This window comes from Bacillus sp. 01N42_2 (assembly GCF_056399565.1).
Window position 1 is genome coordinate 1 of the sequence record NZ_JBFTRO010000001.1, and the last position, 56,042, is coordinate 56,042.

Sequence of the window (56,042 nt, forward strand, 5' to 3'; positions counted from 1 at the left end):
AACCGCCAGAAGGTCATCACCCGGCATGTATGGGAAGATCCTAAAGAAAAGGTCAAACAAAATCGCTTGTCTGTTTCAGGAAAAACCCTCTATAAAAAAAGAAAAGAAAAAATAGAGCGAAGCTTTGCAGATTCAAAACAGCTGCATGGACTTCGCTATTGCAGGTTGAGGGAAAAACGAAATGTGAGTGAACAAGTTCTCCTCACAGCCGCATGCCAGAACATGAAGAAGATTGCCACATACCTAGCCAAGGAGGGCTAGGCATGTGGGAGCGCTTTTTCTGCATCTGAAACCTGATGAATATCTAAAGAAACTGTATAAAACAAAAAAGCTTGTAGAAAAAACATCGTTTCCTCTACAAGCTGAGTCAACATTAAAAATGTTCGCTCTTTTTTATGGCGGCGGCAAACTTCTACCCTGAGGAACACAAGTTTATAAAAGGTTAGGTGACATTTGCTGAGTCTGCAATTCAAGATAAGTTAGGGGGAGAAGAAAAATCCTATAAATAGGAAATTATCATAAAGGATACTGGCGTCCAATTCTTCACAAAACCTTATGTTCCGCTAATTAGCGAAACTAGGGTTAAAGAGCATAACTCTACTAGAAACTTCAATCATATAAAAAGATTTAAAAACAGTCAAAGAAGAGCAATAACACTACTTATAACACTAGGGAATTTAGAATAACACTTGTATTCGATTGTTATTTACAAATTTAGTCATATCTCGATAAACTGACACATGAAACACCCAGAAAAACAAGTAATAACGAAAAAAATATCAGAATGGGAGGATTGAAGTTTTATTGCATATGTTCCATGGAGCATTTACAAACAAAATCAAGAGGGAGAACTAACTTTCATATGGGTAAACTTTACACATTATCTATCGAGAAAGAAATGTTAGAAAAATTCAAGGACATTCACTTAACAGGAATTATCGTTAAAAACTTGAAGGTGAAAAGTATAAATCCTAATTTTTTTGAACCTTATATTTCCGGCTTAAATGAACTCTATAAACAACAGGATGTAACTGAAAATGAAGAAGTGAAAAAATGGAGAAATATATACAAAGAAATGGGACTAAAGCCAAGTAAATACCATTGTTCTTTTGAAAGTATTCTTCGAAGATATTTAAAAGGCTTTAATTTTCTGGGCATTAATAATGTTGTAGATTCCTATAACTCTGTGAGTCTATTACATCAAAAATGTATTGGTGGTTATGATCTAGACAAGATTCAAAATAAAATCACTCTCCGTTTTGCGAAGGAAGGTGAAACTTGCTTACCAATTGGAGCAAGCGAACCAATTTCTCTTTCTAAGAACTCTGTTGTATATGCGGATGAAGAAAAAGTGTTGTGTTCCTATTGGAACTATAGAGATTCTGAGTATACAAAAATTACTGAAAATACAAAAAACTCTATATTCTTTATAGATGAAATTGACGCAACACCTAAAAAAGGGAAAAATGCGATCAAGGACTTAGCAAATCTACTAAAAGATACATGTGATGCTCAAATTATATATCAATTTGAACTAAGTAACGAGTATCCCACTAATTATTTCGAAGTTTAAATAAATTATTATTCGTAAGGGAGAGTTATTAATGGAAAATAAAAATAGAGGTTTTCAAACTAGTTGTATTCACTCTGGAGAAGAATGGAATAAGAGTGGTCATTTGAGTCCCCCAATATGTCAATCTACAGCATTTGAATTTCCCAACACTGAGGAAGGTGCACGTAGAGCAGCAGATATACATGCGGATGAGTTTTACGGAAGATGGGGTAGTAGAAATGAAAGGGAGTTTGAAGCGATTATAGCTGCATTAGAAGGAGCAGAAGATGCCGTATCTACTTCTTCAGGATTAGCAGCAATATCGATGGTATTCCATGCTTTACTGCAACCAGGAGACCATTGTGTTGCTGTACATAATTGTTATTCCGAGTCGAAAATATTAATCGAGGAATTATGCAAACAACATTCTGTTGAACTTACAATGATTAGTTCAGAGGATATTGAAAACTATAGGAATGCCATTAACCCAAATACAAAACTTGTATATGCAGAAACACCAGCAAATCCAACTATCACTCTTGTAGACATTCAAGAAGTGTCTAGGATTACAAAAGAACAGAGTGACGCAATCTTTGTAGTGGATTCCACTTTTGCAACACCATACAATCAACAACCTTTAAAGCTCGGAGCTGATATTGTACTACACTCGGCAACGAAGTATATTGGCGGTCACTCTGATGTTGTAGCTGGAGTTTGTGCAGGAAACAAAGACTTAATGAGTAAAGTGAGAAAAGCATTTTCGTTCCATGGTCCGAAATTAGATCCTTTTGCAGCATGGCTTTTATGCCGCGGTGTGAGAACTTTAGGATTGCGAGTTCAAAAACATAACGAAAATGCTTTGAAAATAGCTACATTCCTCGAAAATCACCCTATGGTAAATAAGGTATATTATCCATTCCTTAAAAGTCACAAACAACATGATGTAGCCGCTCGTCAAATGACTGGTGGGGGAGGAATGGTTTGCTTCGAGGTAAAAGGTGGAATGAACTCGGGTCTTTCACTTATATCTAACGTGAAACTTAATAAGATGGCTGTTAGTCTTGGTGGTTATTCAAGCACCATTACACACCCTGCTTCTATGACTCACAATTTATTACCTCGTGAGGAAAGAGAAAAAGGTGGAATTACAGATGGAATGCTTAGACTTTCAGTTGGAATTGAGGAAGTTGAAGATATCCAAGCTGATTTAGAAAATGCATTAAATCAAGCAAATTTAGTAACAAATTAATATAAATAATAGGGTGCCATTCGGCTCCCTATTCTAATTAATAACGGAGGAAAAGTCATGTCTTCAGTGAACTCTATCTTTTCACAAGAAACTAGAAAAAAATTAACCAAACTTTACAAGAAAAATAACTGGTATAACTTCTTATGCATCTTCTTTAATTGGGGCGTGATAAGCAGTTCGATTTATTTATCTATGAAAACCCCCAATATTTGGATATACCTATTAAGTATTACCTTGATTGGAAGTAGAATGAGAGGTTTTGACAATCTCATGCATGAAGCAAGTCATAAAATGTTATTTAAGAATAAGCACTTAAATAAATGGGTTACTTGCTTTTTTATAGCCTTTCCTATATTCACTTCTTTTACAACGTACTGTAAGTCACATGTGCTACATCACCGTTTCTTATGGGATCCTCAGAAAGACCCAGATACCAAACGATATGAGTTAATGGGGTTAGATAAACCACAGAAAAAAATGAGCACATTCTTAATTAATCATATTATTAAACCATTAACATTATTACATGTACCTAAGTATATATTTGGAACATTAAAAGTTAATCTTTTCTCAAAAGAAGAGCCATTGAGCGAACGTATCGCACGCCTCGGTTTTTGGGCAACTATTTTAGTAGTTACTGCTGTATTTAATCTATGGTTAGAGTTATTGTTATTTTGGTTTGTACCATTATTAACAACATTTCAAATTATTAGATATTGGGCGGAAATGGCAGAGCACTCAGGTTTAAAAACTGATCATCCCCTCTATTCAAGTAGAAACACACTTGGTAATCCTATCGAAAGATTTATCTTGCATCCACATCATGATAATTACCATCTTGTTCATCACTTATTTCCTGGTATACCGCACTACAATTTAAAAAAGGCACATATTATATTAATGGAAAATCAAGAATATAGAGAGGCGCATCATTGTATGGGCTTCTTTAAGTCCTTCTTACCTGGATTTTCATCGGTTATAGAGGACATATGCGGTAAATTTATATTTTTGCGAGATAAATAATACTACTTTATTGAAATAATGAATGCCACAAGTTAATTACAGAATACTTGTGGCATTCATTTTATATAAATTGTTATTAGCAAAAGAGCTATAATAAAATATTAGGAGATGTAGATATGAAGGTAGTCAAATTTGGTGGTTCCTCGTTAGCAACAGGTAATCAAATCAAAAAAGTGTTTAATATAGTTGTGTCAGATCCAAACCGAAAAATAAATGTAACGGCAAGTGAAAGACTTAAAATCAGCAGGGCAGCTGTGATTACGGGATAATTAATTCGCTGAAAAGGACGGCCGCTATACCACGTTCTTTATTGAGTATTTCTTCTCTTAAAACTCCTCATTCTCCGCGCGGGATCTTAACCGTTATGGGTACGTCCGGACGGGTAAGCGAATGATGATCTTCATGTCGTTTTCTTCAAGGAGAAATCAAAAACAGAGATATTTACAGGCTGGCTGTCTAGCGGTGCTGATTTTGGAATCGGGACAGCACCGGGCTAGATATGCCAGCGTAAGATCACTTAGAAATTGTTTTATGATGCTTTCCTGCAATTTGCTCAAGCTGAAGATGCCTTTTCAGGAGCACCTTTCCTAATACACAGCCTCTTCCGTCTCCGCATCGAAAAAGACGGCGTGATCCATTTTCACTGCCAGCTGAATCGAATCGCCTGCGGCAATTCGCGTGTTCCCATCCAGGCGAACCGTCAGCCGCTCGTCCCCGCTTGTGACATGGACAATCAGCTCCGCTCCCAGATTTTCATTCACTTCCACCTTTGCTTTACACACTGAATCAAACAGCTGTTCATTCCCTGCCACATGTGTGATATGCTCCGGCCGGATGCCGGCAATCATCTGTTCTCCGGCGTAACCCTTTTGTCTAAGCCGCTTCGCTTTTTCTTCAGGAATGTGAAGCCGGATCGAAGGATTTGTGAAAAACAGCTCGCCATGCTGCTCTTCTATGACGCCTTTCAAAAAGTTCATTCCGGGAGAGCCGATGAAACCTGCGACAAACAGATTTGCCGGATAATGATAAATGTCATGAGGTTTCGCCACCTGCTGGATTTCTCCTTCATTCATCACGACAATCCGATCGCCCATTGTCATCGCTTCGGTCTGGTCATGTGTGACATAAATGATGGTGGCCTCTAAACGCTGGTGCAGCTTGCTGATTTCTGTACGCATCGTCACTCTCAGCTTCGCATCCAAATTGGAAAGCGGCTCGTCCATTAAAAAGACCTTCGGCTCCCTCACAATCGATCTGCCCAGCGCCACCCTTTGCCGCTGCCCGCCGGAGAGCGCCTTCGGTTTTCTCTTCAGCAAATGCTCAATCTCTAAAATTTGAGCTGCCGCATGAACCCGCTCGGTAATTTCCTGTTTGGACATCTTTCTGAGCTTTAATCCGAACGCCATATTATCAAAAACCGTCATATGCGGATAAAGCGCATAGTTTTGGAATACCATCGCGATATCACGTTCTTTCGGGGGGAGATCATTGACCCGCTCCCCATCAATGAGAAGGTTTCCTGCAGAGATGCTTTCCAGTCCCGCCACCATCCGCAGCGTGGTCGATTTTCCGCATCCTGACGGCCCCACCAGCACCAAAAGCTCCTTATCCTTTACATTTAAATCAAAGTCCTTCACCGTTAATTGTGAGTGATATGATTTTTTGACATGTTCAAATGTTAACGAAGCCATCAGACATTCCCCCTATCTTTTCATCTGTTATTTCGTCACTGGAAACAACTCGGTCTTTCTGTTATTTTTAAAATAATCAATTCCTATTTTTGCTATATTCCTAAAATAACAAATGCGAATTTGTATTATAACGTCATATTACATTATAATATGAATAACAGGTTAAAAGGAGGCTACCTTTTGTTAAACAATGGAAGTTCTACACCTTTATACATTCAGCTGAAACAAATCATCACTGATGATATCAAAAAGGGCGTGTATTCTCCCGCCGCCAAGCTGCCTACCGAAAACGAGCTTTGCAGCAAGTATAATGTCAGCCGCATTACCGTCAGGAAAGCCATTCTCGATTTAGTCGAAGAAGGCTATCTGATCCGGCAGCAGGGAAAAGGAACGTTCGTTAAAAGCCCTAAATTAAAACGGGAGCTGATTGCAGTAAACGGCTACTCGGAATTTATGGAATCAACAGGAAAAAAACCGAAGCACCATGTGCTGTCCCATGAGATCATTCCGGCGGCAAACCTCATTGCTGAGAAGCTTCAGATCAATCCCGAGAGCCCTGTCGTTGAACTAAAACGGATTTTATATAACGATGACCAGCCGCTCACCTTTGAAGTGACACATTATCCGCTGGATCTGTTTCCCGCTATTGATACGTTTATTGCTGACGGCGTATCCATGCATGATATTTTGAAACAGCAATACCACGTTGTTCCGACTCACAATACGAAGCTATTAAATGTCGTATATGCCCAGCAGGAGGAAAGCAAATACCTGGATTGCGATATCGGCGATGCGCTGTTTGAAATTGATAAAACGGCTTTTACATCAAATGACCAGCCAATCTACTGCTCATTGTTTTTGATGCACACAAACCGTGTCACCTTTACCATCAACAGCCCCTACACTTAATAGGCATAAAAAACGAGACACTGCTTACAGTATTCTCGTTTTTTCACTGCTTCCCCCGTCATCCTCCAAGCGATAAGGATGGCCATAGCCGAAAGCCCCGTACACACTGCAAGTTTTCGCAGCCGTTTCCGCCGCTTGGCGCAAAGCAGGCGTTATGTCCTGCTTCTCACAAAAGGCAGTCAAAAAACCAGCGATAAAAGAATCTCCCGCTCCAAGTGTATCTATTATATCAATTTCCACAATCGGCTGATGATAGATTCGGTCTCCCGCAGACAGGATCGCGCCCTGGCTCCCGCGGGTCAGACAAACGAATTTGGCTCCGTACCCATGAGCTTTTTCAACAAGCGCACCGCACTCTGACTCACTCAAATCGCTTCCTGAGAAAAACGCATACGTCACATAAGGACAGACCTTTCTCAAATAATCATCCTCCCGATTGGTTGAAAAATCAAAAGAGACCGGGATCAGCCCGCAAAGCTGCGGAAGATCGTTCTCAAGCCGGCTGTACACACTGGTATGCAGCAGATCATGCCCGCTGATAAAAGCGAGATCTTTCTCCTGGAACACGAGCCGGAGCCGGGACTGAATGCCGCCTTTATTTGACCTGACAAAAATCCGGTCCCCCTGTTCATCAAGGGTGACAATCGCCATTCCGTTTTCTCCGTGCGCTTGGCGGATGTAATCCGCATTAACCTTCTCTAAATTCAGTACGTTCAAAAGATGTGCCGCAGCTTCGTCATTGCCGACAATTCCGATATAAGAAGCCTCGTGCCCGAGCCGTTTGGCAAGCACAGCGACATTCAAGGCATTTCCTCCCGGGTAGAACGTTTCTTGATCCTTATAGTAATCGACAACGTTATCTCCGACCGCAATCAATTTCATTTCTCTTCCCCCTTTAACCTTTTACACTTCCGCTTGCAATCCCGCGGACAAAATATTTCTGCATCAATAAAAATAGAATGATAATCGGCGCTGCTGAAATCGTTAACCCCGCCAGCAGGACGCCCCAATCTGTCTGCAGCGCGTCTCTGAACTGCATCAGCCCGGCTGGAATGGTCCGCAAATTCTCATCATCTATGAAAATAATCGCAAACATAAACTCATTCCACGTATGATAAGCCGTCAAAATGCCGGAGGTGACCAGGATCGGCACACTCATTGGTAAGAAAATTCTGAAAAATACCCCGAAACTCGAACACCCATCTAAATAAGCCGCCTCCTCCAATTCTTTTGAAATAGAAAGAAAATAAGAGCGGATCAAAATGATGGTGAATGGAATCCGGTAAGCCGCATACGGGAGGATCAACGCCCAATACGTATTGTACAGTCCAAGCGACTGAATAATAGAATAAAGCGGCACAAGACTGACCTGCGGCGTCAGCATCAATCCGCCAAGACACAGCACCAAAAAGAATCCTTTTCCTTTAAACTCAAAACGGGAAAGTCCATACGCCGCCCATGCACTAATAAAGACAGTGATCACACACGTCAGCGCCGTGACAATGACACTGTTCATAAAATAAGAAGAAATCCCCTGATTCCAGGCCGATACAAAGTTCTCCGGATGCCACGAAGACGGCAGCGACCAGCTGTGCTCGAAAATATCATCCGAGTTTTTAAAAGCGCTCATCACCATCCATATAAGCGGGTAGGCAATCGCAATCAGATAAAGAAACAGAAAAACCCACACAGACGTTTCTCCGATGTACCATTTTCGTCTAGGCTTTCTTTTCTCCTCAATGCGCCGGTCAGGCACAGGCTCCAATCTGAACGAATCTGTCTTCTTCTGGGGCAGCATCTGTTAATCCTCCTTTCCGGTTTTAAAGAACTTCATTTGCATGAGCGACAATGCGAGGGTAATGATTAACACAACGGTGGCAATCGCTGAGGCATAGCCCATCATATCCTTTGTAAAGGCGCTTTTATATAAAAATGTGCTTAAGACTTCTGAAGCGTTTCCCGGCCCGCCGCCTGTCAAGATGTACGGCTCATTAAATACCGTAAAGGCGCCGGTCAGCGTCATGACGACCGCAACAAATGACATCTCTTTCGTCTGGGGAACGGTAATATGAAAAAACTGTTGAATTTTTCCCGCCCCGTCAAGCCGGGCCGCTTCATACAGTTCATCCGGTATTTTTTGAATCGACACAATGTACAGCATCGCAATATAACCGACAGATTGCCATTGAGACACGAAAATAACAGAAAGCATAGCCGTGCTGTCCTCCCCAAGCCAAGCCCTCGTCAGCTGATCAAGCCCTGCCGCCTGAAGCAGCTGATTCAAAAGCCCCGTCTCAGGGTTGTAAATAAAATCAAACAAAAGCGCGATCACCGTCATAGAGATGACGACCGGCAAAAAGAAAACGGTGCGAAAAAACGGCGACCATTTTCTGACCAGCTTATCCTCAAGCACCGCCGCCAAAATCAAACCGCCAAATACCTGGCATACAATGGAGATCACGGCGTAAAGCACATTATTGGAAAGCGCCTGGTAGAAGACAGGATCATGAAACAGTTCCACATAGTTTTTCAAGCCGATAAACGTTTTTTCCGGAGAAAAAGAGCTCCACTGAAACAAGCTGAGGAAGACATTCTCAAAAATCGGGATATAAACGAAAAGTAAAAAAACGAGAGCGGGCACCAAAAACAAATAGGGGATTATTTTATTCTGATTGACCAAGGATATCTCATCTCCTTTATAAAAAGAAAAGGTGCGAAGCTTCACCTTTTCTTGATTTATTCAGATTGCGCCCTCACTTGCTTCGCTGCTTTTTGAACGGCTTTCATCACCTGCTCCGGTGTCATGTCGCCTCCAAGCATTTGCTGGACGCTCGTTAGGTACGCATCTGCAATTTCAACATCGACATCCATATCAAACCATGGAACCATTGATTTGGCATCAACAATATGCTGAACGGCTTCACGCTGGACGGCTGTTGAATTTTCTTCAGTTGCCGTTCCTTGCACCGCACTGTATTTTCCGACATCTTTGACGAGCTTTTCCCCCATTTTCTTCGACGTCAGAAACTGCAAAAATTCCACCGCTTCCTTCGGATGTTTTGTTTTTGAGGAAATCATGAATCCTTCCGGCGCTCCCGTTAACGCTTCTGAGGATCCTTTTTGCCCGCTGATTTCAGGGAATGGGAACATCCCCAGATTCACCGGTTCAACCAGCTTGATTTCCGCTGTTTCCGCATATATCATCGCCGACTTTCCGCTCTTAAATTGCTGTCTTACATATTCGTGGTCGACGGAGTTTACATGTTTATTGAAGTAGGGCATCAGCTCCTGAAGCTTTTCAAGTGCTTTTACATAGCCTTCATCGGTAAATTCACCTGTTTTGGCGTTATAGTCCTTTTCCCGGGTTTTTTCATCGACCATCCGCTGATTGAGCGTGCCGATATAGTGCGAGATTGTCCAAGTTGCCTTTGTGCCGAAGCTGATCGGTGTGTATCCATGTGCTTTCAGCTTCTTTGACACATCGATTAATTCATCCCATGTCTTCGGCGGATTAAGGTTCAGTTTTTGAAAAATGTCTTTATTATAGAAGAATGATTTAGCGTCCATTTGCCACGGCACGCCATATTGCTTGTTTTCATAAGTAAATGGTGTGATTTGCGATTGAACGAGCTGTGATGACCAATCGGTATCATTTTTGTAGTAGGACGAGAGATCAAGTGCTTTATTGCCTTTGATGAATTTAAAAGCGAACTCGTCGCTCCAAGAGAAGTAAATGTCTGGAGGACTGGTGGTTCCCAGCATAACCTTAATTTTGTCTTTATAGGAGTCATTCAAAACGGATTCAATCTGAATGTTGATATCCGGATGCTTTTTTTCAAATTCCTTCACAACCTCTTGAAAGTAACTTTTTTCCGGCTCCTTCGGCCATCTGTGGAAAAATTTCAATGTCACCTTTCCGTCCGCTGAACTGCCCTGACTCGAACAGCCTGCAATGGTGAGCAAACTGACAGCTGCAATGATCAAGAACAACAACATTTTCTTCAAAGGGTTGGCCTCCTCTGGACACTAGACTATAATGTTATATAACATTATAGTCTAGTGCATAATGGTTCCTCATTTTCAGATTAATACTCAACTTTCCACATGTATCTTCTATGAGATAAAGGATGATTTCTCGCCTCTGCCAGCTTGTCTGCGTAGCTTCTCAGCACACGGTTGAGGACGAGCGGGGCAAGGTAGCCTTTAACTGAATCGTCAATTGCAGTGAAATCGTAAGATGCGGCATCAAGCACAGTGAGCTTTCTGCCATACTTTTTCGAGAAGGAAAGCGCCCGCTCTTCAAGAGGTCTTGTTTCGTCTAAGCCGAGCAGGATAATAAATGGAACGGATTCATCAATGATTTCAAACGGTCCGTGAAAATATTCTCCGGCATGAATGGCGTGGGAATGAATCCATTGCATTTCCATGAGAATGCAGATGCTGTAGGAGTAAGCGACACCGTAGTTTGCACCGCTTGCCATTGTGTAAATGATGCTTTCTTTTTCATGAGCTTTTGCGAATTGCTGTGCGTTGTCAGCTTCCTGCTTAAGGGCTCCTTCATACACAGCCTGTAATTGGTCTAAGCCTTCAATTGCCTGCTCAAATTTCGTGTTTTTTTCTAAAACTTGCAGGGTGCCGAAAACGATTTGATACAAAACGCCATAGTTCGTATTGATCGCAAGCGCCTCATCACCCCAATCGTACTGGGCAACATATTGCGCTTCCTGTGCTAAAGGAGACTCCGGTTTATACGTCATCGCAATCGTAAGTGCGCCTTTGCCCCTTGCAAACGCGGCAGCTTTAACTGTTTCCGGGGTATTTCCCGAATGCGAGCACAAAATAACAAGAGACTTTTCACCAAGCTGAACAGGGTTGCGCTGAATAAATTCGTTTGAGCTGTAAAGGTCTGAGCTGATTGATTTTGACTCCCTGTCAAACACATATTTACTCGGATACATAATGGCCGAAGACCCTCCGCAAGCGACAAAGAAGACATGATCAATGGTTTTCCCTTTCAAATCCTGCAAGAAAGCTTGAACCTCACGATTTACTTTTGCTGTGGCCTGACTCAAATCCTTCACTCCTTATTTTTATTATATAACGTTATATAACATTATATATTGTTATATTAATCGCAATAAAGGTGTGTTGTCAATTATATTTTCTGAAATTTCTAAAATATAAAACAGGATCGCCTTATTTCCCGCACTCTCTTGACCTGACCCTTAGAGACACGTTTAGAATAAAAGCAGGGAGTGATGCAGAATGAATATAAAAGAAGCTGCCCGGCAGACGGGTCTCACGAAAAAAGCCATCAAATATTATGAGCAGGAAGGTTTAATTACCGTCAGCAAAAACCCTGATAACGGATACCGTGAGTATTCCGCAAAGGATGTAAATACACTGAAAATGATTGCCGCCCTCCGAATGCTGGCACTGTCCGTAAGCGATATTAAAGCGTTTCTCTTAGAGGGCAGCAGCCTGCATGAGATACTGCAGCAGCAGCATCAAAAGCTCAGCCGGCAGATTGAAGGGCTTGAGCAGGAACGGAAACTCACCGAACTGCTGCTCAAACGCGTGGAGGGTGCAGAAAATGTCGATTCCATTTTACATGACATCGGCGAAGTCCAAATAGACGAACCGAAGTATATGGGGCTTCAGCTGAAAAAACTGTTCCCGGGAGATTTCGGAAAATTTATCGCCGCGCTGTTTGAACCGTTCCTCGACTTTTCTATTGATACAGATGAGAAAAAAACGACATGGGCGGAGCTTATTAAAGTATTGGATGATATGGAAGAAGTGCCGGCCGCACACCCGATCATGCAGCTGGTCGGCAGTGAGGATCCGGCTCAGCTCCAGCAGCACAAAGCCCAGCATGACCAATTCATCGAGCGGATTTTGGAGAGAGACCCCGCTACTTGGGACACTCATAAAAACACAATCATTCAGCTCGTAAAAAGAGTGCAGACAGATGAAGAATACAGAGAAAACCTGATCAAGGTCGGGGAATCCGCTTCGGATCTGCCTGCGCTTAAGGCGGGTTCGCCTTTCAGCGATCTCCTTCAAAAGCTCAGTCCGACATATGACAAATACGTGCGCCATCAGCTTGAACTGAAAAAAGAAGCCGACGAGGAGCTCGGCTTTGATTCAGAGGCATATTTAAAAGAGATGCTGCAAATAAAAAAACGCTAAGGCCGTTTTCCTTAGCGTTTCTTTCTTCAGCTTCAGTGCTGCGCATTAATGCGGTCCACGACATTAGCGATGAGCTGCTCTTTGCCTAAGTCGGAATCTTCGTCAACGCTTGCTACTGTCAAAATGATCGCCGCTACCGCAAGAGCGATCGTCTCAATGGCGGCTGCTGCGTTTAAAAACACCCAAACTGCCGTTGCGCATTGGCCGATGGCCGTTGATTTTCCTTTGTCCATGCTTTTTTTGTCAAATTCTTCTTTCAGCACTTTTGCCATAATCTGCGAACCTTGATCAATGACGCTGTTCACTTTCTCATAATCGCCGCTGTAGACCGCCGTTTTTAACTTTTTAAAATAATCCGGCGATGACTTTTTAATATCAGCGATCACCTGATCGGAAACTTGCTTTAATTCGTCCTGATTAATCTTTTTGACAGCTTTGGTATCCCATACCTCGGGAAGAAGCTTTGCGACCTCACCTTGTCCAAAAAAGATGCCGGAAAAAATGTCTTCACCCGAATAAGAGACGGCTGGCTTCGTTTTCGCTGTGGCATGCGGGCCGACTAATGCGACCATTAAAACAAACACCAGCAGCATGGCGGCAGCTGACCTTTTACTTTTAACCATATAATTTCCTCCTTTTCCTTTTATTGAGAAAATTGTAACTAATAAAATAGGAATTGTAATGGTTCAAAGCTACTGTTTTCTCTGCCGGCACCAAAAACAGGACCAAAATACCAGACACTGTAATGGAAAATGAGGTAAGCCCAAGCATGACAGCAAAAATTTCATGCATAAAAATGGATATAAACAAGATCAGGCGCCAATATTTTTTCGGAGCGAACAAAGCGCAGAACATAATGGTTTGCACAATGAGCGTGCCCCAAGTCGGGATGATGACAAGCTTTGACTGCAAGATAAAGTCAAACAGACTGTGAAGCGCATCCGGCAGCCCCAGCATCGGATCGTTCAAATAGTAATAAACGGCGGTGCCATTCTGCCACTCTTCTTCCATCAATTTGGCAATGACGGAGTTAAAGTACAGCATCGCGACCTGCATTCTTATGATTGTCAGTGTCGCCCAGCATAAGGAACGGTAATAAGGCTCAAGCGGCCTTTTCTCAAAAGACGCTTCGTACGGAGACCAGTGCCACTTCCGCGGATCAGTTAATGTCAAGGGCAGCAGCAGCAGCGTAAAGACGGCAGCCACCTGATCGCCCCCATCAAGGGTAACGGCGGAGTTTTGGAAGCTGTATGAAATCCACCAGTGAAAAAAACCGGTAAGGCGGGGCCGCCAGCCAATGACAACCAGAATTAAAATACAGATACAAACCGCTTTGACGACCTCAATGTAACGGAATTCGGGAAACAGCAAGAACAGGCTGAACGTATCGGAAAAGCTGAGCATTTGATTTTGCGTTTTAAAGAAGACAGACGCCGGATTGAACAGCAATGTCAGAAGCGTGCCGAGCGCGATTAAACTTCTGGCAAGCCCGTACACATTTGTCCAAGGCGGATTCTTCATCATCCATAAGGTGAGCTGCTTTTTTGCATCCTGAATCAATTGACATCCACTCCGATGTATTTTTTGATGGTTCGTTTCGTTTCAGTATGGCTGCTCCATGCCCATGGGGTAATGCGTTCATATGTAATGATCATTTTTCCTTTCAGCCTTGGGGAGGGAGACTCATTTTTCACCTTCAAAAATGTGGTATCCTTAAAGTCCTGGCCGGCCGTGAAGTCGTTCCACTTTTCTTTGGAAGGCAGCTTTTCCAGCATAAGGCCGAGCTCTATCCCTTGCGTCCGTCCGTAGCGGTTTAAGCCGATCACGTTTTTCAGAGAATTATTCGGCCATCTGAGCTCCTCCCCGGCATCAAGAAGATAGATGTTCAGGCTGTCTTCTCTCGGATCTTTACTGAAAAACCCCCAGCTTTGCGGATAAATCATAGAAACGGTTTTGGATTGATGTTTGGTTAATTGGATGGCGGAGCTTGGCAGTGCCGCGATAACGGTTAAAAACAAAACGATGATCCAGGCGGCCATGATAAAAAGAAAGAATGAAAACATGCCGGTTTGCTTCTTGTCAGTCAATCGAAACCCTCCTATTGTTTGGAAATTTCATTGACATGATTATACACCATTCAACAGGTAAAATATTGATAAATTAGATTTTTCGGACTAATATACTATTATATGTAAAAAAAGGAGTGTTCATATGTTTTTGATGAATGATAAGGTGCTGTGGGGAGCTGTGGCTCTCGCCTTTATTCTGTCGATTGTGTTTTATCCGTTGCTTCCTGCTGATATGGCCATTCACTATGACGTGTCGAACCGTCCGAATACAGCTATCAATAAAACGGCCGGCGTTCTGATTTTACCCGTGCTTATGATTGTCTGTATGTTATTCAGAAAACGGATCGTCCAATTATTCCTCGTCGTATACTTTCTGCTGATCGTACACATCGCGGTGCTGTGGCTGGCACTGTAACAACAATAAAACCGGAGCCTTGAAGGGCTCCGGTTTTCCTTATTTATAAAATACTTTCTCAATGTTGTATTTTGACTGAAGGGTATTGATCGCGTACGTTTCGTAAATCTCCCTTTCCATCGGATCATTGACGACACATACTTCAATTTTATACACTTCGTCCCTGTGATGTTTAACAGGCGACACATTGTCTTCAAAATGCTTTTTGATTCTTTGTCTTAATTTACGGGCTTTCCCGACAAACAGCAGTTCATCATGAATGTTATAAAACATAAAGATGCCGCCTTTGTCTCTTGGAATTCGGTGAAAATCAATGAAACCGTAAATCGCTTTAATCGCCGGTTCATTTTCCGACTGTGACTGCTGCCGTTCCGTAATCGTTACATCAGGAGCAGGAAGGTTTATTTTTATCAAAATGGGTCACGTCCTCTTATTCATTAAAGCTCCATCCTATCATAAGAATGCGCCAAAAGCTATTTTTTATTCAAGCGCCCCGGCCGGATCATAAAGGCTCAAATCAATTTCTGTCTGCTGACCGAGCGCGAGTTTCGCCAGTTCAGCCCCCAGATACGGCCCGCTCGTCAGCCCTGAGGCGCCCAGCCCGTTGGCAACGAGAAGTCCGCTGATATTCGGCAGTCTGCCGATGACGGGAAGAAAGCCGGGAGTAAACGGCCGGAAACCGACTCTTGTCTCCATCAACGTACTGTCTGAAAGCCCCGGCGCCACGGTTAATGCTTTATCAAAAATCTCGCGGAGACCGCCGGCCGTCACCCGCAAATCCATGCCGGTATCGTTTTCATGAGTCGCGCCCGCTACAATCCGGCCGTTTGCAAACGCGAGAATGTATTGATCATTTGGAGGCATGACGACCGGCCAGCCGCCCGTATCCTCATCCTGAAGTTCTAAATGAACGATCTGCGCCTTTTGGTACGATACTGAAAAGCGGATGCCGAGCGGCTCAAGCAGCTCTCTCGCCCAAGCGCCGGCCGTTACGAGAACCTGATCGGCCAAAAGCGTGCGTTCTGCGGTTTTCACACCGATGACGGCACCGTCCTCTGTCAATATTGACGCCTCTTCCTTGTAAACAGCCGCGCCGTGCTTAACGGCAGCGTTTAACAGCGCCTTACGAAGCGCCCTGCCGTTCACCCGGGCCGCACCGCTGATATGAACCGCTCCGTATTCCTCCGACAGCGCAGGAAACAATGCCTTCGTTTCTGCCGGAGTCAGTCTTGTAATGACACCGATTTCAGGAGCGTCCTCTCTTCTTTTATAAGCTCTTTCCTCCATTTGGCTGAGCTTTTTTTCATCCGTATGGAGACTGACGGCACCGACCTTTTGATAACCGGTGTCCGTTTCTCCGTCAGCTTCAAGCTGCTGTATCAATTGGTTATAATAACGGGCTCCGCCTTTTGCGATCGCATACCATGCCTGATTGCGGCGCTGTGACAGCCACGGGCAGACGATCCCCGCCGCAGCGTCAGTCGCCTGCCCCCTGTGTTTCCGGTCAATGACCGTTACATCCGCACCGGCCTTTGCGAGATGATAAGCCGCTGATGCACCGAGAATGCCGGCTCCGATAATGATATAAGACTTCATGTGTAACACCTTTTCTATCTGTTTTGTCTTATTTATTTTAACAAATGGAGCGCCTGGTTCCTACCGGAGTCCTGACGGCAATGATGAGTTTCGAAAACGGAAACGTATAATAAAAGGAATAAGTTCTTGTCTGGAAGCCGCTTTCCTCAAGAAGCTTTCTGTATTGAGACGTATTTTTTATATCTGAGACAGCCAATGTGCCGCCAGGTTTCAGCACTCGCGCCATTTCCGCGATCGCCCGTTCCCTCTCTTTTCTGCCTGAAATATTGTGCGGCAAAATGTGAAATGACAAGGTCAAATGTTTGATAAGGATCGCGAGTAAGATAAACCCAAAAGCCCCATAAGGCGCATCAATTCCGTATCGTGTTGTCATACCATCAAGCCCTTTCAATATTTATCCAACTATTATATCATAATATTCAAAAGCCGAAAGAAGTGAGGACAATATGAAACGCGGCATTACCTTTGACATCCCAAATCAATTCGGGCGGTTTGCGGCAGATATATTAAAACCGTTCCCCATCTCTTCCTATACGTGGTTTATCGGTGATGGAGAGGCGTATACTGAGTTCAAAGAAGACACCGGTACAGACCTGTTTCCGCAAAATCAGCGCATCATTGAGGGTCAAGAACTCCGTCAGCGTCTGGAAGGAAACCCTTATTATATGATTTTTGCTGAATTGAAAGCTTTCCCGAGCGGGAGGGTAACGGAAATCAATACGTACGAGGAGTATGTGGAGAGTTCCTGTGAACTTGTGCTTCTCATCGCGGATTGCTCGTATGTAACGTTATATTGCAAAGATCCGGACATGCTCGAAGCTCTTTTTCAGCAGGCTGTACAATGCGGGTTTCACCGCGTTGACTATGTTACAGATGAGAATGATGCGAGAACGGGATTGTCTGTCTGATGAAGATGCGTTCTTTTTATGAAGCGCCGGATAGGGCTTATGATTCAAAATATTGACAAATCCGTGTGTTTTCAACAAAAAAACAACCCCCTCATGTATACTGAGTGCGTAACTTACATATGAAAGGGGTATGACCATGAAAATCAGGTTGAAGAAAAAAGCAGGTTTTTGGAAGAAGACGGCGGTTTCATCTCTTATTTTTACCATGTTTTTTACCCTGATGATGAGCAGTACGGTTTTTGCGGCCGGGCTGAATAAGGATCAGAAGCGACGGGCTGAACAGCTGACCAGCATCTTTGAAAACGGCAAGACGGAAATCCAATACGGCTATGTTGAAGCGTTGGATGACGGAAGAGGTTACACCTGCGGCCGGGCCGGCTTTACGACGGCTACCGGAGATGCGCTGGAAGTAGTCGAAGTATACACGAAAGCAGTGCCGAATAACAAATTGAAAAAGTATTTGCCTGAATTACGGCGTCTTGCGAAGGACGAAAGCGATGACATCAGCAATCTGAAAGGATTCGCTTCTGCCTGGCGCTCACTTGGCAATGATAAGGCCTTCCGCGCTGCCCAGGATAAGGTAAATGACAGCTTGTATTATCAGCCAGCGATGAAACGTTCAGAGCAAGCCGGACTGAAAACGGCATTGGCAAAAGCGGTGATGTACGATACAGTGATTCAGCATGGCGACGGCGATGATCCAGACTCCTTCTATGCCCTGATTAAACGCACGAACAAAAAAATGGGCGGGTCACCGAAAGACGGAACGGACGAGAAGAAATGGTTAAATAAATTTTTGGATGTGCGCTATGACGATCTGATGAATCCGTCAGATGAGGACACCCAGGATGAATGGAGAGAATCGGTTGCCCGTGTCGACGTTTTCCGCGATATTGTCAAAGAGAAGAACTACAATTTAAACGGGCCGATTCATGTCCGGTCAAGCGAATACGGAAATTTCACGATTCAATAAAACAAAAAAAACCCCGCCGCATGGCGGGGTTTTACTATTAACCGATGGAGCCTTCCATTTCGAACTTGATCAAACGGTTCATTTCAACTGCGTATTCCATCGGAAGTTCTTTTGTGAACGGCTCGATGAAGCCCATAACGATCATTTCTGTTGCTTCTTCTTCAGAAATACCGCGGCTCATCAAGTAGAAAAGCTGTTCCTCAGAAACTTTTGATACTTTCGCTTCGTGCTCCAATGAAATGTTGTCGTTCAGAATTTCATTGTAAGGGATTGTATCAGAAGTTGATTTGTTATCCATAATGAGCGTATCGCACTCGATGTTAGAACGGGCGCCGTCCGCTTTCCGTCCGAAGTGGACGATTCCGCGGTACGTTACTTTTCCGCCTTGCTTTGAAATCGATTTTGATACGATTGTGGATGACGTATTCGGTGCAAGGTGAATCATTTTCGCACCTGCGTCCTGATGCTGTCCTTTGCCCGCAAGAGCGATAGAAAGCGTCATGCCGCGCGCGCCTTCACCTTTCAGAATGACAGCCGGATATTTCATCGTCAATTTAGAACCGATGTTTCCGTCAACCCATTCCATTGTTGCGTTTTCTTCACAAACCGTACGTTTCGTTACAAGGTTGTAAACGTTGTTCGCCCAGTTTTGGATTGTTGTATAACGGCAGTAGCCGCCTTTTTTGACGATGATTTCAACAACCGCGCTGTGAAGTGAGTTTGTCGTGTACACAGGAGCCGTACAGCCCTCTACGTAATGAACGCTTGCTTCTTCGTCAACGATAATCAGCGTGCGTTCGAATTGGCCCATGTTCTCAGAGTTGATGCGGAAGTACGCTTGAAGCGGTGTTTCAACCTTCACGCCTTTAGGCACGTAGATGAAAGATCCGCCGGACCATACAGCTGAGTTCAGCGCCGCAAACTTGTTATCAGTCGGCGGAATGACTTTCGCCCAGTGCTCGCGGAAAATGTCTTCATTTTCTTTCAGCGCGCTGTCTGTGTCTTTGAAGACGATGCCTTGCGCTTCAAGGTCTTCTTTCATGTTGTGGTACACAACCTCAGATTCGTACTGTGCAGAAACACCGGCAAGGTATTTTTGCTCAGCTTCAGGAATACCGAGTTTGTCGAATGTCTGTTTAATTTCCTCAGGCACTTCATCCCAAGAACGCTCTGAACGCTCAGACGGTTTTACGTAGTACGTAATTTCGTCAAAGTTTAAAGAGTTTAAATCCCCGCCCCACTGCGGCATCGGCATGTTGTAGAAATGCTCAAGAGATTTCAGGCGGAAATCAAGCATCCATTGAGGCTCTTCTTTCATGCGTGAAATTTCTTCTACGATTTCTTTTGTCAATCCGCGCTCTGAACGGAAAATGGAAACGTCCTTATCGTGAAAACCGTACTTGTATTCACCAATTTCAGGCATTTTTTTAGCCATCCATTTTCACTCCAATCTTTTAATTGCCGCCTTTTTCGCCAGCGACTCCTTTTTCAAGTGCTTTCCATGAAAGGGTGGCACATTTAATCCGGGCCGGGAATTTCGAAACGCCTTGAAGGGCTTCAATATCCCCGAGATCTATTGAGTCGTCATACTCTTTCCCTTGCATCATGTCTGAGAAAATCTTAGACATGGAAAGGGCAGTATCAATATCTTTTCCTTTAATCGCCTGCGTCATCATGGAAGCTGAAGCCATGGAGATGGAGCAGCCTTCCCCTTCAAACTTCGCTTCCTGAACGGTATCGCCGTCAAGCTTCATTGTCAGTCTGATCCGGTCGCCGCAAGTCGGGTTGTTCATATCGACGACGATGCTGTCATCCAAAACCCCTTTGTTGCGCGGATTTTTGTAATGATCCATGATCACTTGTCTGTATAATGTATCTAAATTTGCATTAAAAGACATTTGTAAAGTACTCCTTTGTCTTTTGGAGAGCTTCCGCGAGCTTATCGATCTCTTCCTCTGTATTATACAGATAAAAACTCGCTCTCGCAGTAGCAGATACATCCAGCCATTTCATGAGCGGCTGGGCGCAGTGATGGCCGGCTCTGACCGCAATGCCCTCAGCATCAAGGACAGTCGCGACATCATGAGGGTGAACCTCATCAAGGTTAAATGTCACAAGGCCCGCCCGCTCTTTCGGTCCGTATACCGTCACGCCGTCGAGCTGTTCGAAACGGTCAAGCGCATAGGCCGCAAGCTTATGCTCATGCCGGGAAATCTCGTCGAGTCCGACCTCTTCAAGAAAATCAATCGCGGCTCCCAATCCGATCGCGCCTGCAATAATCGGCGTGCCTGCTTCAAACTTCCACGGAAGCTCTTTCCAAGTTGATTCATAAAGCCCTACAAAGTCGATCATCTCGCCGCCAAATTCGGCCGGCTCCATATTCTCAAGCAGTTCTTTCTTGCCGTATAGCACGCCGATTCCCGTCGGGCCGCACATTTTATGGGAAGAAAGCGCGAAGAAGTCGCAATCCAGATCCTGAACGTCGATTTTCATGTGCGGTGTGCTCTGCGCTCCGTCCACCACGATGACCGCGCCGTTGTCATGAGCGATTTTGGCGATTTCTTTAATCGGGTTGATCGTGCCGAGCACGTTTGACACATGAGCGACCGCCACGATCTTCGTATGGCTTGTGACCGTCTGCCGGACGTCTTCCAGCGAAAGCGTGCCGTCTTCCTGCATCGGGATATACTTTAAAGTCGCGCCGGTTGCTTTTACAGCCTGCTGCCACGGGATGATATTCGCATGATGCTCCATTTGGGTGATGACCACTTCATCACCGGGTTTTAAGCTGGCACGGGCATAGCTCAGCGCCACCATATTCAGTGAAGTTGTCGTGCCTTTTGTGAAAATGACCTCAGCCATTGACTTCGCATTGATAAACTTACGGACTTTTTCACGCGCTCCTTCATAGCCGTCTGTCGCTCTTGTGCCAAGAGTATGGACGCCTCTGTGAACATTGGAGTTGTATTTGTTGTAATACTGATCCACTGCTTCAATGACAGACCGCGGCTTCTGAGAAGTCGCCGCGCTGTCAAGGTACACGAGGTCATGTCCGTTCACTTGCTGATGAAGGATCGGGAACTGTTCACGAATATCAGTGATATTCATTATTTTACTTTCCTTTCGATGACGGAGACGAGCTGTTTCTTAACTCCTTCAATCGGAAGTTCTTTTACCACCGGAGCAAGGAATCCGTAAATGACTAAGCGTTCTGCTTCTTCTTTCGCAATTCCGCGGCTCATCAGGTAGTAAAGCTGAATAGGGTCCACACGGCCGACAGATGCCGCATGTCCTGCAGTTACATCGTCTTCATCAATTAAAAGAATCGGGTTTGCGTCGCCTCGCGCTTTTTCACTCAGCATCAGGACGCGGGATTCCTGTTCAGCGTTTGCTTTAGACGCGCCGTGCTCAATTTTGCCGATGCCGTTAAAGATGGAAGATGCGGCATCTTTCATGACTCCGTGCTTCAGGATATAGCCTTCGGAAGCTTTACCGAAGTGGATGATCTGCGTCGTAAAGTTTTCCGTCTGTTCTCCTCTTCCGACAACCACGGTTTTCGTATCGCCGTATGTGCCGTCTCCGTAGAGGTTTGTCGTGTTTTCAGAAATCGTGTCGCCGTCGTTCATCAGACCGAGCGCCCACTCGATTTTGCTGTCGCGTCCGCGCGCGGCTCCGCGGCGGTTGACGTATGTTGTGACGCCTGCTGACAAGTTGTCAACGGCACCGTACGTCACGCTGGCATTATCACCTGTGATTACTTCACTGATAATATTGAATACAGCTTCTTTCGGATTCACTGTGCTGATATAGTTCTCAACGTAAGTGACGGAGCTGTGGTCTTCAGCGACGATCAGCACGTGGTTGAACAATGCCGTGTCATTGCTTTCATGAACGTAAACGGCCTGAACAGGCGTCTCCACCTGAACGTTTTTAGGAACATAAAGGAATGCCCCGCCGTTCATTAATGCCGCATGAAGCGCAGTCAGTTTATGCTCGTCGACCTTTACGCCGTCTTTCATGAAGTATTTCTCAACGAGGTCGCTGTGCTCACGGGCAGCCGTTAAGATGTCCGTGAAAATAACGCCTTTGTCTTTCAGCTCTTTAGAGAGAGACAGGAATGCAGGCGTTTGGTCACGCTGCACATATAACGTTTTGTCTTCATTTTCAATATCGATCAGCGCTTTTGCTTCATCAGCTAAATCTTCCAAAGAAGCAAGCGGCGCGTTTTCTACTGTATGCTTGTTGAACTTTGTAAAGTTCCAATTTGTGATTTTTGTTTTATCAGGCTTAGGCAGCGGCAGATCTTCAGCTTTTTCAAGAGCCTGTAAGCGCAGGTTTTTCAGCCAGGCAGGTTCTTGATGCTTTTCGGAAAAGCCTTTGACATATTCCTGATCTACGGATAGTTTCGTTTCCAATGTCATGTTAATCCCCCTAACGCTTACGCTTCTTGGCCTACAGTTTCGTCTTCAATGCCGAGTTCTTGTTTAATCCAGTCATAACCTTCCGCTTCAAGGCGCTGTGCAAGCTCCGCACCGCCTGATTTCACTACGCGTCCCTGCATCATAACGTGAACGACATCCGGCGTGATGTAGTTCAGAAGGCGCTGATAGTGAGTGATCATTAAGCAGCCGAAGTTTTCGCTGCGCATTTTGTTGATTCCTTTAGAAACAACTTTAAGCGCATCGATATCAAGACCTGAATCGATCTCGTCAAGAATGGCGATTTTCGGCTCGATCATCATAAGCTGAAGGATTTCGTTGCGTTTTTTCTCTCCGCCTGAGAAACCTTCGTTCAGGTAACGCTGCGCCATTTCAGGGTCCATTTCAAGGAACTCCATGTTTTCGTCCATTTTGCGGATGAATTTCATAAGAGAAATTTCATCGCCTTCTTCGCGGCGTGCGTTAATCGCAGAGCGAAGGAAGTCGGCATTCGTCACACCGCTGATTTCACTTGGGTACTGCATCGCAAGGAAAAGACCCGCCTGAGCGCGCTCGTCCACTTCCATTTCCAGTACATCCTTGCCGTCAAGCGTGATGCTGCCTTTAGTGACTTCGTATTTCGGATGTCCCATAATCGCTGCAGAAAGCGTTGATTTACCGGTACCGTTCGGCCCCATGACAGCGTGGAATTCGCCGCCTTTTATTTCAAGGTTTACACCTTTTAAGATCTCTTTTCCTTCGATTTCAACGTGAAGATCCTTGATCGTTAATGTTGAAGCAGCCATATCTATACCTCCAAAAATATATAATCATTATTCTCAATTTATTCTCATTCTAATTTTATAACAAATGAAAAGTAAATACAACTTTTTATATTACCCGGAACATTCCTAAAGTTTATCAAAGAACCGGACGTAGTTAAAGCTGTTTGAAACAGAAAAAGGGCGGAATTCCACCCTTTTTTACTGACCGATTTTCTCATTAAACTGCGCTGCGAGGAACTTGCTTTTTTGGTACTCAAGCTCCCTCTGCCGTTCGACTTCCATCCTTTTTGAAAGACGCCGTCCGTATTCCTCGTAGCCGATGCCGTGTGACTTCTGCATCGCTTTTTCCATTTCAGGCGTATAGTCAAGGTCCAGTCTCTCGTGGCTGGTGCAGATAATGAATCAATCCCTTCATCTATTTGCTTCTATTGTAACAATGATCCTCTGCTCCGGCCAAAGGGAGTGTGCCCCTGAATCCTTTCGAATGTGCCGGTAACCGGCGCTGGCTTTATCTGAAAAACGATATTCATACGATTGCTCTTTCTAATGCGTCGTATGTCCGAATTCCTGAATACACTGCTGCACGAGGGTTACTCCCTGACTGAGAGCCGCGCCTCCCCCGAATGCCGCGGCGACGCTGATGACCTCAAGGATGTTTTCCTCTGTCGCGCCCTGATCAAGACAGCCTTTCGTGTGATAAATCATGCAAAATTCATCTTGAGCGCTGATGCTGATGCCCAGAGCGATTAATTGTTTCTCTTTTTCAGTTAATGAATCCGCTGAAAAACACTGTTCAGTAAATTCATTAAATTTCCGCCCCATCATCGGCATTTTTTGCTCGAATATGCCTAAACCTTCTTTATATTGTTTCAATGCGTCATGCACGCTTTTTCCGTTATCCTGGTATTGAGCCACTGCCATTCCCTCCAATCGTTAACCTTCCTTTTTATTATGGACAGTTCTCCGATTAATACCCAAAAAAAACCCCGGATGATCCATCCGGGGTTTTTGCTTTATTCAGATACAGGAAGCACGGCTCCGTCGTATTTTTTCTCAATAAAGTCTTTGATTTTCTTAGAGTGAAGCACTTCCATAAGCGCTTTGATTTTCGCTGATTTTTCGTCACCTTTTCGCACGGCGATGATGTTTGCGTACGGGTTGTTTTTCGTTGATTCTACTTGAATCGCATCTTTTAACGGATTCAGTTTGTTTTGAATCGCATAGTTGACGTTAATGAAGACTGCATCGCCTTCTTCTTCATTATATGCTTTCGCCGTTAATTCAGGGGCGATTTTTTTGAATGTCAGGTCTTTCGGGTTTTTCGTAATGTTTTTCGTAGTGGCGTCAATTGTTTTTACCTTCGGATCAAGAGTAATCAATCCGGCTTTTTCAAGCATCGCCAGCATCCGGCCTTGTTCAGCGACGTTGTTTGTCATGATGATGGTCGCGCCTTTAGGCAGGTCTTTCAGTGATTTGTATTTTTTTGTGTAAATTCCGAATGGCTCAAGGTGAACGGCTCCGGCATTCACGAGTTTGTAATCTTTATTTTCTTTCATTTCCTGTTCAAGGTAAGGAACGTGCTGGAAGTAGTTTGCATCCACTTCTTTATCAGCTAACGCTTTGTTGTACATTTTGTAATCGTTCAGCACTTTTACTGTTAATGTGTAGCCTTTTTCCTTCAGGAGCGGCTCCGCTTCTTTTAAGATTTCAGCGTGCGGCGTCTTTGTCGCAGCGATGACGATTTCCTTTTTATTTGAGCCGTTTGATCCGCAGGCGGCCAAAACTCCCGCGAACACAAGCAGCAGCGCACTTAGTACAATCTTTTTCAATGTAAATCCTCCCTTATCTTTTGTCTATTATATTTGTAATCACATCACCGATGATTTGAATGATAAAGACGATGATGAGTATAAATACAGTTGCTACAAACGTTACATCCGTATTATTGGACTGGTACCCCTCTACATATGCAAGGTTTCCGAGTCCGCCTGAACCGATGGCGCCGGCAATGGCGGTAGATCCGATCAGGGCGATGGCTGTAACGGTGATGCCCGAAATTAACGCAGGCATTGATTCAGGAATCAGCACTTTGAAGATAATCGTCGATGTCTTTGCTCCCATTGATCTGGCAGCTTCGATGACTCCTTTATCGACCTCACGCAGCGCAATTTCAACAAGCCGGGCATAAAACGGCGCGGAGCCGATAATCAGCGCAGGCAATGCCGCGTTCGGCCCTAAAATCGAGCCGACCAAAATCTTAGTAAAACCGAGAAGCAGAATAATTAAAATAAGAAACGGAATAGACCTGAAAATATTAACGACCGCCGCAATCACGGTGTTAATGATTTTATTTTCCCATAAGCTTCCCTTGCCCGTTAAAAAGAGCAGAAGACCGAGAATCGCTCCGATGACAAATGAAAAGGCTAAGGCGATGACCGTCATATAAAGGGTCTCGTATGTGGCCGTCCACAGCTCGGTTAAATCAACGTTTGGGAACCATTTTTCAAACATTTGTGATCACCTCTGCTTCTACCTGTTTGTCTTTGATGAACCGGATCACGTTTTCTACTTCTTTTTCCTGACCGTCAATATGGATGAATAAAGAACCGTAGGCTCCGTCCTTCGTCTGTGAGATTTTCCCCTGCAGAATATTGACGTCCACATCAAAGTTTCGGATCATCTCCGTAATGAGGGGCTGCTCGGCGGCCTGCCCGACAAATGAAAGCTGAATCGTTTTTCCTGTCGCGGTTTCCTGCAGAAAATGCTGGATGGTTTCTTTCGTCTCCTCCGGTTCTGTCACCTGCTGAACGAAACGCTTGGTCATCGGTTCGCGCGGGTTTCTGAAGACTTGGAGCACTTCGCCTTCTTCAACGACTTTCCCGTTTTCCATAACGGCGACTCTGTTGCAGATTTTTCGGATGACGTGCATTTCATGGGTAATGAGCACGATCGTCAGACCGAGTCTGTCATTTATATCGGATAAAAGATCCAAAATTGAATCGGTCGTCTGCGGGTCGAGCGCTGATGTTGCTTCATCGCACAGAAGGACTTTCGGATTATTGGCGAGCGCCCGGGCGATGCCGACACGCTGCTTTTGACCGCCGCTCAGCTGTGACGGATAAGACTTTTCTTTTCCCTCTAATCCGACCAGTTTAATCAGCTCATCGGCGCGGCGGACCCGTTCGCTTTTTTTCACGCCGGCGATTTCCAGCGGAAACATAATGTTCTCCCGGACGGTGCGCGACCACAAAAGGTTAAAATGCTGGAAAATCATGCTGATTTCCTGGCGCGCTTTTCTCAGTCCGCGGCTGCTTACTTTATTTAATTCCGTCCCCGCAACTTCCACGATGCCTGACGTCGGCTTTTCAAGGCCGTTCAAAAGACGGATTAAGGAACTTTTACCAGCTCCGCTATATCCTATAATTCCAAATATTTCGCCCTTTTTGATATCAAGAGTGACATCTTGGACAGCATTGACATCCCCATGCTTCGCTTTGTAAATTTTTGAAACATTTTGAAGATGGATCAAAGCAATCACCTGCCTTACACTATTCTAAGAAATCTTCCGGTTTTCTACGCAAAAGAAAAGCCTTTCTGCAAAAATGAGCAGAAAGGCTTATTGAAAAAGGCCTTTCTCTCATCTTTCAAAGCAGACCGCTTTGAGTGAATTGGCACCATTTCAACATCGTTGATGGTTGCCGGGCTTCATAGGGCACTTCCCTCCACCTCTCTTGATAAGAGAAAACATATCGTATTTTCGTCCGGAAATTCTTACTGTAGAATAGCACGGCGAATGATAAAAAGTCAATAAAATAAATAATGGAAGCTATTGTCACATAGTAGATTGGCAGTTTACGGCCGTTTGCTGATCGTCTGAAAAAATCCGTTTGTCAGCCAGAGGATGGCCTCCAGCTTCAGCAGGGCTCGGAATGATCCTTTCACTTTGAGTTTTCCGCTTTGGATGAGCTTCTGCAAAGAGACATCACCGTGCAGGAGATGGATGATTTCCGTCTGGTTTCCGTAAAAGGTCAAATTTGATTTTTCCTTTGAAACCGCCGTTTTTCTCATTTCTCCCTGTCCGTTAATTGAGACCGTTAAGGCTTCTTTTTCTCCCTGGAATGTAATCAGCAGCGTTGAGGCGTTTAATAGCGGTTTCAAAAACAGATGCTGTCCGTCATTCTCCAAAACTTCTATTTTCTCCACTCGTATAACCTCCCGTTTTAATGGCCATACATACACTTTCTCTTTTTAACGGACAGAACCCTTTATAAACCGCACGACATTTTCCTGTAAAAATTGTCACATCGGGAACGTTTGCGATGTTTTTTGTTTAATCAGCTCATATAAATAGGAAACGGAGCGGAAGGCGTATCCTTTCTCAACAAGCTCTCCGCCTTTAAACAGCAAAAAGCACGGAACGCTCTCAATCTGATAGGCTTTGGCGAATGCGGGGGAATAATTCACGTTGTTTTTATAGAAGGCGGTGCCGGGCAGCATTTCTTCGACGACAGAAAGCATCTTGGACGCCAGCTGGCATGTGCCGCAAAACGGGGTGTACAAATACAGGAGATAGATGTCATCCTGAATCAATTCGAGTTCATTTTCTTGGAGTTCTTTCATTTTGATTATCACCTCAGGTCGTTCTTTTTCAAAAATACAGGGTCTGCATCAAGGCCGGCTCTGATCAGCATGGATGCGAGATGATGGCCCGGGCATGACTCGACTTGCCTGTATGTTCTGTCTATATAGATATGGCGCGCTTCGGGAAGCTCCCGTTTCAGCTGTTTTCTTAATTTTTCTCCGGATTCATCCGCGTCCGTTAATATAAACACGTCTCTGTCAAACAGGCGGTCCGCCAAATCTTCCAGTTCGGTTTGGCCGATCGTCCCGTTTGTGCAGACGATTTCCGCGGGTTCGATGAGCACTTCTCTGACTTTGATTTTATCCGATTTTCCTTCTACGATGATCACCTTTTCATCTCCGTTGAACATAAGCGCATCACCTGCCGATTGTTTTAGCATCAGATTAAAAAAGAAGGCAGTGAAATTCACCGCCAACTGTTAACACCAGCCGTTCTCATAATCGCAATCCACATATTTCGGATCACTGCCGTTTATGACATCGGCTGTTTTATAAAATTTTTGATTCTCAAATGAAAAGCCCTGTTTGAGCTCGTACTGGTTCATGCCTGTCATCTCGCCGATGGCTTCATTTTCATGAAACAAGGAAAACCGGCCGTTTTGAAAGCGGCCTGTGACGTTCTCCGTCACATCGACCTTTTGTTTATCAAAAGCCATATTAGACACCTCCCGTTACAGATAGAATGTCCAAATGGCCCTTTTGCTATCCGATCAGTCTTCCTGTGTCATTTCGTCATATTGCTCGGAAGTCATGAGGTTTTCGATTTCTTCAGCATCAGCCGGTTCCACGACGATCATCCACGCTTTTTCATACGGAGACTCGTTTACGAATTCAGGGCTGTCATCAAGGTCTTCGTTCACTTCCGTCACCGTTCCGTTAATCGGTGCGTACAATTCGGATACGGTTTTGACGGATTCTACGCTGCCGAATGGCTCGTCCGCTTTAATTTCAGCGCCGACTTCCGGAAGCTCGACAAATACGATATCGCCAAGTTCGGCTTGCGCGAAATGTGTAATCCCGATACGGGCTTTTCCGTCCTCAACTTTGACCCATTCGTGCTCTTTGGAATAACGCATATCTTTCGGTGTGCTCATCTAAATCCCTCCAATTTTTTCTTATAATAAGAAGATACCATAATTCTTAGAACGCGGCATTACATCCAATATTTTTCGAATTGGTCTTCTTTGAAGCCGACAGTGACTTTTTCGCCGTCTGTCGTAATCGGGCGTTTCAGGAGCATACCGTCAGATGCCAGAAGATCAAGCTGTTCATCCTCTGACATGTGATACAGTTTTTCCTTTAGGTTCAGCTCGCGGTATTTCATGCCGCTCGTGTTGAAAAACTTTCTCAGCTCAAGGCCGCTCTTCTCATAGAGGTCTTTAATTTCTTCTTTCGACGGAGTTTCCTCCACAATATGTATTTCGTTTATTTCCTTACCGCGGTCTTCCAGCCATTTTTTCGCATTACGGCACGTTCCGCATTTAGGGTACCAGTAAAAATTCAACGACATCTTCTTCACCCCTTGTAAATGATCGTCGTTATTTTAACACAATCACTTGTAAAAACCTATAACGTTGCTTCATGAAAAAGCGCTCCGGATGAAGGAGCGCTTACAGCATGTGATCAGACGATATATTTTTCTTCACGGAAGACAGCGGCCGCTGCTTCACGTTTTTTCTGAATCAGATTTTTCGGTGTCAGGCGCGTCAGTTTGCGCAGCACGGAAAGCATCATGCGGAGGGAATCTCCTTCCTCCATGGCGATCAGTGATTCTTTGGCATGCGCTTCAATATTCTGAAGGGCTTCCTGGGCAAAGATTTCCGTATATAACAGCTTTTGCGCGGCTTTTTCGGCACCGTCCGCCGCAATCGCTTTTTCCGTTCTGAGGACGGCAGATTCCAAAGCGTACACCGCGCTGACGATATCAGCGATGTTTACCATGATTTCCTGCTCGCCTTCGATCTCTTTTCCGTATTTCTGCGCCGCGAGCCCCGCTGTCAAGAGGGCGATCTTTTTCGCCTGTCTGACAATGTATTTTTCCTGTTCAAGAGGCTCTGAGCCCGGCTCTTCAGGCATCAGCATCATGAGCTCTTCCTGGAGCGCCTTCGCTTTTTCAAAGAGGGGAAGCTGCCCTTTTACGGCTTTTTTCAGGAACGTGCTCGTTACGATCAGGCGGTTGATTTCATTTGTGCCTTCAAAAATTCTGTTGATTCGCGAGTCACGGTAGGCGCGCTCCACTTCATATTCCTGCATAAACCCGTAACCGCCGTGAATTTGAACGCCTTCGTCGGCAATGTAATCAAGCGTTTCAGATCCGCACATTTTGTTGAGCGAGCATTCAATGGCGTACTCGGCGATCGACTTTGCGACTTCGCGTCCGTCTTTTTGCGCTTCTTCTGTCAGCCGACTCATATTATCTTCGAATAAGCCCACTGTTCTGTATACAGAGCTCTCCATGGCGTAAAGCCGTGCCGACATTGTCGCAAGCTTTTCCTGAGTGAGCGTGAAGCTTGAAATCGGTGTTTTAAATTGCCGGCGCTGGTTTGCGTAAGCGGCAGACAGCTCAATCACCCGTTTAGAAGCGCCGATTGTGCCGACGGCAAGCTTGTAGCGTCCGATATTCAGGATATTAAAGGCGATGACATGGCCTTTTCCGATTTCGCCGAGAAGGTTCTCTTTCGGCACTTCCGCCTGATCTAAAATCAGCGTTCTCGTCGATGAACCTTTAATCCCCATTTTTTTCTCTTCAGGGCCCGTTGACACGCCCGGATAATTTTTCTCTACGATAAATGCGGAAAACTTATCTCCGTCCACTTTTGCGTAGACGACAAAGACATCTGCAAAGGCGGAGTTAGTAATCCATTGCTTTTCTCCGTTGAGAATATAATGTGTGCCCGCTTCATTCAAAACAGCCGTCGTTTTCGCACCGAGGGCATCTGAACCTGAACCGGGCTCAGTTAAGGCGTATGCCGCGATTCTTTGTCCTGAAGCCAAGTCCGGCAAATATGTTTTTTTCTGTTCTTCCGTTCCGAAGAACACGATCGGCAATGAGCCGATACCGACGTGAGCGCCGTAAGAAAGCGAAAAGCTGCCGGCACGTGAAAATTTTTCCGTAATGAAGGCTGAACTGATTTTATCCAGGCCGATGCCGCCGTACTCTTCAGGCACGTCTGCTCCGAGGAGGCCCAAGTCTCCGGCTTTTCTGAGCAGTCTGACTGAATGCTCAAACTGATGGTTTTCAATTTCATCAATATAAGGAAGCACATCGTTTATGACATAGTCTTCTGTTGTTTTGCCGATCATTTTATGTTCGTCTGTAAAGTCCTCCGGAGTGAATATTTGATCATATCCCGTCTCCTCAATCAGAAAGCTGCCGCCTTTTTTGACGTTGACCGTTTCCTGTTTCATGTTTGTTTCCCCCTTTGTTTAAATGAGCTCAAATACGCCGGCAGCGCCCATGCCGCCTCCGATGCACATCGTCACCACACCGAATTGCTCGTTTCTCCGTTTCATTTCATGTATGAGTGACAAGGTCAGCTTCGTTCCCGTGCAGCCGAGCGGATGTCCGAGCGCGATGGCGCCCCCATTGACGTTCACCTTTTCTTCATCTATTCCCAGCGATCTGATGACTTGAATGGCCTGTGAAGCAAAGGCCTCATTCAATTCAAAAAGCCCGATATCCTGTAATTCGAGTCCGGCAAGCTTGAGCGCCCGCGGAATGGCTTCAATCGGACCGATCCCCATGACCTCAGGGGGAACGCCGCCTACGGCAAAGGAACGGAATTTGACTAGCGGCGCCAATCCGAGCGACGAAGCTTTTTCGCGATCCATCAGCATGACAGCCGCCGCGCCGTCACTCGTTTGTGAAGAGTTCCCGGCCGTCACGGTTCCCGTTTTAGAAAAAGCCGGACGGAGCTTCGCCAATACGTCAGCCGATGTGCCGGGGCGCACGCCTTCATCTTGAGAAAAGATAAATTGTTTTTTCCGCGGCTTATGGTCATCCCCGACTTCTGTCAGCGTTACTTCAACCGGTACGATTTCATCATTAAATTTCCCTTCTTTAAGGGCTTTCGCGGCATTCTGATGGCTGCGGACGGCAAATGCATCCTGGTCTTCTCTGGATACGCCGTACGTTTCGGCGACCTGCTCCGCTGTGTGCCCCATGCTCATGTAATACTCAGGCGCATGCTCCGCCAAAGCGATATTCGGGCGGGTCACATGTCCCATCATCGGAACTTGCGACATGGATTCCGCACCGCCGGCGATGACGGTGTCTCCCGCGCCGATCATGATTTTTTCCGCACCGTAAGCGATGGATTGGAGTCCGGAAGAGCAGTAGCGGTTCACCGTAATGGCCGGCACCGTATGAGGAAGCCCCGCCAGCGCACCGATATTCCGCGCCATATTTAATCCTTGTTCGGCTTCAGGTGTTGCACATCCGATAATTAAGTCATCGATGTTTCCTTCATAGCCGCCTGCCCGTTTCAGCGTTTCTTTCACACAAAGCGCGCCTAAATCATCAGGACGAACGGCTGCAAGCGACCCTTTTTTCGCTTTACCGACCGGCGTTCTCGCACCGGCCACAATGACTGCTTCTCTCATAAACACCCTCCTAGTTCCGTAAAGGTTTGCCTTTGACCAGCATATGCTGCATTCTTGCTTGAGATTTCGCCTCGCCAGCGAGACTTAAAAAGGCTTCTCTTTCAATCTCGAGTAAATATTCTTCTGAAACCTCCGTGCCGAACGGGACTCTTCCTCCGGCAATGACATGGGCCAGCTTCTTCGCAATCTTCATATCATGATCTGATAAATAGCCGGATCTTCTCATTTGGTCTGCTCCGAGCAGTAACGCGGCACAGCCGGTTTCCCCGGTGACTTTTACCTTTTTGCGGGCAGGCGGGCGGTATCCGCTGTCATATAAATAAGCAGCCAGCTGTTTCGCATCGTGCAGCAGGTGATCCTGGTTCATGCTGACACGGTCTGCCGCAGACAAAATCTTCATATCACGGGCTTCGTGCGCCGAGCCGGACACCTTGGCAAGCGCAATTGTTTCAAAGGTTTTAATGGCCGCGTCCATCAGTTCACTTCCGCCGTTCAAGTAATTCATGTACAACTCTTTATTTCCTCCGCCGCCCGGAATAAGGCCGACGCCGGTTTCGACAAGACCCATATACGATTCGCTCGCCGCCTGAACGCGTGCCGCCGGAAGACAGACTTCCGTTCCTCCGCCGAGTGTCATTCCGAACGGCGCCGCCACAACAGGTTTGGCGCTGTATTTGATGTTCAGCATCGTCTGCTGAAAACGGCGGATGACAAAATCGACTTCCATGAAGTTATCATCCTGAGCTTCCATTAAAATCATCGCAAGGTTTGCTCCCGCGCAGAAATGTCTGCCTTGGTTTCCGATGACAAGACCTTTATAATTCCGCTCCGTTTCCTCAAGCGCATTGTCAATCATCTGAATAATGTCTAAGCCGATCGCGTTGCTTTTCGTATGAAATTCCAGCAAAGCGATATCATCGCCGAGATCAATCAGACTGGCACCGCTGTTTTTGCTGATCACGCCCTTTGTTTCCTTTACCGTTTGCAGGCTGATCCGTTTCGGATTTTCTTTCACAGCTCTGTATTGGCCGTCTGAATAGTAAAACGGTCTTCCGTTTTCCTTCATATAAAATGTTTCATGGCCCTCGTCAAGCATTTCTTTCACCCAGCCGGGAAGTTCTGCGCCTTCTTGTTCAAGCCGCTCTGCTGATGCTCTGACACCGATGGCATCCCATATCTCAAACGGGCCGAGCTCCCAGCCGAAGCCCCATTTCATGGCGTCGTCAATCGCTTTGATATCATCAGCAATTTCACCTAAAAGCCGGGCTGAGTATAAGAGGGTTTGCGACGTGATATTCCAAAGCAGGCGGCCGGCGCGGTCATCAGAATATATAAGCGCTTTCATTTTCCCTTTGGCACCCTTTGCCTGTTTGGCGGCTTCTAAAGCGGGCGTCTTCATTTTCGAGCGCTCGCCGTATGTCATGGTAAGCGGATCGAGCTCATATATTGTTTTACCTTCTTTTTTGTAAAAACCTTGGCCTGATTTGCTGCCCAGCCAATTGTTTTTCAGCATGTCATTCATAAATTCCGGCAGCTTAAACATGTCTTTTTCAGCGCCGTCAGCTTTGTCGTAAACATTTTTTGCCACATGGGCGAATGTATCAAGCCCCACGACGTCAAGGGTTCTGAAGGTCGCGCTTTTCGGTCTGCCGATCAAAGGCCCGGTCACCGTGTCCACCTCGCCGATGCGGCAGCCGGAGGAAAGCATTTCCCTTACCGTGACCAACAGGCCGTACGTACCGATGCGGTTGGCGATAAAGTTAGGCGTGTCTTTTGCGATGACGACACCTTTTCCGAGTGTATTTTCGGCAAATGAAGTCATAAATTGCAATACGTCAGGATCTGTTTCCTGAATCGGAATGATTTCCAGAAGCTTCAAGTAGCGGGCCGGATTAAAGAAATGGGTTCCTAAGAAATGAGCTTTAAAATCGGCAGATCTACCTTCCGCCATTTTTGTGACGGAGATACCGGACGTATTGCTGGACACGATGCTTCCTGGTTTCCGGTATTCATCAACAAGTGAGAAAATCTGTTTTTTCACGTCAAGATTTTCGACGACGACTTCAATAATCCAATCAGCATCTTTCAACCCAGCCGCGTCATCTTCCAAATTCCCCGCCGTTATATAATCGAGATTGGCAGCTGAAGTCAGCGGCGCCGGTTTTTGCTTCAGCAGCTTTTGCATGGCCGATCGGCTCAGTCTGCTGCGGACCTCCGGGCTTTCTAATGTCAGCCCTTTTTTCACCTCATCCTTTGTCAGCTCGTTTGGCACAATATCAAGCAGCAGGACGGGAATTCCGATGTTAGCCAAGTGCGCGGCAATTCCGGACCCCATGACGCCTGACCCGAGAACGGCTGCTTTCTTTATAAACTTGTGCATGAGTCATCCCCCTTGAACTTTGAATGAATAGTCATTCATTTTTTCGGCAAAAAAAATGAAACCCTTTTCTTCTTTCATCTTAAAAGATTTTCAGGATGACTTCAATAGCAAATATGGAATTTTTTTAAATTTTTTGGCTTCCGCATGTTCCGCGCCGCAGGCGGGAAACTTAAACCCGGAGGTGAAGGGAATGGTGCGAGGGAGAAAAGATCCGTCTTCCGGCGCAGTGAGCGCGGCAAGCATGAAAGGAAATGCGGGACCGAAGCAAAAATACGGCGGCGGCAAGCGGACAAGCCAAAATCAGCAATATAAAAAAGACAACATGGAGTAACAGACTGCGGCTGCTTTTTTAAGGCAGCCGTTATTTTTTGAAGATTCCTTTCAGCACAAACGCCGCATTTGCCGGGCGCTCGGCAATTCTTCTCATCAGGTAGCCGTACCAATCGGTTCCGTACGGGACGTACACCCTCATCCTGTATCCTTCTTCGGCAAGCTTTTTCTGCCGCTCCGTTCTGATGCCGTACAGCATTTGGAATTCAAACTGCTCCCGGGGAATCTGATATTCGCTGATGAGTGTTTTCGTATACGAAATCATGTCGTCATCATGTGTCGCCACCGCTGTTTCATGCCCGCTCAAAAGCTGCAGCTTGATCAGCTGCTGGAAATGAAGATCGGTCCCTTTTTTATCAGGAAACGCAACGGACGCTGATTCTTTGTATGCGCCTTTTACAAGCCTGAGCCGCGGTTTGTATGGCATCAGGCTGCTGATGTCTTCAGCCGCGCGGTACAAATAAGCCTGAATGACGGTGCCGAGCATCGGAAAATCCGGTTTGCACCGCTTATACAGATCAAGCGTGCGGGCGCATCTGGAATAGTCCTCCATGTCAATCGTGACAGGGACGCGGTGTTCTTTTGCCTCCGTCAATATGTCTCTGATGTGCTGTTCGGCGAGATTCTCAGATATATCCAGACCGATGGATGTTAATTTCAGCGACAGCTCACAGTCCAATTGATTCTCGGCGATCGCCCTGATTGCTTTTTTACATTCTTCGGCCGTCCTTTTGGCATCCTTCCGGGACCCAGCATATTCACCTAGGTAATCTATCGAGGCCGACAGCCCGTTTTGGTTCAGCCGCTTCACCGTTTTTACTGCTTCTCGAAGTGTTTCCCCCGCAACGAATCTTCCCGCGCCGAAGCGGAGGCCGTAAGCCTGGGCGAATTTCGTAAGCATTTTATTTTTCGACAAAAATAAACATATGCTCCGCAGCAAGGGCGAACTCCCTCCTTTTTCTTTTATTCGTGTATGAAATCCCGGTCGCAGAGAAAGCTAAGAAGAACAGAATTGAAGGAGGCGTTTATATGAATAACCAGGAGCAGCACGGACATTTGCCGCCTGCCGTCATCTCAACGAAAGACCATTTGTATCTTGAGGACATGCTGAACTGGAATCTGCTTGCCATGAAAAAAGCGCATTTCATGGCGGAACACTGCCAGAATCAGACGTTAAAACAAGAGCTTGAACAAATAGGCCGGATGCACCACAAGCATTATCAAAACATCTTGGGTCACCTGAATCCCGCTCAAGGCGGACAGACAACAACAGGCTATATGCAATAGGAGGACAATACATGGAACAGCAAAATCAAAACATCACTAACCCGCAAACACCCGTGCCCAATACGGCGCAAATGAATGACCGAGACTTGGTGAATGAACTGCTGACGACGGAAAAATATATCACGTCTTCATATTGCACAGCCCTGCACGAGTTCAGCCACGAGTCTCTTTATCAAGATATTCAGGCGATTTTCGATGAGTCACAAAAAGCGCAGAGAAGATTATATGATGTAATGTTTCAAAATGGCTGGTATTCCATTGAAGCGGCCGACACCCAAAAGCTTCAGCAATCGTATCAGAAGTTCCGGCAGACCATTCAGCAGCAGTCTCCCTACCAGCAGTAACATAAGAAAGGATTTGATGTTTTCACTAAGCATCAATCCTTTTTTTATTTTTGCACAAAAGGATTGACTTATCTTTAATCCTTATTTATATTTAACTAATGTTAATTATTTTCCCGAAGAACCAGATGAGGAGGAGTTATGAAAAACGCGGATCAATATGTGTCTGACATCCAAAAATCCCTTCAGACGCTGCTGCAAAACATACAGCCGGAAATGATGGAAAGCATGGCAAAACATGAGGTGACTCCTGCCCAATTATTTGTTTTAGCCAGCTTAAAAAAACAAGGGAGCTGCAAAGTTTCCGAAATTGCGGAGCGCATGGAAGTAAAGCCGAGCGCAGTGACGCTGATGGCCGACCGCCTTGAGCAAAAAGGACTGATCGTCCGCAAACATAATCAGCAGGACAGACGTGTCATCGACATCAGCCTTACCGAAAAAGGCGAGAAGAAATTCGAAGATGTCGTGGAAGGAAGAAAAGCGATATTAGCGCGAAACCTGTCCGTTCTGACTGACGATGAACTGATTCAGTCCGTGAACATCATCCGCAAAGTAGCGGAAGCCGCCGAGAAATACGCGGCTGACCAAAAAGAAAACGAATAGAAAAGAGGAGCTGCCGAAGCATGAGCATTGAACAGAAGGATCCAAAACGCACACTATTAATAACGGGCTTAATTATCGCTATGTTTTTCTCAGCCCTTGACGGCACGATCGTAGGAACGGCGATTCCTAAAATCGTGGGTGACCTCGGGGGATTAAGCATGATGACGTGGCTGACCACGGCATATCTTTTAACTTCGACAACGATCGTCCCGATTGCGGGGAAACTTGCAGATTTATTAGGGCGGCGCGTCGTATATGTATCAGGTTTATTGATTTTCATGGGCGCTTCCGCACTGTGCGGAATGGCCAGCAACATGACGGAACTGATTATTTTCCGCGGACTTCAGGGAATCGGCGGCGGTGTCATGATGCCGATGGCCATGATCGTCATCGGAGATTTGTTCACAGGGAAACAGCGTGCCAAGTTCCAAGGGCTTTTCGGGGCGATTTACGGGCTGGCTTCTGTTATCGGCCCGCAAATCGGGGGCTGGATTGTTGACTCTTTAAATTGGAAATGGGTTTTCTATATCAACCTGCCTGTCGGAATCTTAGCCGTCATCTTTATCGCAAGAGGACTTCAAGGCAGAAAACAGACCGGGCCGATTAACTTTGACATCGCCGGGATTTTCACAATGATCGTCGGAATCGTCAGCCTCCTGCTCGCACTCAGCTTCGGAGGAAAGGATTATGCATGGGGGTCTTGGCAGATTCTCGGTCTCTTTGCGCTTGCGCTTGCCGGGATTGTCGGATTCATTTTCGCTGAAATCAAAGCAAAAGAGCCGATTCTGCCGATGTACCTGTTTAAAAACAGAACGTTTACCGTACTGAATCTGATCGGGTTTTTCATGAGTATCGGCATGTTCGGCGCCGTTACGTTCGTTCCTTTCTTTATGCAGGGAATTATCGGAGTCAGCGCTACCGCGTCCGGAACGATTATGACGCCGATGATGGTATCTATGATCATCACAAGTATTATCGGAGGCCAGCTGGTTTATAAGATCGGCATTAAACCGCAAATCATGATCGGCATGCTGATCATGGCCGTCGGCTTCTTCTTATTAACGACTTTGCAGCTGGATACAAGCAAGCTCGCGGCTACATGCTATATGGCCGTGATCGGTCTGGGAATGGGGCTCGTTATGCCGCTTCTCACACTCGCTCTGCAAGAAACGTTTTCAAAAGAAGAGCTGGGTGTGGTGACTTCATCAAGCCAATTTTTCCGGATGATCGGGGGAACGTTCGGCATTACGGTGCTCGGCGCTGTCATGAATGCCAGATCAGGAACCCTTCTAACCGACAGACTGGTGCCTTACTTAGATTCACTGCCGAAACAGGCAAGTGCCTTTGCCGACCAGTTTAAAGGCATGATTGACAAGAATCCTGAGGGGCTGCTTCAATCCTTGTTCAGCCAGGAATCGATTAAGCAGATTCCGGCCGCATTTTCTTCCCATATCGTGCCGGTTTTGAAAACGTCACTGATGGATTCGCTTCACAGCGTGTTTTTCACAGGCCTGGCCTTTATCGCTGCCGGATTGATCCTCACGCTGTTTGTTAAATCAATTAAACTGACTAACAAAAAAACAGGCAAACAAGAAGAAAAGGCGAAAGCCGTTTAATAGAGAAAATCCCGCGGATGCCGCGGGATTTTTTTATATCATCTGGGCCTCTCCGTTTCCGAATGACCAGTCTTCCGCCGCATTGCCTGAGAGGACGATAAACACATCTTCTTTTCTGACGCCCAGCTTTTCGTGCAGCCGGAGTACCTACCCCGCAACAAGTGAATAGGAAATGGGGGTAAAAACCCTAGTGATGAAACCCTTTAATAAACCTTAAACATTTCATCGTTATCTTTATAGTACGACATAATAAAGTCACGAAAATTTCTTACCGAAGAAGATAACAGCTTATGTCTCATCCAAGATAAGCCGACTGGATATGAAGCAGAGTGATCAGTCACTTTTATAAAATTCAGCCCCAATGTTCTGCAAACTGAAATAGGAAGCAATGCAACACCTCGATCCAGCTTTATAATCTCGACCAGTAAATGAGAATCCGCCTCAAATGCAATATTTGGGGTGAAACCAGCTTTCTCACAAAGCGAGGTTGTAAAACCTCTATACTCCTCATTATTAGCAAGGGTAATAAATGGTTCATCGGCGACAAGACGTAAAGAAATTTCTGTTTTACCCGTAAATCGGTGGTTTGAGGGTAAAGCCAGAACAATATCTTCATTTACCAGCACACAACTCTCTATCTCTTCATCTTGAATCGGATGACCTGTTATTCCTAAATCAATGTCCCCTTTTTTTAAACTTGTGATGATCTCGCTTTTAACTCCGATTGCTTGGAGAATTTTTGATTGAGGAGAGCGGTTGATATATTCACTCATCAGTCCTGCAAGGAATCTTGGATTGGAAATAGATATTCTTATGGTGTCAGAAATTTGATGTTCCTCCAATTGAATTTCCGTTTGTGCATTTTCAATTTCAGTAAAAATCCTGTTTACATGTTTTAAAAGAATTTCCCCTGATGAACTCAGCTTAATATTTCTGCCTTTTCTCTCAAACAAGGCTGTTCCCAGTTCATTCTCAAGTCTTTTTATAGTAAGACTTAAAGAAGGCTGGGCAATCTTTAATTGTTCTGCTGCTTTAGAAATATGCTCAGTATAGGCAACTGTCTGAAAGTATTTTAGCTGCAGCAATTCCATCTGTCTGCATCTCCCTTATTTATTTCAATAAATATACATATACCTTATTATGTATTAGATTAAATGTAAATGCGGATGTAAGATAATAGCATAGTTAAATTGAAAAAACTTAAAAAAGAAAAGGAAAGGGTGTCATTCAATGAAAATTGATGTGAAAGATATAGCAAAAAATTTAAATACGCCGCTAACGGCTCCTGCTTATCCTATCCCAAATTATAAATTTGTTAACCGTGAATATTTAAATATTATTTACCGAACGGATGAAAAAGCGTTACGTGCGGCAGTGCCAGAACCTCTTGAAATTACTGAACCTTTAGTGAAATTCGAAGTGATGTGGATGCCCGATGTTTCCGGACTTGGTGCCTATACAGAGGCAGGACAAGTCATCCCTGTCAGCTTTAATGGTGAAGAAGGGGATTATGTACATTCTATGTATGTAGACAATTTTCCAGCTATCGCAAGCGGACGGGAACTTACTGCATATCCAAAGAAATTGGGTGCCCCTAAGCTGTATATAGACTCTGATACTCTTGTCGGCACACTGGATTATGGCAGTCTTCGCGTGGCAACTGCGACTATGGGATATAAACATTTCGAAATGGACAAGGAAAAAGCGAAAAGGGAAATTTGCCGACCTAATTTTATGGTTAAGATGGCTACTGATTATAATGGTGATTTAAGGGTTTGTGATTTGGTGCGAACGCAAATAACGAATATAGAAGTTAAAGGTGCCTGGACTGGACCCGCGCGGCTTCAATTATTTGAACATGCTTTAGCACCTCTTGCAGACTTGCCTGTATTAGAAGTCGTTTCAGCATCTCATATCCTTACAGATTTAACCTTAAATGCTGCTCAGCCGGTTTATAACTACTTAGAGGAAAAATAAGGAGACGTTTACAATGAGAATTGCAATTTTAGGGGCAGGTTCTTTAGGAACCATAGTGGGAGCATATCTGTCTGCTGGCGGAATGGATGTCGAATTGATTGATTCATACAATGAACATGTAGATACTCTAAATCAAATAGGTGCTAAAGTAGTTGGTACAACGGAATTCCAAGCAAAGGTGAAAGCCATTACCCCTGAAAACAAGTCAGGCAAGTATGATTTAATATTACTTCTGACGAAACAATTATATAATGATTCGATTCTTAAAGAGTTACTGCCTTTTTTAAAGGATGACAGTGTTGTATGTTCCTTGCAAAACGGTATACCTGAACAGAAAGTTGCTTCGATCGTTGGTAATGAACGTGTTATTGCGGGTTCTGTTGAATTTGGTGCTACATTTATTGAACCAGGCGTATCCAGACTTACAACTGAGTATACTCAATTTAAAGAGTACGCTTTTCAAATTGGAGAATTAAATGGTGAAACAACAGAAAGAATCCAGCGTATTAAATCGGTTTTAGACCTTATCGGAGGAACACATATTTCCGATAATTTAGTTGGGACGAAGTGGTCAAAATTACTTATCAATAATGCATTCAGTGGTTTATCGGCAGCATTAGACGGAGAATACGGAGACATTCTTGACCATGAAATCGGCATTGTCAGCGCAGTTCATATCGCAGATGAGACGATTAAGGTTGGACACGCCAATGGTGTCAAATTTGCGAAAATGGGCGGCCTTGATTTAGAATCTTTGGAATTAAGAAGCGAAAATGATATTCCTGAACGTATCCAGACATTTAGGGCAGCCATGGCACCATCTAGGCTGCTAAGAGCAAGTATGCTGCAGGATCTTGAGAAGAAACGTAAAACGGAAATTGATTATATTAATGGAGTTATTCCCAAAATGGCAGAAGGTACTGGAATTTCAACACCTTTTAATGATTTGGTTGCAGCACAAGTCAAATGTGCCGAGGAATCTCAAACAGTGCCTAATTTTGATACAAATATAAAAGCATTTGAAGAGTTATTAAGTATCCGAAAAGAAATGTGATATATAGGAAAAAGAGAAAGGGATTGCTGCGGCGGTCCTTTTTTCTTGGTTCAACAAGCGGAAGAAATTATTAAAGAATTGAATGGCGCCTTTATTGATTCCTTTTCAGCAAAAAAAGCTTCCGGCACCTCTCTTTGATGCCGGAAGCTTTTTATTGTTTTTTTCTGTGCTCTTCATTGAGCTGTTTAATGTGCTGTACCGCGGCTTTGATGCCCTCTTTGGCGTCCGGGTAGGATTGGTTCCAATGCTTTACGAGCGGAGGCATGCTTTTTGCGATATGTGTATACAAAATCCATTGCCTGACTTCTTCCTTTAGTTCCGGGGTTGTTTCGCCAAGCAATAGTTCCGTATATTTTTCAAGCAGGCCGTCCAGCTGCTGCTGCAGTTTTTCTTCCATACCGTTCCCTTCCCTTTTTCATGATTATGACAATCGGGCGGTGAGAGCCGCTTCCTGCACGATGCATCTCCCGCGCCCGTGCGGAATGCAAAGCGGCGTGCCGAACAGCGGGTCCTGCGTGACTTGGCAGTTCATCGCAAATACCTGCTGCACAAGCTCGCAAGTGATGACTTCTTCGGGACGGCCCTCCGCGTAAATCTGTTTATCCTTAATGGCGACAAGATAATGAGCATAGCGGCATGCGAGATTAAGGTCGTGCAGCACCATGACGATGGTCCGTTTTTCTTTTTCATTTAATTCAAACAGCAAATCAAGTATTTCAATTTGATGCGTCATGTCGAGATAGGTTGTCGGCTCGTCGAGCAGAATGATATCCGTATCCTGGGCGAGTGTCATCGCAATCCACGCGCGCTGGCGCTGTCCGCCTGACAAAGAATCCACCGTACGGTCGGCCATTTCCTCAAGCTTTGTCGCCTTCAGCGCTTTTGCCACTGCGTCTTCGTCCTCTTTGGACCATTGCTTCAGCCAGCTTTGATAAGGGTATCTCCCCTGCTTTACAAGCTGATGCACGGTCAGGCCTTCGGGAGCTGACGGGCTCTGCGGCAAGATAGCCAGTTCTCTGGCGACTTCTTTCGTCGGCAGCTTAGCGATGGCTTTTCCTTCCAAAAGCACAGAACCGCCCCTCGGTTTCATCAGGCGCGCCAATGAACGTAAAAGCGTCGATTTTCCGCAGCCGTTGCTTCCGATCAATACAGTGATTTCGCCTTTTGGAATCGCTACATCCAACTCGTCAATGATAACAGTCTCTCCGTACCCTAAGCTCAGCGTCTCTGTAGAAATTGCACTCATACCGCTAACCGCTCCTTTTTTGTATTTCCCAACACTATGTATATAAACAAATTGCCTGAACATTCAACGTGAGATCATGATTATATTGTAACAGAAATTAATGACTCTGAATATCATTATCAATTAGTTTTGGGCAAAAAAACAGCGGACAGCGGTTATTTCTTGATTTCCGTCATTTCTCCGTCGCTTTTTTTCAGTTTCAAATAAAAATGGTCATAATGGCTGTCTAAATTAAAAGCAGAGAGCACCTGCCTGACAACTTCGCCTTCTTGCATCCCGCTGTTTACGGCAAGTTCTCCGAGGATCATCTTCATTTCATCAAGCGCTTCCTCGCCCTCTCTGTGAACTCCTGAAAGCTTGTCCTGGATGTCCGCCTTTTCACGACCGCCTTTTCTTTCATACAAACCTTCATAGCGGTTATGCTCTCCGGCTCCGTAGTTGACGCGAAGGGAAAAGCTGCTGTAAGGAACCGGCTTCGCGGATGATACGGGCGTGCTGTCTTGTTCCGCATTCCGTTTTTCTTCATTCAATCGGCAGCCGGCAATCAGCATCAGCGCCAGACATAAAACACCCGCCGTCCTGATCCATTTCATGCGATTCACTCCCATTCCATTCCGATCGTTTTTAGGTATTTCCAAGGGAGGCGGCTGTCATTCATCGAACAAAAAAGAACCGGAGCTGTTTATCGCTCCGGCCGGTTCCTCTCTATATCATCATTCAGTCAGCTCTAAAAATTCCTGTACATCCCGTACCGCAAGGCGGACCGCGTCCTCCCAAAACGATCGTTCCGTCAGATCCGCTCCAAGGTGCTTCATCGCCAAATCCTCAACGGTCATCGAAGCCGTGTCACACAAAAGCGCGATATATTTTTCTTCAAAATCCGCATTCTCCCGAAGAGCTCTTGCGTATATTCCAAGGGAAAATAAATAACCGAACGTATACGGAAAATTGTAGAACGGCACTCCCGTAATATGAAAATGAAGTTTTGACGCCCAGAAATGCGGGTGGTATTCCCCTAATGAATCGCAAAACGCTTCTTTCTGCGCCGCTTCCATCAGTTCATTCAATTTTTCAGCCGGAACGACGCCATGTTTCCGCTCTTCATAAAACCGCGTTTCAAATAAAAATCTCGCATGAATATTCATAAACATGGCTACGCTTCTTTGAATTTTATCTTCAAGCAGGAACAGCTTTTCTTCTTTTGTCTCCGCTTGTTTCAAAGCGGCGTCGGCGACGATCATTTCCGCAAAAGTCGAGGCTGTTTCAGCGACATTCATGGCGTAGGCTCTGTTCAGCTGCCGCACTTGAAGCATGGCCTCCTGATGAAACGCGTGTCCAAGCTCATGCGCAAGCGTTGATACATTTGAAGCGCTTCCTGAAAACGTCATGAAAATACGGGATTCTCCGCTGTCGGGAAAGCTGGTGCAGAAACCGCCGACCCGTTTGCCGCTGCGGTCTTCCGCTTCAATCCACCGATCGCGGAACGCTTTTTCCGTAAATGCGGACAGTTTTTTGCCAAATGTGGAAAATTGGGTAACGATCAGATTGGCCGCTTCATCATATGTGTATTTTTTCGGCGCCTCGCCGATCGGCGCATTCACATCATACCAATTCAGGCGCTCAAGCCCTAAGAGGGACGCCTTTCGATTCAGGTATTCGGCAAAGGGTTTTTTATGATCGGTAATGACCTGCCACATGACATCCAGTGTTTCTTTTTTCATCCGGTTGATCGCAAGCGGCTCTTCCAAGGCGCTTTCCCAGCCCCGCGCTTTATACATTTCCGTTCGGAAGCCGGCCAGATGATTCAGCGTGCTGCCAAACAGCTCCTCTTCTCCCTTCCAGGCTTCGTTAAGCTCTTTAAATACTTGCCGCCTGGTGCCGCGGTCCGGATGCGCCATCATGTTTTCCGCTTGGCCGACTGACAGCTCTTTATCCTCAAACGGAATCTTCATTCTTCCGACAGCCGCATTATACAGGTCGCCCCATGCGTGATAGCCGTCAACGGCCAGACCTTCAATCAGTCTCTCTTCTGAAACGCTGAGCTTTTCTCTGATCCGGTCTCTTCTTTCATTTAAAACGTATGTGAGGTCCTGAAGTTCCGGTTTTTGCAGCAGCTCCTCCCAGACCCGCTCGTCAATCCGGGCAAGTGTATCGTCAAGGGTGACCAGAGCGGATTTAAAATCACTGCTCAGCTGATTGATCCGCGCCCTCCACTCATTCGCTTTCTGGTCATCAGTGTTCTGAGCCTGAAGACAGCCGACGAACGCTCCCGCCTGTCTGATCATGATCGCCGACCGTTCAAACCGATCAATCAGATTGACCAGCTCCCCGCCTTCATCAGCATGAGACGGAACTGTAAACGCCTCTGCCTCTTTTTGAAAAGCGCTGAGCTGCTGTTTGAGCTCTTGTATGTATTGCTGGAAATCTTCCGACCTGCTCCCGCCCTCAAAAATGGAGTTTAAATCCCATGTTTCCTTCAATCCCTCTAATGCCATCTTTTTCATTACCCCTTTCTGTCCGAAGCTGATTCCATTATAAAATAATTCTGACATATTTCCGAACGATTTCTCCTTCTCACCGCTAAATGTTATACACTAACATATAAGAACAAACGGGGAGGAATATGAGTTGAACAGAAAAATTGCCATTGTAACCGGCGCGACAAGCGGATTCGGTCTGCTGACAGCGCTGAAGCTCGCCCGGTCTTATCATGTCATCGCAACAGCGAGACAGCCGGAGAAAGCTGAAACATTGAAAGAGGCGGCCGCCCAAGCGGGTGTATCCGGTCATATTACGATCGCTTCTTTAGATGTTACAAATGAGCAGTCGGTGTCTGACTTCGGCAACACCATCAGCGGTTTCGGACCGGTTGATGTGCTTGTGAACAACGCCGGCACTGCGTATGGGGGATTTATTGCAGATGTACCGATGGAACATTACAGACAGCAGTTTGACACGAATGTATTCGGCCTGATTCATGTCACAAAAACCGTGCTCCCTTATATGAGAAAACACGGCGGAGCGAAAATCATCAACATCAGCAGCATCAGCGGACTGACCGCCTTTCCTGCTCTTTCTCCGTACACTTCTTCCAAATTCGCGATTGAAGGGTTTACAGAGTGTCTGCGTCTTGAGCTTCTGCCTTTAGGAATTAATGCCGCTTTAATAGAACCGGGCTCCTATAAAACGTCTATTTGGGAGACGTCTCTCTCCAATCATCTTACGGCACCTGGAAAAGATTCGCCTTATTACCGCTATTATCAGCAAATTGAAGCTTACGTCAAAGCGAGCGCATCCAAAAGCGGCGATCCCAATGACGTGGCGGAGCTAATTTTTCAATTGGCACAGACGAAACGCCTGAAGAAACTGCGGTATCCGATCGGCAGGGGCATTAAGCTGACATTGGCTTGCCGCTCCCTCTTCTCTTGGCCCGTCTGGGAATCGATCATAAAGAAAAAGCTGTTCAAGGAAACCTAAATTATAATTATTATAATTTAGTATTGATTTTTATTTGATACGTGATATAATTAAATTAACAGATCACAGGGAGGACGATAAATATGAATACACAAAACGCGAAAAAAACTGAAAATCTAGTTGAGAAATCAATGAACACCCAATTATCAAACTGGTTTATCCTTTACTCTAAGCTGCACCGCTTCCATTGGTATGTAAAAGGCCCTCATTTCTTTACGCTGCATGAAAAGTTTGAAGAACTGTATAACGAAGCGGCGGAAACGGCGGATGCCATCGCAGAGCGTCTTCTGGCCATCGGCGGACAGCCCGCGGCGACTTTTCACAGCTACCTTGAACAAGCTTCCATTACGGATGAAGGACAGGAAAAGACGGCTTCTGAAATGGTGGAATCACTCGTTCAAGACTACAAACAGATCAGCCGCGAATCAAAATTTGTCATCGGCATCGCCGAGGAACAAAATGACCCGTCAACAGCCGACCTGTTTGTCGGATTAGTTGAAGAAGCGGACAAGCATGTGTGGATGCTGTCAGCCTACTTAGGAGAATGACGAAAAAAGCTGAACCTCAGGCGGAGGTTCAGCTTTTTTTATGCGTTCAGCTTGCGCTTTCAGTTTGTTTCGTTAATGTGATGTTCAGCGTCTTTTTGCTGCCGCCTCTGAGAACTTGAACAGTCGTTTTATCGCCGATTTTCAGCTGGTTATACAGAATCTGTCTGATATCGGCGCTGCTGCCGACATCTTTGCCGTTCAATTTTACGATGACGTCATTTGATTTGATGCCCGCTTTCGCAGCCGGTGAGCCGGACTGCACTTCTTTTACGTAAACGCCCTTAGACAGCTGGTCGCCGAACAATCCGAGCGTGTTTTCCTGATAGGTTTCCGGCACTTGCGACATATCAATCATCTGCACGCCTAAAAACGGACGCTCGACTTTTCCTTTAGCAAGCAGCTGGTCGACAATCGGTTCCACATCGTTGCTCGGAATGGCGAAGCCGAGTGATTCCACGCCGTTTTCACTGACTTTCATGCTGTTGATTCCGATGACCTGGCCGCTGGAGTTGATTAACGGCCCGCCGCTGTTACCGGGATTAATCGCCGCATCCGTCTGAATCACGTTCATTTCCACCGTGCCTTGGGAAGTGTCGGCGTCTACCGTTCTGTTCAGTCCGCTGATCACACCTTGTGTGACGGTGCCGGAAAACTGCTGGCCGAGCGGGTTGCCGATGGCGATTACCTTATCGGCAATGCGCAGCTGTGAAGAATCGCCGAAGCTGGCCGCTTTTTTGACATTGGACGAGCTGATTTCCAGTACGGCCAGGTCACTGATGGCATCCTTTCCGACAAGCTTTGCCGTTTCGGTTTTCCCGTTATAAAGAGTGACCGACAGCTTGTTTGCTCCTTCTACGACATGGTTGTTTGTGATGATGTACGCTTTTTGGCCGTCTTTTTTGAAAATGACGCCTGACCCCGTGCCGCTCTCCGTTTCAGAGCTTGAACCGCCGTCAAGTCCGAATTGGCCGCTTTGCGACGCTTGATAGTTGGACACTCCGACAATCGCAGGCTCCAAATCTTCTACCATATCTGCCACACTTGAGGTATTTTTCAAAGGCGTTGACGTAAAATTCGCAGACTGAACTTGTTTCGCCGTATCAGAAACAGATTCTGCCTTATGCTGCTCACCCGGCAGATTCGGCACAATGCCAAGCACGAGGCCGCCGCCGATAATGCCGCCTAAAATCGGGCTCAGCCAAGCGGCTCTCCGTTTTTTTTCTTTTTTCACGGCAGCCGTTTTTTCAAATTCCGTACCGGCCGCCGTCTCTTTTTCCGCTTCTTTAGAGACGGGGCCTTCAAGCAGCTCAGGTTCCTGATGGCTGATCCGCTGCTGTTCATTGCCGTTTTGCTCCGTATGTGAAAGATCTGACTGATCGCGGCTGATGCCGTCATCTCGCTGATCGTTCATATTCACGCACACTCCTTCAGTATGTTCTCATTCTATTCATTACATATTCATCGCATGTACAAGTTCTATTGTCCCAATAATAAGGAGAAAAGCAAAGCTCCAAAACAAAATGTGTTTGAACATGTTATCTTCCCCGCTTTTTTTCTTCCTTTCTTCCCTTATACACATCATAAACAAACATTGTGGGATAAAAATGAAAAGAATATGTGAAATTATGAAAATGCGGCCTGAGTGTGTTAAAACTAGTATAATGACGTTGAAAGGATGTGAAATGCCTTGTCATACACCATTTACCTAGTTGAAGATGAGGATAATCTGAATGAACTGCTCACAAAATATTTAGAGAATGAAGGCTGGAACATTACATCTTTCACAAAAGGCGAAGAAGCCAGAAAGCAGATGCAGCCGTCTCCACACCTGTGGATTCTTGACATCATGCTGCCGGATACGGACGGCTATACATTAATAAAAGAAATAAAAGAAAAAGATCCCGATGTGCCGGTCATTTTCATTTCCGCCCGGGATGCCGATATTGACAGAGTTCTCGGGTTAGAGCTTGGAAGCAATGATTATATCGCCAAGCCTTTTTTGCCGAGAGAGCTCATTATACGGGTTCAAAAACTGCTGGAGCTTGTGTATAAAGAACAGCCCGCTCCCAAAAAAACCGGCCTCACCGTTTCCTCCTACAATGTGATCGAAGATGCCAGAGAGGTTTATGATGAAACCGGCAGCCTGGTCAATTTGACGTCTAAGGAATTTGATCTGCTGCTTTTATTTCTTCACCATAAAGGACACCCCTTTTCCAGGGAAGATATCCTGCTGAAAATATGGGGCCATGACTATTTCGGCACTGACCGGGTGGTCGATGATCTTGTGCGGAGGCTGCGGAAAAAAATGCCCGGCTTAAAGGTTGAAACCATTTACGGATTCGGCTACAGGATGATGACGTCATGAAAAATAAGCCGCTTGCTTTTCAAATATGGGTGGTCATCTCGGGTATCCTTTTAGCCATCTCGATTCTGCTGCTCGTGCTGTTCTCAAATACGCTGCGGGATTTTTTCACGGATGAAACGTACACGACCATTGAAAATGAACAGCATGTGCTGACGGAGTACCGGCTGCCCGGGTCGATCGAGCGGGGATATTACAGTGAGGACGCGACCGCTCCGACGACTTTCCGATCCGTTCAGCACGTTCTTTTGCCGGAGCGGGAGGAATCGGCGAGCGACAAAGATTTAAACTACTTTTCTTCTTCCTTTATCCATAAGGTGTACAAGCTCGCGGGCCGCCAGCACAGCGTCACGAAACGATACAGCGCGGACATCGGCGGGGAAAAAGTGTTTTTCGTCATTAAAAAAGGCCTCACCATTAACGGTCAGGATGCGATGATGCTGTCATATGCGCTTGATTCTTACCGTGATGATCTGTCATACACCCTGTTTAAGCAGCTGCTCTTTATCATTGCCGGCGTCATTTTGTTGAGCTGGATTCCGGCGATTTGGCTTGCCAAATATCTCTCTCGTCCGCTCGTCTCCTTAGAGAAGCATGTCAAACGGATTTCCGAACAGGACTGGGATGATCCGGTCATCGTCGACAGAAAAGATGAAATCGGAAAATTAGGCCACACCATTGAAGACATGCGGAGCAAGCTGGTGCAAAAGGATGAAACGGAAAGAACGCTCCTGCAAAATATCTCTCATGATTTAAAAACGCCTGTCATGGTGATAAGGGGCTATACTCAATCAATAAAGGACGGGATTTTTCCTAAGGGGGACCTGAAAAACACAATTGATGTCATTGAAGGCGAAGCAGAAAAGCTTGAGAAGAAAATTAAGGATTTATTATATTTAACGAAGCTTGATTATTTAATGAAGCAGCGGGTGCACCATGAGACATTTGACCTTGTGAAAGTCACGGAAGAAGTCATTGAGCGGCTCAAATGGGCCCGGAAGGAATTATCGTGGACCGTTGAAACAGAAGATGTATTGATGATGCCCGGTGATCCGGAACAATGGGGCAAGCTCCTCGAAAACATTCTTGAAAATCAAATCCGCTATGCGGAAACGGCGATTCACATTCGGATCAGCCAAAATCAGCAGCAGATTGTCATGACGGTTAAAAATGACGGGCCTCCGATTGAGGATGAGATGCTATCCAGCTTGTACGAGCCTTTTAATAAAGGGAAGAAAGGCGAGTTCGGCATAGGACTCAGCATCGTAAAACGGATTTTAACCCTGCATAAAGCATCAATTTCAATTGAAAATGACCAATCGGGTGTAATCTATCGGATTATCATACCAAAGTAGACTGTAGTGTTTCATTGCAGTCTTTTTTTATGTGAAGGAGTAGCCGTTAAAATCTCTGTAGTTTGTTTTCAGCGGTTTTCGGCATTGATGAACCCATTTCTTTTCACAAATCGTCTTTTTCGGATATTTCACCTTTTCGACTTTAATTCCTCTGTTTCGCAAGCGGCTGATCATTTCATCTAATTCTTTCATTTTCAGATTCACCCTTTCGCCAGAACTTTGACCATTCGGTCAGCTCACTTTATAATATAAATAAAACAAAACAAAAAAACAAGTTACAATCAGGTTAAATTTACAGAATATCAATATGACCATATAGTCACACACGTGAAGCATAAGCCAGCCTCCTGGCTCCGAAAGGGTGGAACCATTGAAGGAAAAAGAAAAGCTGATTATTGAAGCAGCAATTAAACTGTTTGCCCGAAAAGGGTACAAATCAACATCGGTTCAGGAAATCGCCGATGAATGCAAAATCTCAAAAGGCGCTTTTTATCTTCACTTTCCTTCCAAAGAAGCACTGCTTCTGTCCATGCTGAATTACTACTATGATAAAACGTTTACCCGAATCACGACGATCCAAACGGAGGGTGACAGCCCGAGAGCCGCTTATCAAAAACAGCTTGCGGTGTTTTATGAATCGATTCTCGCCCATAAAGATTTTATTACCGTGCAGATGAAAGACGGTTCACTTCCTTATACCGAAGAAGTGGCCCAGTGCGGAAAGAGAATCCGCCGGTCGATCCTGCAGTTTCATATCGACAGTCTTCTTGCTATTTACGGAGAAAAAGCCGAACCATACACCGCCGAGCTTTGTTTTTTAATAGAAGGAATCAGTCAGATGTATCTTGAATATCTCATTCTGACCGGCCGGTCTGTACAGCCTGCGCTTCTCGCAAATACCGTGATTCACAGAATTGATGACATCGTAAACGGAATGGCGGACAGACATGATGAAGCGTTTATTTCTCTTGATGAGGCAAGCTCACTGTTTGGGCCCCTTCATAACGGGAAGCCCGATCCTTTAAGCCAATCAATCTTGCAGACCCTCCGTGCGCGCATCAGCACGATGGACAAGCCGCAAGCATCTGAATACACCGAGAGCTTGGATATTCTTGAAGCGGAAATGAAGAAAAAGTCGCCGAAACCGGCAATCATCAAAGGAATGATTCTGAATTTGAAGGAATCCGACCTGCTGGCTGAAGATGCAGAACAGCTCAGATTTTTACTGAAACAGCAGTTTATTTAGAAGAACGGCCGCAATGACTGCAGCCGTTCTTTCTGTTTATGCTTTCGGGTGCACCATATCTTCCGGACGCACCATTTCATTAAATTGTTCTTCTGTCAGAAGGTTCAGCTGTAATGCCGCTTCTTTCAGCGTCAGGCCTTCTTTGTGGGCAAGCTTGGCGATTTTTGCCGCGTTTTCATAACCGATGTGCGGGTTAAGCGCCGTGACAAGCATTAATGAGTTAGAAAGATTTTCCTGAATGGTTTCCTGGTTCGGCTCAATACCGACAGCGCATTTGTCATGGAAGGAATTCATTCCGTCACTGAGAAGCTGCACTGTCTGCAGGAAGTTATAAATGATAACCGGCTTGAAGACGTTCAGCTCGAAGTTTCCTTGGCTGGCCGCAAATCCGATTGTCGCGTCATTTCCCATCACTTGCGCGGCGATCATTGTCAGCGCCTCACTTTGCGTCGGGTTGACTTTGCCCGGCATGATAGAGCTTCCCGGCTCATTTTCAGGAATGACGATTTCGCCGATTCCGCAGCGCGGGCCGCTTGCCAGCCATCTGACATCGTTGGCAATCTTCATCAGGTCGGCAGCCAATGCTTTTAACGCGCCGTGAACGTGAGTGATTTCATCATGGCTTGTCAGCGCATGGAATTTGTTAGGCGAGCTTTTGAACGTCTGCCCCGTTACTTTTGTGATTTCTTCCGCGACGAATTCACCGAACTGCGGGTGGGCGTTGATTCCGGTACCGACTGCCGTGCCGCCGATGGCAAGCGCGCGGATTTTTTCCGTTGACTCAAGAATCATTTCTTTAGAACGGTCAAGCATGTATACCCAGCCGCTGATTTCCTGTCCGAGTGTCAGCGGAGTCGCGTCCTGCAAATGCGTGCGTCCGATTTTCACAATGTCTTGATACGCTTTTGCTTTTTCGTCAAGTGTCGCGCGCAGCTGATCAAGTGCCGGAACGAGCTGCTCATATACGGCAAGGACCGCCGCAACATGCATCGCCGTCGGGAATGTATCGTTTGAGCTTTGGCTGCGGTTGACATCATCATTCGGATGAATCTTCAGATCAGAATTTTTTTCTTTCAATAAAGCAGTCGCGCGGTTGGCCACCACTTCGTTCATATTCATGTTGCTTTGTGTGCCGCTTCCCGTCTGCCAGACAACGAGCGGAAAGTTATCGTCGTATTTGCCGTTTAATACGTCATCACATACAGCGGCAATCGCCTGTGCTTTTTCAGACTCTAAATTGCCGAGGCGTTCGTTAGCGATCGCCGTGCTCCTTTTTAAAATTGCAAACGCCTTCACAATACGCTGAGGCATTTTTTCTGAACCGATTTTGAAGTTCTCTTTGCTGCGCTGTGTCTGAGCGCCCCAAAATTTATCTGCCGGAACTTTAACTTCTCCCATGGTGTCTTTTTCAATTCTGTAGTCCATTTATGTATCCCTCCATAACAGTTGCTTCACCCTGAGTATTATTCGCCAGTAACCGATGAAACCCTTTTTATTTTTCGGTCTTGGCCGTTTTTAATTTCAGCTCAAGATAGACGCGCGAATCCTTAGAGTATTTGTACTTCGGATTTGTTTTTCGGTATTCCTTCGACGTGTAAGCCACTTCGTAATGCGCTTCAAATGATTTGATGAGCTGTTCTATTTCTTCGGCATTTCCTGCCAGTCTGACTTGTGCCACATCTCTCCTCCGCTTTCATAAAAAAACTTGTACCACTAATTACTTTATCATAGTATATCATTTTTTTAACAGGAAAAGATAACCTCAATTAAGGAATGGAAGGCGGGTGACAGTTGATGGCGCAATCGGAATTCAAGGAATACATACACATAAACCTGGCTATGGTGCTGCCCCACCTAGAGCCGAACGATGACCTGGTTCAAAATAAAAAGATGCTTCCGAACGGGCTTGTTTTTTATTATATGTATCTGAGTGAAATGAACGATGAAGACAAAATAAAAGAAGCGATTGAAACGCTGCTGCAGGGAGAAGACACCCTGACGCTGGAGGCAGTGACGAAGCGTCTTGATCAGATTGACGCCCGTCCCGTCACTGCGGCGAAAGAAGCCGTCACTTCCATTCTGCGGGGGAAATGCGCCGTGTTTATTAACGGCCTTGATAACGTATACATTCTTTCCACGGGAAAAAGAGAAAAAAGAAGCGTGACAGAGCCTACCTCCGAAAAGGTTGTAAGAGGGCCTAAGGTCGCTTTCATAGAGGATTCTGATACAAACGTCGCCATGATCAGGCAGCGGACGAACCATCCGAAGCTGAAAACGAAAAAGGTTCCGCTCGGAGAAAGCAAGTTAAAATACGCCACTGTCATGTACATAGATGATGAGGCTGACCCGTCTGTCGTCAGCGATGTTTTAAAACGTCTCAGCGAAGTGAAGCTGGACGACATTCAGGATTCCGGGACGCTTGAAGAGCTTATTGAGGATAATAAGTATTCGCCGTTTCCGCAAATACAAAATACGGAACGGCCTGATAAAGTCTCCTCCGCCTTGTTTAACGGCCGCGTCGCCATCCTTGTCGACAACTCACCGTTTGCGCTGGTGGTTCCGGCTTCTTTAGGAATGTTAATGCAGTCTCCCGACGATTATTATGAACGGTGGATTTCCGCCTCGCTCATTCGGGCGCTGCGGTTTACGTCTATTTTTATCACACTGTTTTTTTCAGCCATTTATATCGCCCTCGTCTCGTTTCACCAAGGGCTTCTGCCGACGCCGCTTGCAGTCACTATCTCGGCGAACAGAGAAAACGTTCCCTTTCCGCCCATCATTGAAGCAATGGTGATGGAAATTACGATAGAACTGCTGAGAGAAGCGGGTTTGAGGCTCCCTAACCCGCTCGGCCAGACGATCGGATTGGTGGGCGGAGTCGTCATCGGCCAGGCGGCCGTTGAAGCGAATATTGTCAGCTCCATCATGGTCATCGTGGTCAGCATTGTCGCGCTCGCTTCATTCACGGTGCCGCAGTACGGAATGGGGCTTTCATTCCGTGTGCTCCGTTTCATTTCAATGTTTGCTGCGGCAGCATTCGGGCTGTACGGCATGATTTTATTTATGCTGGCGATATACACCCATTTATCGAGACAGCGAAGCTTCGGTTCTCCATATTTCTCGCCGAATGGGTTTTTCAGCTTAAAAAACGCAAGCGATTCCATTCTCCGTCTCCCTATTAAAAATCAACCAAAAGA

Annotated in this window: 64 protein-coding genes, 3 pseudogenes and 1 riboswitch (1 of these 68 running past the window's edge); of the genes and pseudogenes, 24 read left to right on the top strand and 43 right to left on the bottom strand. The window is 45.6% G+C overall.

Annotated features, from left to right (window positions below):
• From AC1DN5_RS00005 to AC1DN5_RS00030, 6 genes are all read left to right on the top strand, one after another.
• A partial coding sequence (locus tag AC1DN5_RS00005) for a transposase (protein WP_441397020.1) occupies positions 1-261 on the top strand: 261 nt, incomplete at its 5' end.
• A 4-nt stretch (positions 262-265) separates the two neighbouring features.
• Positions 266-421: a hypothetical protein gene (locus AC1DN5_RS00010; RefSeq protein WP_441397021.1), complete on the top strand. Its 156-nt coding sequence runs from the start codon at positions 266-268 to the stop codon at positions 419-421.
• Between the two features lie 441 nt (positions 422-862).
• The gene (locus AC1DN5_RS00015; protein ID WP_033880488.1) at positions 863-1,573 is read left to right on the top strand and encodes a B3/B4 domain-containing protein; all 711 of its coding nucleotides are present in this window, start codon (positions 863-865) and stop codon (positions 1,571-1,573) included.
• A 31-nt stretch (positions 1,574-1,604) separates the two neighbouring features.
• Positions 1,605-2,801, top strand: a complete 1,197-nt coding sequence (locus AC1DN5_RS00020) for a trans-sulfuration enzyme family protein (RefSeq protein ID WP_016938033.1) — start codon at positions 1,605-1,607, stop codon at positions 2,799-2,801.
• 57 nt (positions 2,802-2,858) lie between these two features.
• Positions 2,859-3,824: a fatty acid desaturase family protein gene (locus AC1DN5_RS00025; RefSeq protein ID WP_264819107.1), complete on the top strand. Its 966-nt coding sequence runs from the start codon at positions 2,859-2,861 to the stop codon at positions 3,822-3,824.
• Between the two features lie 116 nt (positions 3,825-3,940).
• Positions 3,941-4,093: a hypothetical protein gene (locus tag AC1DN5_RS00030; RefSeq protein WP_188154486.1), complete on the top strand. Its 153-nt coding sequence runs from the start codon at positions 3,941-3,943 to the stop codon at positions 4,091-4,093.
• Between the two features lie 67 nt (positions 4,094-4,160).
• Here AC1DN5_RS00030 and AC1DN5_RS00035 read toward each other — a convergent pair.
• Together AC1DN5_RS00035 and AC1DN5_RS00040 are read right to left on the bottom strand one after the other, a co-directional pair.
• Positions 4,161-4,385, bottom strand: a pseudogene (locus AC1DN5_RS00035) (aldo/keto reductase); the annotation flags it as partial.
• A 26-nt stretch (positions 4,386-4,411) separates the two neighbouring features.
• Complete coding sequence (locus AC1DN5_RS00040) at positions 4,412-5,515, bottom strand: ABC transporter ATP-binding protein (protein ID WP_366969753.1); 1,104 nt, start codon at positions 5,513-5,515, stop codon at positions 4,412-4,414.
• A gap of 180 nt (positions 5,516-5,695) precedes the next feature.
• Between AC1DN5_RS00040 and frlR the strand changes: the two genes are divergently transcribed.
• Positions 5,696-6,424 carry a transcriptional regulator FrlR gene (gene frlR / locus AC1DN5_RS00045; RefSeq protein ID WP_366969754.1) on the top strand — a complete coding sequence of 243 codons (729 nt, stop codon included), beginning with the start codon at positions 5,696-5,698 and terminating at the stop codon, positions 6,422-6,424.
• 24 nt (positions 6,425-6,448) lie between these two features.
• On the opposite strand, the gene AC1DN5_RS00050 is transcribed toward frlR, so the two are convergent.
• The 5 genes from AC1DN5_RS00050 to frlB all read right to left on the bottom strand — a co-directional run bounded on the left by AC1DN5_RS00050 (position 6,449) and on the right by frlB (position 11,496).
• On the bottom strand, positions 6,449-7,306 hold the full coding sequence (locus AC1DN5_RS00050) for a fructoselysine 6-kinase (RefSeq protein WP_047477661.1): 858 nt from the start codon (positions 7,304-7,306) through the stop codon (positions 6,449-6,451).
• Positions 7,307-7,319: 13 nt separating this feature from the next.
• Complete coding sequence (locus AC1DN5_RS00055; RefSeq protein WP_016938027.1) at positions 7,320-8,222, bottom strand: carbohydrate ABC transporter permease; 903 nt, start codon at positions 8,220-8,222, stop codon at positions 7,320-7,322.
• 3 nt (positions 8,223-8,225) lie between these two features.
• Positions 8,226-9,104 carry a carbohydrate ABC transporter permease gene (locus AC1DN5_RS00060; RefSeq protein ID WP_060964353.1) on the bottom strand — a complete coding sequence of 293 codons (879 nt, stop codon included), beginning with the start codon at positions 9,102-9,104 and terminating at the stop codon, positions 8,226-8,228.
• Between the two features lie 56 nt (positions 9,105-9,160).
• The gene (locus AC1DN5_RS00065; RefSeq protein ID WP_366969755.1) at positions 9,161-10,429 is read right to left on the bottom strand and encodes an ABC transporter substrate-binding protein; all 1,269 of its coding nucleotides are present in this window, start codon (positions 10,427-10,429) and stop codon (positions 9,161-9,163) included.
• 80 nt (positions 10,430-10,509) lie between these two features.
• Positions 10,510-11,496 (bottom strand): fructosamine deglycase FrlB, encoded by a 987-nt coding sequence (gene frlB / locus AC1DN5_RS00070; RefSeq protein WP_099744828.1) that lies wholly within the window; start codon positions 11,494-11,496, stop codon positions 10,510-10,512.
• A gap of 193 nt (positions 11,497-11,689) precedes the next feature.
• On the opposite strand from frlB, the gene AC1DN5_RS00075 reads away from it, so the two are divergent.
• Positions 11,690-12,616: a MerR family transcriptional regulator gene (locus tag AC1DN5_RS00075; RefSeq protein ID WP_366969756.1), complete on the top strand. Its 927-nt coding sequence runs from the start codon at positions 11,690-11,692 to the stop codon at positions 12,614-12,616.
• A gap of 32 nt (positions 12,617-12,648) precedes the next feature.
• On the opposite strand, the gene AC1DN5_RS00080 is transcribed toward AC1DN5_RS00075, so the two are convergent.
• From AC1DN5_RS00080 to AC1DN5_RS00090, 3 genes are read right to left on the bottom strand one after another with little or no spacing between them, the layout of a single operon-like run.
• Entirely contained in the window at positions 12,649-13,239 is a 591-nt protein-coding gene (locus tag AC1DN5_RS00080) for a sporulation delaying protein family toxin (protein WP_049627317.1), read from the bottom strand.
• Positions 13,232-14,176 (bottom strand): sporulation-delaying protein SdpB family protein, encoded by a 945-nt coding sequence (locus tag AC1DN5_RS00085; protein ID WP_366969757.1) that lies wholly within the window; start codon positions 14,174-14,176, stop codon positions 13,232-13,234. Before AC1DN5_RS00085 ends, AC1DN5_RS00080 begins: the two co-directional genes overlap by 8 nt.
• Positions 14,173-14,703, bottom strand: coding sequence for an SdpA family antimicrobial peptide system protein (locus AC1DN5_RS00090; RefSeq protein WP_016938020.1), 531 nt, complete (start codon positions 14,701-14,703; stop codon positions 14,173-14,175). The genes AC1DN5_RS00085 and AC1DN5_RS00090 overlap by 4 nt, the downstream gene beginning before the upstream one ends.
• Before the next feature lie 124 nt (positions 14,704-14,827).
• On the opposite strand from AC1DN5_RS00090, the gene AC1DN5_RS00095 reads away from it, so the two are divergent.
• A complete protein-coding gene (locus AC1DN5_RS00095) occupies positions 14,828-15,100 on the top strand; it encodes a DUF1648 domain-containing protein (RefSeq protein WP_047477653.1) in 273 nt (90 codons plus the stop codon).
• Positions 15,101-15,139: 39 nt separating this feature from the next.
• Here the strand turns inward: AC1DN5_RS00095 and AC1DN5_RS00100 are convergent, their stop codons facing one another.
• From AC1DN5_RS00100 to AC1DN5_RS00110, 3 genes are all read right to left on the bottom strand, one after another.
• Complete coding sequence (locus AC1DN5_RS00100) at positions 15,140-15,514, bottom strand: nucleotide excision repair endonuclease (protein WP_016938018.1); 375 nt, start codon at positions 15,512-15,514, stop codon at positions 15,140-15,142.
• Positions 15,515-15,580: 66 nt separating this feature from the next.
• Entirely contained in the window at positions 15,581-16,696 is a 1,116-nt protein-coding gene (locus tag AC1DN5_RS00105; protein ID WP_366969758.1) for an NAD(P)/FAD-dependent oxidoreductase, read from the bottom strand.
• Between the two features lie 37 nt (positions 16,697-16,733).
• A complete protein-coding gene (locus AC1DN5_RS00110) occupies positions 16,734-17,069 on the bottom strand; it encodes a class I SAM-dependent methyltransferase (RefSeq protein ID WP_366969759.1) in 336 nt (111 codons plus the stop codon).
• Between the two features lie 73 nt (positions 17,070-17,142).
• Here AC1DN5_RS00110 and AC1DN5_RS00115 point away from each other — a divergent pair, with 73 nt between their 5' ends.
• Together AC1DN5_RS00115 and csn are read left to right on the top strand one after the other, a co-directional pair.
• Complete coding sequence (locus tag AC1DN5_RS00115; protein ID WP_095241372.1) at positions 17,143-17,604, top strand: DUF2691 family protein; 462 nt, start codon at positions 17,143-17,145, stop codon at positions 17,602-17,604.
• A 136-nt stretch (positions 17,605-17,740) separates the two neighbouring features.
• Complete coding sequence (gene csn / locus AC1DN5_RS00120; protein ID WP_095241371.1) at positions 17,741-18,577, top strand: chitosanase; 837 nt, start codon at positions 17,741-17,743, stop codon at positions 18,575-18,577.
• A gap of 37 nt (positions 18,578-18,614) precedes the next feature.
• On the opposite strand, the gene sufB is transcribed toward csn, so the two are convergent.
• The 19 genes from sufB to AC1DN5_RS00215 all read right to left on the bottom strand — a co-directional run bounded on the left by sufB (position 18,615) and on the right by AC1DN5_RS00215 (position 35,403).
• On the bottom strand, positions 18,615-20,012 hold the full coding sequence (gene sufB / locus AC1DN5_RS00125; RefSeq protein WP_003151878.1) for a Fe-S cluster assembly protein SufB: 1,398 nt from the start codon (positions 20,010-20,012) through the stop codon (positions 18,615-18,617).
• A 19-nt stretch (positions 20,013-20,031) separates the two neighbouring features.
• Entirely contained in the window at positions 20,032-20,475 is a 444-nt protein-coding gene (gene sufU, locus AC1DN5_RS00130) for a Fe-S cluster assembly sulfur transfer protein SufU (RefSeq protein ID WP_003151877.1), read from the bottom strand.
• Positions 20,465-21,685 (bottom strand): cysteine desulfurase SufS, encoded by a 1,221-nt coding sequence (gene sufS, locus AC1DN5_RS00135; RefSeq protein ID WP_047477634.1) that lies wholly within the window; start codon positions 21,683-21,685, stop codon positions 20,465-20,467. Before sufS ends, sufU begins: the two co-directional genes overlap by 11 nt.
• A complete protein-coding gene (sufD, locus tag AC1DN5_RS00140) occupies positions 21,685-22,998 on the bottom strand; it encodes a Fe-S cluster assembly protein SufD (protein ID WP_016938012.1) in 1,314 nt (437 codons plus the stop codon). The genes sufS and sufD overlap by 1 nt, the downstream gene beginning before the upstream one ends.
• 17 nt (positions 22,999-23,015) lie before the next feature.
• The gene (gene sufC / locus AC1DN5_RS00145) at positions 23,016-23,801 is read right to left on the bottom strand and encodes a Fe-S cluster assembly ATPase SufC (protein WP_003151872.1); all 786 of its coding nucleotides are present in this window, start codon (positions 23,799-23,801) and stop codon (positions 23,016-23,018) included.
• A gap of 177 nt (positions 23,802-23,978) precedes the next feature.
• On the bottom strand, positions 23,979-24,131 hold the full coding sequence (locus tag AC1DN5_RS00150) for a YuzK family famiily protein (protein WP_016938011.1): 153 nt from the start codon (positions 24,129-24,131) through the stop codon (positions 23,979-23,981).
• Positions 24,132-24,323: 192 nt separating this feature from the next.
• The gene (locus AC1DN5_RS00155) at positions 24,324-24,701 is read right to left on the bottom strand and encodes a carboxymuconolactone decarboxylase family protein (protein WP_031306536.1); all 378 of its coding nucleotides are present in this window, start codon (positions 24,699-24,701) and stop codon (positions 24,324-24,326) included.
• A gap of 92 nt (positions 24,702-24,793) precedes the next feature.
• Entirely contained in the window at positions 24,794-25,609 is an 816-nt protein-coding gene (gene metQ / locus AC1DN5_RS00160; protein WP_366969764.1) for a methionine ABC transporter substrate-binding lipoprotein MetQ, read from the bottom strand.
• A gap of 13 nt (positions 25,610-25,622) precedes the next feature.
• Positions 25,623-26,291 carry a methionine ABC transporter permease gene (locus tag AC1DN5_RS00165; RefSeq protein ID WP_188154480.1) on the bottom strand — a complete coding sequence of 223 codons (669 nt, stop codon included), beginning with the start codon at positions 26,289-26,291 and terminating at the stop codon, positions 25,623-25,625.
• Complete coding sequence (metN, locus tag AC1DN5_RS00170; RefSeq protein ID WP_016938008.1) at positions 26,284-27,309, bottom strand: methionine ABC transporter ATP-binding protein MetN; 1,026 nt, start codon at positions 27,307-27,309, stop codon at positions 26,284-26,286. Before metN ends, AC1DN5_RS00165 begins: the two co-directional genes overlap by 8 nt.
• Positions 27,310-27,414: 105 nt before the next feature.
• Positions 27,415-27,521, bottom strand: a riboswitch (SAM riboswitch).
• Between the two features lie 111 nt (positions 27,522-27,632).
• A complete protein-coding gene (locus AC1DN5_RS00175) occupies positions 27,633-27,983 on the bottom strand; it encodes an SCP2 sterol-binding domain-containing protein (RefSeq protein WP_016938006.1) in 351 nt (116 codons plus the stop codon).
• 96 nt (positions 27,984-28,079) lie between these two features.
• Positions 28,080-28,400, bottom strand: coding sequence for a thioredoxin family protein (locus AC1DN5_RS00180; RefSeq protein WP_342007042.1), 321 nt, complete (start codon positions 28,398-28,400; stop codon positions 28,080-28,082).
• Between the two features lie 8 nt (positions 28,401-28,408).
• Complete coding sequence (locus tag AC1DN5_RS00185; protein WP_366969767.1) at positions 28,409-28,771, bottom strand: toprim domain-containing protein; 363 nt, start codon at positions 28,769-28,771, stop codon at positions 28,409-28,411.
• A gap of 69 nt (positions 28,772-28,840) precedes the next feature.
• Positions 28,841-29,077 (bottom strand): YusG family protein, encoded by a 237-nt coding sequence (locus AC1DN5_RS00190; RefSeq protein WP_016938003.1) that lies wholly within the window; start codon positions 29,075-29,077, stop codon positions 28,841-28,843.
• Between the two features lie 54 nt (positions 29,078-29,131).
• Positions 29,132-29,515 carry a glycine cleavage system protein GcvH gene (gene gcvH / locus AC1DN5_RS00195; protein ID WP_003151844.1) on the bottom strand — a complete coding sequence of 128 codons (384 nt, stop codon included), beginning with the start codon at positions 29,513-29,515 and terminating at the stop codon, positions 29,132-29,134.
• A gap of 59 nt (positions 29,516-29,574) precedes the next feature.
• A complete protein-coding gene (locus tag AC1DN5_RS00200) occupies positions 29,575-29,931 on the bottom strand; it encodes an arsenate reductase family protein (protein WP_049627325.1) in 357 nt (118 codons plus the stop codon).
• Positions 29,932-30,044: 113 nt separating this feature from the next.
• The gene (locus AC1DN5_RS00205) at positions 30,045-31,829 is read right to left on the bottom strand and encodes an acyl-CoA dehydrogenase family protein (RefSeq protein WP_016938001.1); all 1,785 of its coding nucleotides are present in this window, start codon (positions 31,827-31,829) and stop codon (positions 30,045-30,047) included.
• An 18-nt stretch (positions 31,830-31,847) separates the two neighbouring features.
• Positions 31,848-33,023, bottom strand: coding sequence for an acetyl-CoA C-acetyltransferase (locus AC1DN5_RS00210; protein ID WP_366969769.1), 1,176 nt, complete (start codon positions 33,021-33,023; stop codon positions 31,848-31,850).
• Between the two features lie 10 nt (positions 33,024-33,033).
• Positions 33,034-35,403, bottom strand: coding sequence for a 3-hydroxyacyl-CoA dehydrogenase/enoyl-CoA hydratase family protein (locus tag AC1DN5_RS00215; RefSeq protein WP_049627328.1), 2,370 nt, complete (start codon positions 35,401-35,403; stop codon positions 33,034-33,036).
• Between the two features lie 190 nt (positions 35,404-35,593).
• Here AC1DN5_RS00215 and AC1DN5_RS00220 point away from each other — a divergent pair, with 190 nt between their 5' ends.
• Positions 35,594-35,734, top strand: a complete 141-nt coding sequence (locus AC1DN5_RS00220) for a YuzL family protein (protein ID WP_076982541.1) — start codon at positions 35,594-35,596, stop codon at positions 35,732-35,734.
• A gap of 30 nt (positions 35,735-35,764) precedes the next feature.
• Here the strand turns inward: AC1DN5_RS00220 and AC1DN5_RS00225 are convergent, their stop codons facing one another.
• Entirely contained in the window at positions 35,765-36,673 is a 909-nt protein-coding gene (locus tag AC1DN5_RS00225) for a proline dehydrogenase family protein (protein ID WP_016937997.1), read from the bottom strand.
• Between the two features lie 89 nt (positions 36,674-36,762).
• Between AC1DN5_RS00225 and AC1DN5_RS00230 the strand changes: the two genes are divergently transcribed.
• The 4 genes from AC1DN5_RS00230 (at position 36,763) to AC1DN5_RS00245 (ending at position 39,580) form a co-directional block, all read left to right on the top strand.
• On the top strand, positions 36,763-37,020 hold the full coding sequence (locus AC1DN5_RS00230; protein ID WP_016937996.1) for a hypothetical protein: 258 nt from the start codon (positions 36,763-36,765) through the stop codon (positions 37,018-37,020).
• A gap of 11 nt (positions 37,021-37,031) precedes the next feature.
• Positions 37,032-37,364, top strand: coding sequence for a spore coat protein (locus AC1DN5_RS00235; RefSeq protein WP_366969770.1), 333 nt, complete (start codon positions 37,032-37,034; stop codon positions 37,362-37,364).
• 138 nt (positions 37,365-37,502) lie between these two features.
• Complete coding sequence (locus AC1DN5_RS00240) at positions 37,503-37,964, top strand: MarR family winged helix-turn-helix transcriptional regulator (RefSeq protein ID WP_045926003.1); 462 nt, start codon at positions 37,503-37,505, stop codon at positions 37,962-37,964.
• A gap of 20 nt (positions 37,965-37,984) precedes the next feature.
• Positions 37,985-39,580 carry an MDR family MFS transporter gene (locus tag AC1DN5_RS00245; protein ID WP_045926002.1) on the top strand — a complete coding sequence of 532 codons (1,596 nt, stop codon included), beginning with the start codon at positions 37,985-37,987 and terminating at the stop codon, positions 39,578-39,580.
• 33 nt (positions 39,581-39,613) lie between these two features.
• Here AC1DN5_RS00245 and AC1DN5_RS00250 read toward each other — a convergent pair.
• Together AC1DN5_RS00250 and AC1DN5_RS00255 are read right to left on the bottom strand one after the other, a co-directional pair.
• Positions 39,614-39,721 (bottom strand): annotated as a pseudogene (locus AC1DN5_RS00250) (tautomerase family protein); the annotation flags it as partial.
• 62 nt (positions 39,722-39,783) lie between these two features.
• Positions 39,784-40,671: a LysR family transcriptional regulator gene (locus AC1DN5_RS00255; protein ID WP_366969771.1), complete on the bottom strand. Its 888-nt coding sequence runs from the start codon at positions 40,669-40,671 to the stop codon at positions 39,784-39,786.
• A 139-nt stretch (positions 40,672-40,810) separates the two neighbouring features.
• Here AC1DN5_RS00255 and AC1DN5_RS00260 point away from each other — a divergent pair, with 139 nt between their 5' ends.
• Both AC1DN5_RS00260 and AC1DN5_RS00265 read left to right on the top strand, forming a co-directional pair.
• Positions 40,811-41,557 (top strand): acetoacetate decarboxylase, encoded by a 747-nt coding sequence (locus AC1DN5_RS00260; RefSeq protein ID WP_016937991.1) that lies wholly within the window; start codon positions 40,811-40,813, stop codon positions 41,555-41,557.
• A 13-nt stretch (positions 41,558-41,570) separates the two neighbouring features.
• On the top strand, positions 41,571-42,611 hold the full coding sequence (locus AC1DN5_RS00265) for a ketopantoate reductase family protein (RefSeq protein ID WP_366969772.1): 1,041 nt from the start codon (positions 41,571-41,573) through the stop codon (positions 42,609-42,611).
• Between the two features lie 151 nt (positions 42,612-42,762).
• Here the strand turns inward: AC1DN5_RS00265 and AC1DN5_RS00270 are convergent.
• The 4 genes and pseudogenes from AC1DN5_RS00270 to AC1DN5_RS00285 form a co-directional block, all read right to left on the bottom strand.
• A pseudogene (locus AC1DN5_RS00270) lies at positions 42,763-43,030 on the bottom strand (YusU family protein).
• Between the two features lie 2 nt (positions 43,031-43,032).
• Complete coding sequence (locus AC1DN5_RS00275; RefSeq protein WP_016937987.1) at positions 43,033-43,857, bottom strand: ABC transporter ATP-binding protein; 825 nt, start codon at positions 43,855-43,857, stop codon at positions 43,033-43,035.
• A gap of 155 nt (positions 43,858-44,012) precedes the next feature.
• Complete coding sequence (locus tag AC1DN5_RS00280; protein WP_016937986.1) at positions 44,013-44,450, bottom strand: YusW family protein; 438 nt, start codon at positions 44,448-44,450, stop codon at positions 44,013-44,015.
• Between the two features lie 120 nt (positions 44,451-44,570).
• Entirely contained in the window at positions 44,571-46,352 is a 1,782-nt protein-coding gene (locus AC1DN5_RS00285; RefSeq protein WP_366969950.1) for a M3 family oligoendopeptidase, read from the bottom strand.
• Positions 46,353-46,485: 133 nt separating this feature from the next.
• Between AC1DN5_RS00285 and AC1DN5_RS00290 the strand changes: the two genes are divergently transcribed.
• Together AC1DN5_RS00290 and AC1DN5_RS00295 are read left to right on the top strand one after the other, a co-directional pair.
• On the top strand, positions 46,486-47,334 hold the full coding sequence (locus AC1DN5_RS00290) for an oxidoreductase (RefSeq protein WP_366969773.1): 849 nt from the start codon (positions 46,486-46,488) through the stop codon (positions 47,332-47,334).
• 83 nt (positions 47,335-47,417) lie between these two features.
• Positions 47,418-47,882 (top strand): Dps family protein, encoded by a 465-nt coding sequence (locus tag AC1DN5_RS00295; RefSeq protein WP_016937983.1) that lies wholly within the window; start codon positions 47,418-47,420, stop codon positions 47,880-47,882.
• Positions 47,883-47,928: 46 nt separating this feature from the next.
• On the opposite strand, the gene AC1DN5_RS00300 is transcribed toward AC1DN5_RS00295, so the two are convergent.
• Positions 47,929-49,293 carry a S1C family serine protease gene (locus AC1DN5_RS00300; protein ID WP_049627337.1) on the bottom strand — a complete coding sequence of 455 codons (1,365 nt, stop codon included), beginning with the start codon at positions 49,291-49,293 and terminating at the stop codon, positions 47,929-47,931.
• A gap of 276 nt (positions 49,294-49,569) precedes the next feature.
• Here AC1DN5_RS00300 and cssR point away from each other — a divergent pair, with 276 nt between their 5' ends.
• Together cssR and cssS are read left to right on the top strand one after the other, a co-directional pair.
• Positions 49,570-50,247, top strand: coding sequence for a two-component system response regulator CssR (cssR, locus tag AC1DN5_RS00305; RefSeq protein WP_045925993.1), 678 nt, complete (start codon positions 49,570-49,572; stop codon positions 50,245-50,247).
• The gene (gene cssS, locus AC1DN5_RS00310) at positions 50,244-51,599 is read left to right on the top strand and encodes a two-component system sensor histidine kinase CssS (protein WP_064778637.1); all 1,356 of its coding nucleotides are present in this window, start codon (positions 50,244-50,246) and stop codon (positions 51,597-51,599) included. The genes cssR and cssS overlap by 4 nt, the downstream gene beginning before the upstream one ends.
• A gap of 27 nt (positions 51,600-51,626) precedes the next feature.
• On the opposite strand, the gene spxO is transcribed toward cssS, so the two are convergent.
• Entirely contained in the window at positions 51,627-51,791 is a 165-nt protein-coding gene (gene spxO / locus AC1DN5_RS00315) for an anti-adapter protein SpxO (protein WP_101605372.1), read from the bottom strand.
• Positions 51,792-51,969: 178 nt separating this feature from the next.
• Between spxO and AC1DN5_RS00320 the strand changes: the two genes are divergently transcribed.
• A complete protein-coding gene (locus AC1DN5_RS00320) occupies positions 51,970-52,845 on the top strand; it encodes a TetR/AcrR family transcriptional regulator (RefSeq protein ID WP_016937979.1) in 876 nt (291 codons plus the stop codon).
• A gap of 36 nt (positions 52,846-52,881) precedes the next feature.
• Here AC1DN5_RS00320 and fumC read toward each other — a convergent pair whose 3' ends face one another.
• Together fumC and AC1DN5_RS00330 are read right to left on the bottom strand one after the other, a co-directional pair.
• Complete coding sequence (gene fumC, locus AC1DN5_RS00325; protein WP_327814523.1) at positions 52,882-54,270, bottom strand: class II fumarate hydratase; 1,389 nt, start codon at positions 54,268-54,270, stop codon at positions 52,882-52,884.
• Between the two features lie 67 nt (positions 54,271-54,337).
• Positions 54,338-54,523 carry a YvzF family protein gene (locus AC1DN5_RS00330; RefSeq protein WP_016937977.1) on the bottom strand — a complete coding sequence of 62 codons (186 nt, stop codon included), beginning with the start codon at positions 54,521-54,523 and terminating at the stop codon, positions 54,338-54,340.
• Positions 54,524-54,639: 116 nt separating this feature from the next.
• Here AC1DN5_RS00330 and AC1DN5_RS00335 point away from each other — a divergent pair, with 116 nt between their 5' ends.
• Positions 54,640-56,042: the 5' portion of a spore germination protein gene (locus tag AC1DN5_RS00335; protein WP_045925989.1), read on the top strand. 40 nt of this gene lie beyond the right edge of the window; the window shows 1,403 of its 1,443 coding nt (coding positions 1-1,403); its start codon is at positions 54,640-54,642; the stop codon falls past the right edge of the window.

Bases quoted from the DNA above. Each gene is read 5' to 3' on its own strand.
- AC1DN5_RS00015 (WP_033880488.1), top strand. From the start codon at position 863: ATGGGTAAACTTTACACATTATCTATCGAGAAAGAAATGTTAGAAAAA.
- AC1DN5_RS00020 (WP_016938033.1), top strand. From the start codon at position 1,605: ATGGAAAATAAAAATAGAGGTTTTCAAACTAGTTGTATTCACTCTGGA.
- AC1DN5_RS00025 (WP_264819107.1), top strand. From the start codon at position 2,859: ATGTCTTCAGTGAACTCTATCTTTTCACAAGAAACTAGAAAAAAATTA.
- AC1DN5_RS00030 (WP_188154486.1), top strand. From the start codon at position 3,941: ATGAAGGTAGTCAAATTTGGTGGTTCCTCGTTAGCAACAGGTAATCAA.
- AC1DN5_RS00040 (WP_366969753.1), bottom strand. From the start codon at position 5,515: ATGGCTTCGTTAACATTTGAACATGTCAAAAAATCATATCACTCACAA.
- AC1DN5_RS00050 (WP_047477661.1), bottom strand. From the start codon at position 7,306: ATGAAATTGATTGCGGTCGGAGATAACGTTGTCGATTACTATAAGGAT.
- AC1DN5_RS00055 (WP_016938027.1), bottom strand. From the start codon at position 8,222: ATGCTGCCCCAGAAGAAGACAGATTCGTTCAGATTGGAGCCTGTGCCT.
- AC1DN5_RS00075 (WP_366969756.1), top strand. From the start codon at position 11,690: ATGAATATAAAAGAAGCTGCCCGGCAGACGGGTCTCACGAAAAAAGCC.
- AC1DN5_RS00080 (WP_049627317.1), bottom strand. From the start codon at position 13,239: ATGGTTAAAAGTAAAAGGTCAGCTGCCGCCATGCTGCTGGTGTTTGTT.
- AC1DN5_RS00095 (WP_047477653.1), top strand. From the start codon at position 14,828: ATGTTTTTGATGAATGATAAGGTGCTGTGGGGAGCTGTGGCTCTCGCC.
- AC1DN5_RS00105 (WP_366969758.1), bottom strand. From the start codon at position 16,696: ATGAAGTCTTATATCATTATCGGAGCCGGCATTCTCGGTGCATCAGCG.
- AC1DN5_RS00110 (WP_366969759.1), bottom strand. From the start codon at position 17,069: ATGACAACACGATACGGAATTGATGCGCCTTATGGGGCTTTTGGGTTT.
- AC1DN5_RS00115 (WP_095241372.1), top strand. From the start codon at position 17,143: ATGAAACGCGGCATTACCTTTGACATCCCAAATCAATTCGGGCGGTTT.
- csn (WP_095241371.1), top strand. From the start codon at position 17,741: ATGAAAATCAGGTTGAAGAAAAAAGCAGGTTTTTGGAAGAAGACGGCG.
- sufB (WP_003151878.1), bottom strand. From the start codon at position 20,012: ATGGCTAAAAAAATGCCTGAAATTGGTGAATACAAGTACGGTTTTCAC.
- sufU (WP_003151877.1), bottom strand. From the start codon at position 20,475: ATGTCTTTTAATGCAAATTTAGATACATTATACAGACAAGTGATCATG.
- sufS (WP_047477634.1), bottom strand. From the start codon at position 21,685: ATGAATATCACTGATATTCGTGAACAGTTCCCGATCCTTCATCAGCAA.
- sufD (WP_016938012.1), bottom strand. From the start codon at position 22,998: ATGACATTGGAAACGAAACTATCCGTAGATCAGGAATATGTCAAAGGC.
- sufC (WP_003151872.1), bottom strand. From the start codon at position 23,801: ATGGCTGCTTCAACATTAACGATCAAGGATCTTCACGTTGAAATCGAA.
- AC1DN5_RS00150 (WP_016938011.1), bottom strand. From the start codon at position 24,131: ATGGAAAAAGCGATGCAGAAGTCACACGGCATCGGCTACGAGGAATAC.
- AC1DN5_RS00155 (WP_031306536.1), bottom strand. From the start codon at position 24,701: ATGGCAGTGGCTCAATACCAGGATAACGGAAAAAGCGTGCATGACGCA.
- AC1DN5_RS00165 (WP_188154480.1), bottom strand. From the start codon at position 26,291: ATGTTTGAAAAATGGTTCCCAAACGTTGATTTAACCGAGCTGTGGACG.
- AC1DN5_RS00180 (WP_342007042.1), bottom strand. From the start codon at position 28,400: ATGAAAGAACTCCAAGAAAATGAACTCGAATTGATTCAGGATGACATC.
- AC1DN5_RS00185 (WP_366969767.1), bottom strand. From the start codon at position 28,771: ATGTTCAACGGAGATGAAAAGGTGATCATCGTAGAAGGAAAATCGGAT.
- AC1DN5_RS00190 (WP_016938003.1), bottom strand. From the start codon at position 29,077: ATGGCTTTTGATAAACAAAAGGTCGATGTGACGGAGAACGTCACAGGC.
- gcvH (WP_003151844.1), bottom strand. From the start codon at position 29,515: ATGAGCACACCGAAAGATATGCGTTATTCCAAAGAGCACGAATGGGTC.
- AC1DN5_RS00200 (WP_049627325.1), bottom strand. From the start codon at position 29,931: ATGTCGTTGAATTTTTACTGGTACCCTAAATGCGGAACGTGCCGTAAT.
- AC1DN5_RS00205 (WP_016938001.1), bottom strand. From the start codon at position 31,829: ATGAAACAGGAAACGGTCAACGTCAAAAAAGGCGGCAGCTTTCTGATT.
- AC1DN5_RS00210 (WP_366969769.1), bottom strand. From the start codon at position 33,023: ATGAGAGAAGCAGTCATTGTGGCCGGTGCGAGAACGCCGGTCGGTAAA.
- AC1DN5_RS00215 (WP_049627328.1), bottom strand. From the start codon at position 35,403: ATGCACAAGTTTATAAAGAAAGCAGCCGTTCTCGGGTCAGGCGTCATG.
- AC1DN5_RS00220 (WP_076982541.1), top strand. From the start codon at position 35,594: ATGGTGCGAGGGAGAAAAGATCCGTCTTCCGGCGCAGTGAGCGCGGCA.
- AC1DN5_RS00230 (WP_016937996.1), top strand. From the start codon at position 36,763: ATGAATAACCAGGAGCAGCACGGACATTTGCCGCCTGCCGTCATCTCA.
- AC1DN5_RS00235 (WP_366969770.1), top strand. From the start codon at position 37,032: ATGGAACAGCAAAATCAAAACATCACTAACCCGCAAACACCCGTGCCC.
- AC1DN5_RS00240 (WP_045926003.1), top strand. From the start codon at position 37,503: ATGAAAAACGCGGATCAATATGTGTCTGACATCCAAAAATCCCTTCAG.
- AC1DN5_RS00245 (WP_045926002.1), top strand. From the start codon at position 37,985: ATGAGCATTGAACAGAAGGATCCAAAACGCACACTATTAATAACGGGC.
- AC1DN5_RS00255 (WP_366969771.1), bottom strand. From the start codon at position 40,671: ATGGAATTGCTGCAGCTAAAATACTTTCAGACAGTTGCCTATACTGAG.
- AC1DN5_RS00260 (WP_016937991.1), top strand. From the start codon at position 40,811: ATGAAAATTGATGTGAAAGATATAGCAAAAAATTTAAATACGCCGCTA.
- AC1DN5_RS00265 (WP_366969772.1), top strand. From the start codon at position 41,571: ATGAGAATTGCAATTTTAGGGGCAGGTTCTTTAGGAACCATAGTGGGA.
- AC1DN5_RS00275 (WP_016937987.1), bottom strand. From the start codon at position 43,857: ATGAGTGCAATTTCTACAGAGACGCTGAGCTTAGGGTACGGAGAGACT.
- AC1DN5_RS00280 (WP_016937986.1), bottom strand. From the start codon at position 44,450: ATGAAATGGATCAGGACGGCGGGTGTTTTATGTCTGGCGCTGATGCTG.
- AC1DN5_RS00285 (WP_366969950.1), bottom strand. From the start codon at position 46,352: ATGGCATTAGAGGGATTGAAGGAAACATGGGATTTAAACTCCATTTTT.
- AC1DN5_RS00295 (WP_016937983.1), top strand. From the start codon at position 47,418: ATGAATACACAAAACGCGAAAAAAACTGAAAATCTAGTTGAGAAATCA.
- AC1DN5_RS00300 (WP_049627337.1), bottom strand. From the start codon at position 49,293: ATGAACGATCAGCGAGATGACGGCATCAGCCGCGATCAGTCAGATCTT.
- cssS (WP_064778637.1), top strand. From the start codon at position 50,244: ATGAAAAATAAGCCGCTTGCTTTTCAAATATGGGTGGTCATCTCGGGT.
- spxO (WP_101605372.1), bottom strand. From the start codon at position 51,791: ATGAAAGAATTAGATGAAATGATCAGCCGCTTGCGAAACAGAGGAATT.
- fumC (WP_327814523.1), bottom strand. From the start codon at position 54,270: ATGGACTACAGAATTGAAAAAGACACCATGGGAGAAGTTAAAGTTCCG.